General features: G+C 40.5%; 44 protein-coding genes and 2 pseudogenes (2 of these 46 cut by a window edge). 19 read left to right on the top strand and 27 right to left on the bottom strand.

The window, feature by feature from the left end:
* From ACZ42C_RS02085 to ACZ42C_RS02075, 3 genes are all read right to left on the bottom strand, one after another.
* A protein-coding gene (locus ACZ42C_RS02085; protein ID WP_461180939.1) for an SDR family oxidoreductase crosses the window boundary here: on the bottom strand, positions 1 to 58 show its beginning. Its footprint begins 650 nt before the window's first position; 58 of the gene's 708 nt are visible here — the first part of the coding sequence; the start codon lies at positions 56 to 58; its stop codon lies beyond the left edge, outside the window.
* 18 nt (positions 59 to 76) lie between these two features.
* Positions 77 to 787: a hypothetical protein gene (locus ACZ42C_RS02080; RefSeq protein WP_461180940.1), complete on the bottom strand. Its 711-nt coding sequence runs from the start codon at positions 785 to 787 to the stop codon at positions 77 to 79.
* Between the two features lie 168 nt (positions 788 to 955).
* Positions 956 to 1,147, bottom strand: coding sequence for a hypothetical protein (locus ACZ42C_RS02075; protein WP_461180941.1), 192 nt, complete (start codon positions 1,145 to 1,147; stop codon positions 956 to 958).
* 239 nt (positions 1,148 to 1,386) lie between these two features.
* On the opposite strand from ACZ42C_RS02075, the gene ACZ42C_RS02070 reads away from it, so the two are divergent.
* Complete coding sequence (locus ACZ42C_RS02070) at positions 1,387 to 1,884, top strand: class I adenylate-forming enzyme family protein (RefSeq protein ID WP_461180942.1); 498 nt, start codon at positions 1,387 to 1,389, stop codon at positions 1,882 to 1,884.
* A gap of 268 nt (positions 1,885 to 2,152) precedes the next feature.
* Positions 2,153 to 3,436, top strand: a complete 1,284-nt coding sequence (uraA, locus tag ACZ42C_RS02065) for a uracil permease (RefSeq protein ID WP_461180943.1) — start codon at positions 2,153 to 2,155, stop codon at positions 3,434 to 3,436.
* A gap of 39 nt (positions 3,437 to 3,475) precedes the next feature.
* On the opposite strand, the gene ACZ42C_RS02060 is transcribed toward uraA, so the two are convergent.
* From ACZ42C_RS02060 to ACZ42C_RS02050, 3 genes are all read right to left on the bottom strand, one after another.
* Entirely contained in the window at positions 3,476 to 5,638 is a 2,163-nt protein-coding gene (locus ACZ42C_RS02060) for a type IA DNA topoisomerase (RefSeq protein ID WP_461180944.1), read from the bottom strand.
* A 169-nt stretch (positions 5,639 to 5,807) separates the two neighbouring features.
* Positions 5,808 to 6,986, bottom strand: a complete 1,179-nt coding sequence (locus ACZ42C_RS02055; RefSeq protein WP_461180945.1) for a cation:proton antiporter — start codon at positions 6,984 to 6,986, stop codon at positions 5,808 to 5,810.
* Positions 6,987 to 7,262: 276 nt separating this feature from the next.
* Entirely contained in the window at positions 7,263 to 7,700 is a 438-nt protein-coding gene (locus ACZ42C_RS02050) for a CBS domain-containing protein (protein ID WP_461180946.1), read from the bottom strand.
* Between the two features lie 217 nt (positions 7,701 to 7,917).
* On the opposite strand from ACZ42C_RS02050, the gene ACZ42C_RS02045 reads away from it, so the two are divergent.
* Positions 7,918 to 8,088, top strand: coding sequence for a hypothetical protein (locus tag ACZ42C_RS02045; protein ID WP_461180947.1), 171 nt, complete (start codon positions 7,918 to 7,920; stop codon positions 8,086 to 8,088).
* Between the two features lie 120 nt (positions 8,089 to 8,208).
* On the opposite strand, the gene ACZ42C_RS02040 is transcribed toward ACZ42C_RS02045, so the two are convergent.
* Positions 8,209 to 8,337 (bottom strand): hypothetical protein, encoded by a 129-nt coding sequence (locus ACZ42C_RS02040; protein ID WP_461180948.1) that lies wholly within the window; start codon positions 8,335 to 8,337, stop codon positions 8,209 to 8,211.
* A gap of 64 nt (positions 8,338 to 8,401) precedes the next feature.
* The gene (locus tag ACZ42C_RS02035) at positions 8,402 to 8,857 is read right to left on the bottom strand and encodes a GNAT family N-acetyltransferase (RefSeq protein WP_461180949.1); all 456 of its coding nucleotides are present in this window, start codon (positions 8,855 to 8,857) and stop codon (positions 8,402 to 8,404) included.
* Between the two features lie 129 nt (positions 8,858 to 8,986).
* Between ACZ42C_RS02035 and ACZ42C_RS02030 the strand changes: the two genes are divergently transcribed.
* Positions 8,987 to 9,784 (top strand): DUF2268 domain-containing putative Zn-dependent protease, encoded by a 798-nt coding sequence (locus ACZ42C_RS02030; protein ID WP_461180950.1) that lies wholly within the window; start codon positions 8,987 to 8,989, stop codon positions 9,782 to 9,784.
* Positions 9,785 to 9,868: 84 nt separating this feature from the next.
* On the opposite strand, the gene ACZ42C_RS02025 is transcribed toward ACZ42C_RS02030, so the two are convergent.
* Complete coding sequence (locus ACZ42C_RS02025) at positions 9,869 to 10,126, bottom strand: hypothetical protein (protein WP_461180951.1); 258 nt, start codon at positions 10,124 to 10,126, stop codon at positions 9,869 to 9,871.
* Positions 10,127 to 10,414: 288 nt separating this feature from the next.
* On the opposite strand from ACZ42C_RS02025, the gene ACZ42C_RS02020 reads away from it, so the two are divergent.
* On the top strand, positions 10,415 to 10,522 hold the full coding sequence (locus ACZ42C_RS02020; RefSeq protein WP_461180952.1) for a YjcZ family sporulation protein: 108 nt from the start codon (positions 10,415 to 10,417) through the stop codon (positions 10,520 to 10,522).
* A gap of 161 nt (positions 10,523 to 10,683) precedes the next feature.
* Positions 10,684 to 10,755 (top strand): annotated as a pseudogene (locus ACZ42C_RS02015) (YjcZ family sporulation protein); the annotation flags it as partial.
* Positions 10,756 to 10,978: 223 nt separating this feature from the next.
* Here ACZ42C_RS02015 and ACZ42C_RS02010 read toward each other — a convergent pair.
* Positions 10,979 to 11,572: a hypothetical protein gene (locus ACZ42C_RS02010; protein WP_461180953.1), complete on the bottom strand. Its 594-nt coding sequence runs from the start codon at positions 11,570 to 11,572 to the stop codon at positions 10,979 to 10,981.
* Between the two features lie 403 nt (positions 11,573 to 11,975).
* Positions 11,976 to 14,732 carry a UPF0182 family membrane protein gene (locus ACZ42C_RS02005; RefSeq protein WP_461180994.1) on the bottom strand — a complete coding sequence of 919 codons (2,757 nt, stop codon included), beginning with the start codon at positions 14,730 to 14,732 and terminating at the stop codon, positions 11,976 to 11,978.
* 284 nt (positions 14,733 to 15,016) lie between these two features.
* Between ACZ42C_RS02005 and hpaB the strand changes: the two genes are divergently transcribed.
* Positions 15,017 to 16,417 (top strand): 4-hydroxyphenylacetate 3-monooxygenase, oxygenase component, encoded by a 1,401-nt coding sequence (gene hpaB, locus ACZ42C_RS02000; RefSeq protein WP_461180954.1) that lies wholly within the window; start codon positions 15,017 to 15,019, stop codon positions 16,415 to 16,417.
* A gap of 233 nt (positions 16,418 to 16,650) precedes the next feature.
* On the opposite strand, the gene ACZ42C_RS01995 is transcribed toward hpaB, so the two are convergent.
* The 5 genes from ACZ42C_RS01995 to ACZ42C_RS01975 all read right to left on the bottom strand — a co-directional run bounded on the left by ACZ42C_RS01995 (position 16,651) and on the right by ACZ42C_RS01975 (position 22,312).
* Positions 16,651 to 18,009 carry a sodium-dependent transporter gene (locus tag ACZ42C_RS01995; protein WP_461180955.1) on the bottom strand — a complete coding sequence of 453 codons (1,359 nt, stop codon included), beginning with the start codon at positions 18,007 to 18,009 and terminating at the stop codon, positions 16,651 to 16,653.
* A gap of 33 nt (positions 18,010 to 18,042) precedes the next feature.
* Complete coding sequence (locus ACZ42C_RS01990) at positions 18,043 to 19,209, bottom strand: NAD(P)/FAD-dependent oxidoreductase (protein WP_461180956.1); 1,167 nt, start codon at positions 19,207 to 19,209, stop codon at positions 18,043 to 18,045.
* Positions 19,210 to 19,567: 358 nt separating this feature from the next.
* Entirely contained in the window at positions 19,568 to 21,025 is a 1,458-nt protein-coding gene (locus tag ACZ42C_RS01985) for a sodium:solute symporter family protein (protein WP_461180957.1), read from the bottom strand.
* A gap of 17 nt (positions 21,026 to 21,042) precedes the next feature.
* Positions 21,043 to 21,258, bottom strand: coding sequence for a hypothetical protein (locus ACZ42C_RS01980; protein ID WP_461180958.1), 216 nt, complete (start codon positions 21,256 to 21,258; stop codon positions 21,043 to 21,045).
* A gap of 91 nt (positions 21,259 to 21,349) precedes the next feature.
* On the bottom strand, positions 21,350 to 22,312 hold the full coding sequence (locus ACZ42C_RS01975) for an ornithine cyclodeaminase family protein (RefSeq protein WP_461180959.1): 963 nt from the start codon (positions 22,310 to 22,312) through the stop codon (positions 21,350 to 21,352).
* Between the two features lie 201 nt (positions 22,313 to 22,513).
* Between ACZ42C_RS01975 and ACZ42C_RS01970 the strand changes: the two genes are divergently transcribed.
* The 5 genes from ACZ42C_RS01970 to ACZ42C_RS01950 all read left to right on the top strand — a co-directional run bounded on the left by ACZ42C_RS01970 (position 22,514) and on the right by ACZ42C_RS01950 (position 27,537).
* On the top strand, positions 22,514 to 23,683 hold the full coding sequence (locus tag ACZ42C_RS01970; RefSeq protein WP_461180960.1) for a sugar diacid recognition domain-containing protein: 1,170 nt from the start codon (positions 22,514 to 22,516) through the stop codon (positions 23,681 to 23,683).
* 293 nt (positions 23,684 to 23,976) lie between these two features.
* Complete coding sequence (locus ACZ42C_RS01965) at positions 23,977 to 25,449, top strand: BCCT family transporter (protein WP_461180961.1); 1,473 nt, start codon at positions 23,977 to 23,979, stop codon at positions 25,447 to 25,449.
* 162 nt (positions 25,450 to 25,611) lie between these two features.
* The gene (locus tag ACZ42C_RS01960) at positions 25,612 to 26,343 is read left to right on the top strand and encodes an ABC transporter ATP-binding protein (RefSeq protein ID WP_461180962.1); all 732 of its coding nucleotides are present in this window, start codon (positions 25,612 to 25,614) and stop codon (positions 26,341 to 26,343) included.
* Positions 26,340 to 27,107, top strand: coding sequence for an ABC transporter permease (locus ACZ42C_RS01955; protein ID WP_461180963.1), 768 nt, complete (start codon positions 26,340 to 26,342; stop codon positions 27,105 to 27,107). The genes ACZ42C_RS01960 and ACZ42C_RS01955 overlap by 4 nt, the downstream gene beginning before the upstream one ends.
* Before the next feature lie 37 nt (positions 27,108 to 27,144).
* On the top strand, positions 27,145 to 27,537 hold the full coding sequence (locus ACZ42C_RS01950) for an SLAP domain-containing protein (RefSeq protein WP_461180964.1): 393 nt from the start codon (positions 27,145 to 27,147) through the stop codon (positions 27,535 to 27,537).
* A gap of 18 nt (positions 27,538 to 27,555) precedes the next feature.
* Here ACZ42C_RS01950 and ACZ42C_RS01945 read toward each other — a convergent pair whose 3' ends face one another.
* The 5 genes from ACZ42C_RS01945 to ACZ42C_RS01925 all read right to left on the bottom strand — a co-directional run bounded on the left by ACZ42C_RS01945 (position 27,556) and on the right by ACZ42C_RS01925 (position 41,791).
* A complete protein-coding gene (locus ACZ42C_RS01945; RefSeq protein WP_461180965.1) occupies positions 27,556 to 28,164 on the bottom strand; it encodes a CAP domain-containing protein in 609 nt (202 codons plus the stop codon).
* A 374-nt stretch (positions 28,165 to 28,538) separates the two neighbouring features.
* Positions 28,539 to 28,871, bottom strand: a complete 333-nt coding sequence (locus ACZ42C_RS01940; RefSeq protein WP_461180966.1) for a hypothetical protein — start codon at positions 28,869 to 28,871, stop codon at positions 28,539 to 28,541.
* Between the two features lie 293 nt (positions 28,872 to 29,164).
* Complete coding sequence (locus tag ACZ42C_RS01935) at positions 29,165 to 31,126, bottom strand: TRAP transporter permease (RefSeq protein ID WP_461180967.1); 1,962 nt, start codon at positions 31,124 to 31,126, stop codon at positions 29,165 to 29,167.
* 228 nt (positions 31,127 to 31,354) lie between these two features.
* The gene (locus ACZ42C_RS01930; RefSeq protein ID WP_461180968.1) at positions 31,355 to 32,341 is read right to left on the bottom strand and encodes a TAXI family TRAP transporter solute-binding subunit; all 987 of its coding nucleotides are present in this window, start codon (positions 32,339 to 32,341) and stop codon (positions 31,355 to 31,357) included.
* Between the two features lie 354 nt (positions 32,342 to 32,695).
* Entirely contained in the window at positions 32,696 to 41,791 is a 9,096-nt protein-coding gene (locus ACZ42C_RS01925) for a carboxypeptidase regulatory-like domain-containing protein (protein WP_461180969.1), read from the bottom strand.
* A 310-nt stretch (positions 41,792 to 42,101) separates the two neighbouring features.
* On the opposite strand from ACZ42C_RS01925, the gene ACZ42C_RS01920 reads away from it, so the two are divergent.
* The 3 genes from ACZ42C_RS01920 (at position 42,102) to ACZ42C_RS01910 (ending at position 43,942) form a co-directional block, all read left to right on the top strand.
* Positions 42,102 to 42,731: a DeoR family transcriptional regulator gene (locus ACZ42C_RS01920; RefSeq protein WP_464891318.1), complete on the top strand. Its 630-nt coding sequence runs from the start codon at positions 42,102 to 42,104 to the stop codon at positions 42,729 to 42,731.
* Positions 42,732 to 42,774: 43 nt separating this feature from the next.
* Positions 42,775 to 43,359 (top strand): SCO family protein, encoded by a 585-nt coding sequence (locus ACZ42C_RS01915; protein WP_461180971.1) that lies wholly within the window; start codon positions 42,775 to 42,777, stop codon positions 43,357 to 43,359.
* A 64-nt stretch (positions 43,360 to 43,423) separates the two neighbouring features.
* Positions 43,424 to 43,942: a FixH family protein gene (locus ACZ42C_RS01910; protein ID WP_461180972.1), complete on the top strand. Its 519-nt coding sequence runs from the start codon at positions 43,424 to 43,426 to the stop codon at positions 43,940 to 43,942.
* A 129-nt stretch (positions 43,943 to 44,071) separates the two neighbouring features.
* On the opposite strand, the gene rpoN is transcribed toward ACZ42C_RS01910, so the two are convergent.
* From rpoN to ACZ42C_RS01895, 3 genes and pseudogenes are all read right to left on the bottom strand, one after another.
* Entirely contained in the window at positions 44,072 to 45,376 is a 1,305-nt protein-coding gene (gene rpoN, locus ACZ42C_RS01905; protein WP_461180973.1) for an RNA polymerase factor sigma-54, read from the bottom strand.
* A gap of 420 nt (positions 45,377 to 45,796) precedes the next feature.
* Positions 45,797 to 46,990, bottom strand: coding sequence for a chromate transporter (locus ACZ42C_RS01900; RefSeq protein ID WP_461180974.1), 1,194 nt, complete (start codon positions 46,988 to 46,990; stop codon positions 45,797 to 45,799).
* 356 nt (positions 46,991 to 47,346) lie between these two features.
* Positions 47,347 to 47,898, bottom strand: a pseudogene (locus ACZ42C_RS01895) (magnesium transporter); the annotation flags it as partial.
* A 302-nt stretch (positions 47,899 to 48,200) separates the two neighbouring features.
* Between ACZ42C_RS01895 and ACZ42C_RS01890 the strand changes: the two are divergent.
* From ACZ42C_RS01890 to ACZ42C_RS01880, 3 genes are all read left to right on the top strand, one after another.
* Positions 48,201 to 49,343, top strand: coding sequence for a YibE/F family protein (locus ACZ42C_RS01890; RefSeq protein WP_461180975.1), 1,143 nt, complete (start codon positions 48,201 to 48,203; stop codon positions 49,341 to 49,343).
* Positions 49,340 to 50,107: a YibE/F family protein gene (locus tag ACZ42C_RS01885; RefSeq protein ID WP_461180976.1), complete on the top strand. Its 768-nt coding sequence runs from the start codon at positions 49,340 to 49,342 to the stop codon at positions 50,105 to 50,107. The genes ACZ42C_RS01890 and ACZ42C_RS01885 overlap by 4 nt, the downstream gene beginning before the upstream one ends.
* Before the next feature lie 441 nt (positions 50,108 to 50,548).
* The gene (locus ACZ42C_RS01880) at positions 50,549 to 52,129 is read left to right on the top strand and encodes a metal ABC transporter solute-binding protein, Zn/Mn family (protein ID WP_461180977.1); all 1,581 of its coding nucleotides are present in this window, start codon (positions 50,549 to 50,551) and stop codon (positions 52,127 to 52,129) included.
* A 136-nt stretch (positions 52,130 to 52,265) separates the two neighbouring features.
* Here the strand turns inward: ACZ42C_RS01880 and mgtE are convergent, their stop codons facing one another.
* The 3 genes from mgtE to rodA all read right to left on the bottom strand — a co-directional run bounded on the left by mgtE (position 52,266) and on the right by rodA (position 56,032).
* Complete coding sequence (mgtE, locus tag ACZ42C_RS01875) at positions 52,266 to 53,624, bottom strand: magnesium transporter (RefSeq protein ID WP_461180978.1); 1,359 nt, start codon at positions 53,622 to 53,624, stop codon at positions 52,266 to 52,268.
* A gap of 58 nt (positions 53,625 to 53,682) precedes the next feature.
* Positions 53,683 to 54,795 (bottom strand): putative lipid II flippase FtsW, encoded by a 1,113-nt coding sequence (gene ftsW, locus ACZ42C_RS01870; RefSeq protein ID WP_461180979.1) that lies wholly within the window; start codon positions 54,793 to 54,795, stop codon positions 53,683 to 53,685.
* Positions 54,796 to 54,865: 70 nt separating this feature from the next.
* Positions 54,866 to 56,032 (bottom strand): rod shape-determining protein RodA, encoded by a 1,167-nt coding sequence (gene rodA, locus ACZ42C_RS01865; RefSeq protein WP_461180980.1) that lies wholly within the window; start codon positions 56,030 to 56,032, stop codon positions 54,866 to 54,868.
* A gap of 468 nt (positions 56,033 to 56,500) precedes the next feature.
* On the opposite strand from rodA, the gene ACZ42C_RS01860 reads away from it, so the two are divergent.
* On the top strand, positions 56,501 to 57,671 hold the 5' portion of the coding sequence (locus tag ACZ42C_RS01860) for a class II fumarate hydratase (RefSeq protein ID WP_461180981.1). The gene runs 209 nt beyond the window's last position; 1,171 of the gene's 1,380 nt are visible here — the first part of the coding sequence; its start codon is at positions 56,501 to 56,503; the stop codon falls past the right edge of the window.

Here is a 57,671-nt window from a genome sequence, read left to right as displayed (position 1 = left end):
CCCCGATTCCACTGCTGGCTCCTGTTATAATTGCTGTTTTACCTGTTAGTTTTGTCAAATGGTCCCTCTCCTTTTCTTACTCTTGTCCTTCTATATTTTGATCTGCAGGGTCATCATCATCTCCATTACCCGCTTCTTCTTCCTCCCGCGCTTGGTCATCATCAGGTTCCTTTTCTTGTCCTTCTTCTTTATCGCTTTCACTCTTCTTTTTATCGTCGGTGCCTTCTCCGTTTACACCGTCTGCATCATCACTGTCATTTTCTCTATTTTTCTCTTCACTATCATTTCCTTTCTTATCTTTTTGATTATCTTTATCAGTTGTCGTTGATGTAGAGTTATTATTACCGGAGCCGGAAGCATCATAATTATTATTTTCATTATTGTTTCCATTATCCCCCGCACTTCCTTCATTTTCATTGTCCTCCTGCGATGAATTATCATCACCTGATGCAAGCGACACTTCATTTTCTTCTTCCATCACCGAATCTTCCGGTTCTTCTTCCACTTCTTGCGTGATAACTGTCAACCAGTCAGGGTTCTCCAGTAACACCGTACCAGCCGTTAATTTTCTTTCTATAGAGGAAGGATTAATTTTTTCAGTTTTATGTTGAGATAATATAATTTCATCTCTTTTTTCCACTTCATTCTTTGTTGTTTCATGGTCCTCTGCTGCAAACTCCCCATATTTAATGTTATCTGTTTCCTGCTGGTATATCCCTGCTCCAACTACTGTTATAAACGCAAACAAAGTGAGCATATTGATAACCAGGAGCTTTTTATTCCTCATAAACCTGCACCTGCTTTATGTAAGTTACTGACGAATTTTTGGTAAATTATCTCTTTCTATATTGTAAACCTTTCCACTCTATCGTTCAACTTCTAATAGATTGGGAAAAGCTAAAGACAATTTCTGCTAATAGAAAGATGCCACACCGTAAAAAGTGTGGCAGAATTTCTAGTAGTACCTGGCTCTTGGATCTACAACAACTCTTTTTCTCATTGGCCTGTGAATTGTTTTTGGCACATCGACAACATTAAAACGATCTACATGCACAACGGGTTGAATAAACGGCTGTACCCGTGGTACTTTATGATCATAAGCCACGTATTTTGGCGGCAGCATAATTGGTCTTGCCCGTCTAAACAATAATGACACCTCCTAAGAGCTTATATATTTATTAATGCAGCATATAGATGATAAGGAACGGCCTTTATCCCGCGTTTAACCTCAGTACAGCCGTTTTTATTGCCAAAATACTTATTTCAGCAAAAGGGAAATATCACACAAAAAAACACTTTTAGTGAAACGCTTTCAGTAAAATATGATATAATTTTCGTATTAGATAAAAAAATATCAGGTAATTTTTAATAAAGGTGGGAAATTTCATGGCTCAGACAGAAGTTAGAGTAGTAAATAAACAAGGGAAAGATGTGGCACAAAATGGGATGGAAGTTGGAGAGATTGTCGTTAAAGGTCAGGGAGTAGTTGATCAAAAGAGCGGACTGGCAGATTCTGTAGATGGCTGGGTCCGTACCGGGGAATTGGGAAAAGTGGACGAAAATGGACATATTCATGTTGTGGAACCGAAAAAAGATATCACTTCCAGCGAAACCCCCATATCTACCTTTGAAGTGGAAAGCGTGTTGCTGAGTCACCCTGCTGTGCAGGAAGCTGCAATCATTCCGGTGCCGGATCAGGAATTAGGGGAAATTATCCAGGCTTTTGTCGTTTTGCACAAGAACCAACATGTAACAGAACAGGATCTGATTGATTTTTCCTTAAAGAAACTGCATGCTGCCAAGTGCCCCAAATCGATTACGTTCCTGGAGGAATTGCCGAAAACAGCAAGCGGAAAAATATTAAAATCTCAGCTCAAAGTATAGATACCAAAAATATTTCCGAAAAATATACGTTGACAGTTCATCATCAACCTGTAATAATAATTGAAGACAATATTTCATAACGGTTACCTTTAACCCAGTCCCGTGAGGCTGGCAAGGTGAAGCAGGCCAAAGCCTGCCATGAATAAAAATACAGCAGTCCATCTTTTTGCTAATTTTTATTTTGAAGAAAACACCTTGCCTGTAAGCAAGGTGTTTTTTCCTGTTTAGTGGTAACTTTATGAAATGACGTATAAGAGGAGGATAAAAATTGGCAAAGTACACAGAAATTAAAGTCGATGAACGCTTACCCTTTTTACAAAGTTTACCACTAAGTTTTCAGCATTTATTCGCTATGTTTGGTTCTACTGTTTTAGTTCCTATTCTGTTCGGGGTTAACCCTGCAACCATTCTATTAATGAATGGAGTTGGAACCTTAATATACCTGTTTATTACAAAAGGAAAGATTCCTGCATATCTGGGCTCGAGCTTCGCCTTTATTTCACCGGTATTTGTTGTGCTCGGACAATACGCCGGAGCAGAAGGGTACAGTTACGCACTCGGGGGATTTCTAATTGTCGGTATCGTTTTGACACTGGTTGGTCTAATTGTAAAGGTTGCCGGGACAGATTGGATTGATGTCGTTTTCCCTCCGGCAGCCATGGGGGCCATTGTAGCAGTTATTGGACTTGAGCTTGTGCCTGTCGCTGCAGAAATGGCCGGTTTAATTCCGGACGAAGAAGCCGGAGCGGGTTGGACCATGGACCCTAATACAGTTACCGTCGCCATATTGACCCTGTCAATCACCATTATTTGCTGGGTAACCATGCGCGGATTTTTGAAAATCATTCCCATATTAATTGGTATTGTTGCCGGTTATATCATTGCTTTTGCATTTGGCCTGGTTGACTTTACTGCAGTGGAAGAAGCTGCATGGTTTTCCATGCCGGAATATTATCAGATGAAAATTGACTGGTCGGCCATTCTTGTTATCCTGCCAGCTGCTTTAGTTTTGATTCCAGAGCACATTGGACATTTATTTGTTACCAGTAACATTGTGAAAAAGGATTTGGCAAAAGATCCCGGGCTGGACCGGTCTTTGATGGGTAACGGGATTTCCACTATGATTTCCAGTTTCGTCGGTTCCACGCCAAATACCACTTATGGTGAAAATATTGGAGTACTGGCGATTACAAGAGTGTATTCCACTTGGATTATTGGTGGAGCAGCGGTAATTGCCATTATTCTATCTTTTATCGGGAAACTGGCCGCACTGATTTCTTCCATCCCCACTGCGGTCATGGGCGGTATTTCACTGCTCCTGTTCGGCATCATAGCAGCAAGTGGAATTCGGATGCTCGTAGAAGCAAATGTGGATTATAGCCGGTCGCAAAATCTGATTCTCACTTGTGTTGTTTTAGTAATTGGAATCAGTGGAGCAACAATTCAGATGGGAACCGTGGAATTAACCGGAATGGGACTTGCTACAGTCGTTGCGATTATTCTCGGTTTATTCTTTAAGCTGCTTGATGTATTAAAACTTTCAAATGAATAAAGAGTAGCATCCGGACGTTAGTTGTCTATTATTATGATACTAACGTCCGGTTTTATTTTTAAATGACATTTCCCAGCTGTAATAGCCATTATCCTTATTTTTTTCATAGCGCAAATAGGCACTGAACTTCTTTCCTTTTCTGCTTGTCAGCCCTTTTACATACGCTTTTTTATTTTTCAGAAGCTGTTTCACCATTGTTTTGTTTGGTTTTTTCCTTAATGCTGCCAAGTACTTGTCATTTTTCCATACAATAAAGTCACAGCTTTTTTTCCAATTCCTGCAGGAAAATCCAATGTAACCATCCACCACATCATTGCCACAAGCAGGACATTTACCGAGTACTTCTTTTGTGTTAGCTCCTGAAGGAATTTCATTTATGATTCCCTGCTGATCCGCTTTTATTTTTTCCACCGATTGAGTGGTAAATGTAAATATCTGCTGAAGAAAAGTATTTTTGCCTTCCGTCCCTTTTTGAATATCGGACAGAGATTTTTCCAGGCGTCCGGTAAATTCAAGGTCAAACAAGTTTTTAACCGGAAAGGTTTCTACTAGCTTTCTGCCCAGTGTTGTGCATACCAGGTTTTTACCTTTTGCTTCAATATAGCCAACTTCTTTCAGTTTCCTGATCGTTTCTGCCCTGGTTGCCGGTGTACCAATACTGAAACCGGCCAGAATATTTTCAAGGTCCTCTTCCTTTTCCTCTTCTTTATACTCTTTACCACAGGTTTCCATGACACGTAGTAATGTTTTTTCCGTATGCTGTTTTGGCGGTTTCGTAACATGGGATGAAATCTTGGAGTCTATCAGACTGACAGCATCATTTTCCCGGACAAAAGGCAAAATCGCTTCTTTAGATTGGATGTTTTCTACCTTTTTCCACCCTGATGCGAGCTGTACCCTGCCTTTCGAAACAAACTGCCCGTCCAAACCTTCCACTTTTGTTTGCAGTTTTGTCTCTTCAAATTCCGCTATAGGCATGAACTGCATAATAAAACGATTCTTGATCGCAGTAAAGACGATCTGTTCATCCCCCGTAAGTTTTTTCGGTTTGAGATAAGTTGGTGTTATGGCACTGTGGCTTTCGACTTTTGCATTGTTAAACACTCTTTTTGTTTTTACAAACTTTATTTCATCTTTATAAGGCAAATCTGCAGCATGGGTCTTCAGCACATTGGCTATTTTTCCTGTTAAACTCTCTTCCAGGGCTCTGCTTGATGTTCTCGGGTATGTAATCAGCTTTTTTTCATACAGGGATTGAGCAGTTTTTAATACTTTATCCGATGTCCAGCCTTTATATTTATTTGTTATATATCCTTGCAAATTGGAAAGGTTGAAGAGAAATGGCGGAAACTCCTTCTTCTTCTCCACTTGTTTACCAATAATGGAAGCTTGCTTTTGTTTCATTGCTTCCTGAATTGCTTCCAGCGTTTCCTTCTTCTTAAATTTTTCTTGTTTTCCTGTCGTGTAGATCCCTTCATACTCTTTTTGATCTCTTGTTCGGAATCTTGCACTCAGTTTGAAATAATCTTCGGGCACAAATTTTTCTATCTCCGTATCCCTGTCATAAATGATTTTCAGGGTTGGCAGAAGGACCCGGCCGATATTTAATGCCTTTCCCTTTCCTTTCTGATATTTTAATGTCGCAACGGAGGTGAGATTAATCCCGATCACCCAATCCGCCCATTGTCTGCCGATGCCCGAGTCTCTTAATGATTTCATGGTCCGGTTCGGCTGAATGGATTCCAGTCCGTGTTTAACCTCTGCAGGCGTCCATTCATTGAGAAGCAGCCGATAGACCGGTTTGCTTTGCCTGCCGCCCCGGTAAATAATGCTGTCCCCGATCAATTGCCCTTCTCTGTCATAATCACAGGCAGAAATTATTGCCTCCACATCCGGCCTTTTCATTAACTGCTGGATGATTTTCAGCTGCTTCCGGGCACCCGGGTCGGTTTGTTTCCTGTCCCTCGGATTGCTTTTTACTTTGTATTTAAATTCCTGCGGGATAAAGGGAAAGTGATCCATTTTCCAGCGGGACATTTTACTGTCATAATCCTTTGCATCATACAGCTCAACTAAATGTCCAAAAGCCCAGGTTATTATGTAGCTTGTCCCTTCATAATAACCATCTTTCTTTGTTTTAATCTTTAAAGCATCCGCAATATTTTTTGCAACGGAAGGTTTTTCGGCAAGTATTAACTTCATTCAACATCACCTTTTTCTTTATTAATGGAAAGAATACGGAAGGAAAAAAAGAAGAAAAAAAGAAGTTTCATATATTTTACCACAACTTGGAGCATGAAACATGGGAACGGTTCTCGCCTTTCATTGATCTGAATGCTTCGTAAAACAAATGGGAAAACCGTCCCTGTTTTTACAGTTTTGACAGGGGGTATATGCCAATACTTTGGATAATGAGTGATAAAATAACAGTCCCGAATGCCAATGACACGAGTGGATCGGCATTTTGTGCTGTTGCTTCCAGTCCTAAAAGGAGTACTACCGAGACGGCACCTTTGATTCCGGAAAATGAGAGAATTCCAACATCTTTTATGGAAAATTCACGTTTCCAGGTTGGGATGGACTGGGTAATGCCGTTTAGTACAATAAACCTTGCCAGCAAAGACAAGACAAATATAATTATAATAAGCAGCCATTCCGATATGAAGAGATAATCCATTGCCAAAATACCAATGAGAAGAAACATAATGGATAGTACACTTGGCTCTACAACTTCCCAGAAGCCGTCGAGTGCCCGGTGAAAATGTTCTTCATCTTTAATATTTCTTCCAAATTCAAAGGACAGCATCATTCCTGCAGCAACTGTTGCCAACACTCCTGAAACACCAAACAGTTCTCCCAAATAAAAACTGCCATAAGCCACAATAATACTTAGCATCACCTGGTACTGCCTGTTGGTTGAATAAGAAACAGCTTTACTCATGACCCAGCCGAAAATTAGTCCAATAATGGTTCCGCCGAGGGAAACAGCTAGAAACTCGCCCAGGATCAGCATGGGAGCAAAGTTGGTTTGATTGATTGACATCCCCAACAGAACAGTAAATAAAACAATACTTGTTCCATCATTTAACAGAGACTCACCTTCCACAATGTCAGCTATTTTCTCATTGTTTAATGATTTTTTGAGAATAGAAACAACAGACACGGGATCAGTTGGAGCCAGTATGGAGGCAACAAGTAATGAGCCAATAAAAGAGAGCTCCATGAAAAGGTTTCCGACTGTAAAAATAGCGGCCCCCAGAACGAAGACATTTAACAGAACTCCTAATGTTCCCAAACACCCAATAATCCATTTATCTTTACGTAATATATCCACGGGAAATTGATATGCAGAAACGAATAGAACAGAAGGTAGAAATACAAAAAACAACATATCTTGGCTAATGGCTATATTTTCGAAATATGGAACAAAGGAGAGAACCAGTCCCAGTATAAGCAGAATCACCGGCACGGGGAAAAATTCCTGTCTTTTATCAATGGAATAAACAATATAACCAATGGTTAACATTAAAAGCAGTTGATAACTGTCCAACGAATAAACTCTCCTTCCCCCTGATTATTTTCAACAGAATAATCCACATACATTGGAAAGTGGTAATTACTTGATAAGAAAAGCGAGTATCATCATCAGTATTCTCTTAGCTACCCATAAAAGAAAAAGATTAAACGGAACACAAGTCATTTCAGTATTCCGAATAAAAGCAGACAGACTGCTCCGGACATTTACCGAAACAGTCTGTCTATCTAAAGAAGGAAGTTATTTAATACTACAACAAATTTTACGATTATAGACAATGTGATTACACAGTTATTTTTGTGGAGCTGAAGGCGTTGAAATACTGCTTAATGCCTCTTCTGCCTCATCATCATACTGACTGTCCACTGCCATGTCCCCCAGTGCAACCACGCCAATAACCTGTCCATTTTCTACAACTGGCAAACGTCGGATTTGCTGTTGAGACATTAATTGTGCTGCTTCTTCCACATCCATTTCAGGTGAACCCTGAACTACCTGTTGAGCTGTCATAACTTCTGAAACATTTGTCTGTGCGGCTTCTCCCTGTGCTGTGGAGCGAAGGGTAATATCGCGATCTGTAATGATCCCCACCATTTCACCGTTGTTATTTACCACAGGCAATGAACCAATATTATATTCGCTCATTAACGCTGCAGCTTCCTGGACAGATTGCGATTCATTTACTGTATAAACCTCTGATGTCATAAGATTTCGTAATTGTTGACCCATATAAAAACCTCCTTTTCAGTTATAGGTTGGCTGTAGTTCACTCAAATATGAACGGTATTTTTTTGCAGCCAAGGATTTAATTTTCCTGGAAGGGATAGCATGCTTAAAATGCGAACCCTCATTTCACCCTTTCTTAAGTGGTATAATTTTCCTTCATAATTATGCATCCTGTTTAAATGAATGGGAACAATGAAAAGTAAAGATTGGAGGGGTCTCTTTGAGGTTTAATAAAAAGAAAAAAGAACAGGAAGTTACCAATGCGGAGGCGCCGGGGATAGACCCGGACGATTCATTCGGAGAGAAAGCAAATGAACAGGAAATAAAAAGTGGCGAGTCGACTCGTGTAATCCGCCTTACATATGATGAACATGAGGAACGTAATGGATAGCCTTTTAACCGGGTTTATTTGCTGAAGAAGCTTTATGATAAATACTACGCTGCATTTAAAAGAGCTGCAAAATCAATATTAAAAGTGAAGAGCAATATGCTTCTTCACTTTATATTACTTTTATATATTATAAATGGAATCTGCATTTTTATAACGGAGTTTTTCCGATTTCACTTTTTTAGCTGTTTGGCCCGGGTTGTTCAGCCTGCTCTTTTCCCGGCCTTGTTTGGATTTCTCTTTGTTTTCCATAAGCTCACCTCCTGCCAAGATTTCTTTTCAAAATTAGGTTGTCCAAACAACCGGGGTTTCATTATTAATACCAAACTGATTCATTCAAGTCCATTTGCATAATCGTAGAAACATCCCTAAATCCATATTTTTCGTATAAGTTTCTTGCTTTATTTCCTGCATACACATTCAATTGCACCCTCGCATATCCCAGTTCTTTTAAATGCAAAAGTGCTTCACATAACAGTTTTTCACCTATTCCCCGCTTACGCCACTTTGGGAGAATATAAAGCTCCGATAGAAATCCGATCGGCTCATCGGTATTATAATCCACGACATTGCTTAATCCTATCCATCCCTTTATTATTTCATCTTCATTATAAACGAGATAATAGCCACCATTTGCCAAAAAACTTTCCGCAAATTGAATCGCTTTTGCTTTCTTGGGAATAACAAATCCCATACTTGCTTCCTTCATCACGGTGAGTGCATGCCCCAATATTTTATCCGTCTCTTCCATTGTAGCTTTTCTTATCACCATATTCTCCCTCCGCCTTTCCATGATGTAATAGTTTATGGAAAGCAATTTATATAAGTTACTCCGATGAATGAACAGCTTCCCTGAAAAAACATAGGCTAACTAATAAATAATAAAATAAGGAGAAGGCCAATGGGAGTTATTTCCACAGATATGTGGCTATTGGATGATCACAACGATCCAATAAAAATTTGTGATAAAATGGAGAGTTTGTTTCCAGGGGTTGATAGTGCTGACATTTACCATCATTTAATGGTTAACGGGATGTATCAAATACCATTAAAGAATGGAAAACAGCTTATTCAGCACTGGCAACGGAAAAAAGTATGGAGTTATGTCGATAAGGAATTTACGCATTTAAAAAATAATTGGAATGGACCGGACATTCCTATTTTTATTTTTCCTTCTTCCACTAATCGAGAATTAAAAAAGGAAAATAACGGAAAATCCGGACTTGCGTTTGCGGATAAACTTTTTTTGTTTATATCTGATGAGACTTCCAGGGATGAAACAAAAGCACTGCTCATACATGAATATAATCATGTATGCAGGTTAAGAAAATATAACAAAAAAGAACAGGATTATGTGCTTCTGGACTCCATTATATTGGAAGGGCTGGCTGAACAGGCTGTTCATGAAAAGATGGGGGAAGAGCATGTGGCAAAGTGGTGCAAATATTACCCGGATGACATGCTTGAAAAATGGTGGAAAACAAAATTGCTTCCAAACAGCAGTATTCCCAAATCGGATCGGCGTCACCAAAATTTACTATATGGTTTTCGCCTAAACCCAAAAATGCTCGGGTACAGTGTTGGTTACTATCTTGTTCAACAGTATGTTAAAGAAAACAAGCTGAATTCAAAAGATCTGATGTCTTTATCTTCAGAAGAGATAGCCCAATTGGACTCAGGGAAACAGCTATTCAATTAACCGTTCTTCAGCTTTTATAAGGGAAATTAGAGACAGATAAGGTGAGCCTTCCAGTCTCTGTCTCTAATTAGCTTTTTATTTATTTTAAATCCAAAAGCCGGGTATTAAGGCCAATCCGAGGATGCCGCCAAGAGCCAATCCAATGCCGAAGCCTCCGATTCCCCAGCCCCATCCCCAACCAAAGCCGCCTAAACCGCCAGCTCCGCCAAGGGGTTGTAAATATACTCTTGAATTGTCAACGTGTTGGATAATTCCTCTGTGAACTCTCCCATCTTTCATTCTGATCTCAACAGCTCTGCCTTTATATTTGTGGCAAAGTCCATGGAAATGTGCAACTGACATACAATCACCTCCAAATCCTTGCAGTTACAACAGTGTATGAATACACCCAACCAGGTGCAATGGACAATTATAATGAAAAGAGCAAGAATTATTGTTTATTCTTCAGTTAATACGTTCTTCAAGATCCGTTCTGTATGATCGCAACCATGTCAGTACGGCTAAAATGAGCTAAGTCCAGTTAATTCATTGTAAATAAAAGGCCCAATTTCTTATTTCTGGGTATGTATCCATTCCCCTTATCGGGTGTTTACCATATATTGATGTTAGATGGATAGGGAGGTGTTATTGATGGGTGCACCAGCAGCAGGAGTTGGCTATGGCGGAGGTTTCGCCTTTATTGTTGTATTATTCATTCTGCTTATTATCGTAGGCGCTTCTTATGTAGGATTTTACTAGGTTATACTCAAAAATGATTATTTAGGAGGTTGTATATGGGATTCGGTTATGGGCCAGGTTATGGGCATGGCGGCTTCGGAGGTCCATTCGCAGGTGCAGGTTATGGAGCTGGAGCATGTGGTGCCGGATATGGTGCTCCGGTTGGCGGAGCAGGATTTGGCGCCGGTAGAGGATTTGCCTTGATCGTAGTATTGTTTATTCTTCTTATTATCGTTGGTGCGGCCTGGTTATAAGAAGTACAGTGTGCTGTTACCATAACAGCTATAGAATACTTTCTCTTCAAATACGTGACCACTCTTTTAAGTCGTGAAGATATACTGGGCAGGGGGAATTCCCTGCTCTTTTTGATACGGTGTCCTTTATAGGGATACGAAAACTGATTAACGTTTCACAACTAGAGGCTGTTCTACATCCTTTTTGGATTGCAGTACAGCCTCAGCACATGAACCTCTTGGGTTATTGCAGTAAATCATTCCCGCTTTTCCACCGTTCACTCATAAACTTTTCAGACTCTCCCGTATTTCCATTAATATAGAATGTGTCATTAATTTCAGCAGCCTTTACTTTCACCTTCCATATCGGTAAATAAACCAGGGACACTTCCTTTACTTCATGAACCGGCTTTTTTAAAATATAGGATCGATTTATTTGTTTTTCCTGTACATTTTTTATATATTTATTTACATCTTCCTTATTATTAATTCGCAGTGGAATCAAAGCTGTCGGCTCTACCTCCTCTTCGGCAACCGGTGGTATGGTCGAAAATAATCCTCGGTATCCGGAAACCGCATCGACAAAAATAATGTTTGGCATTTTTTTGGACGGAAATGGCGGCCGCTCCGCAATCACTAAATTTTTGGCAATCCAAAACGGGTGATAAATCAGATCCTTTTCCACTGTATGTTTTTGAATATAGCCAGGGTTCACCGACTGATTGAACTTTCCTTTCACACCCAGGCTTTTGTAGATAGAAGTATAAATTGCGGATTCAGAAATTAACTTTTTTCCAATTCGCTGTACTTTTTTCTCTGCCAAATTATTTGTTTCCATCCTATTCCACCCTTTTCCCGTTTATTTTAATTTATCAAGATCCGTAATGGTACATATCCTCATTTGTCTAAATTTCCTTTGATGACTTTCTTCCAACTGGCTGAAAACTATCATTAATTAGAGAAAACGGTCCGGGATAATCGTCTGATTGGTTGGAGTATTTGTAGTAAGAACAAGTAGCACCCGGGCATTCCAATAAATGCATCTTTCCTTTTATAATATTCTATTATATCGGAATTAAAATGATTTTTCAAAATAAAATTCGAATAATTGTCAATTTTTCAAGTCCAAAACTATCTTACTGTCTGAATCTCTGTTAACAAATAATAAAAACACCCCCGAAAGTTATATTATCTACTCTAACTTTCGGGGGCCGATATACATTTCTGGAACGCTTTTTATTTTATTGCACCTGATTTAAACGGGCTTCTATCTCAGACATGATTCTGCCGGATTCTTCCCAATCTCCATTTGATATAGCATCTTGATATTCCTCAAATAAGTCGGAGATTTCCGTTAAAATTTCATCAGCACCCTGTAAAGGATCTGTCGGGTCAGTTGGGTCTTCCATATCCTCTTCCGGATCAGTCATATCCGGCGGATCTACCGGTTCTTCCGGAATTTCTACATCCGTTTCAAAATCCGGATCCACTAAGGAAAGAATCTGCTCCAAAGCCTCATCGAATGTATCGGCCATAACAATCTCATCCTCGTAAGCAATAATGATTTGCTGCACTTCAGGCAATGATGTCTGATTGGAGGATTCAATATATACCGGCTCCACATACATAACAGTATCTTCAATAGGAATGGTTAATAGGTTACCGCGGATCACTTCTGAACCACCCTGCGACCAGAGATTCAGCTCCTGGGAAATGCGGGAGTCCTGATTAATCCTGTTCTCAATCTGCTGTGGCCCGTATACATTCCGTTGTTGTGGAAAGCGATGAACGAACATTTCACCATAATGTTCGCCGTCATTACGTACGCCCATCCAAGCAACCATATTTTGCCGGTTTCTCGGGGTATAAGGCATCATTAAAATAAATTCTTCTTCCTCATACTCAGGCAGACTCATTGTAATGTAATACGGTTCCATTTCAATATCTTCATTGAAGTATCTCTCGGTTGGGAATTCCCAGTTATCTTCCCTATTATAGAATACTTCCAGGTTAGTCATATGATAGGTACCGTACATAGACGCCTGAATTGTAAACAATCTTTCCGGATAGCGAAATTGTGCCTGTATGTCTTCCGGTATTTCTTCTGTAAATAAATCAGGGAAGATGTTTTCATACGTTTGGAATAATGGATCTTCCGGGTCAACCGGATAGAAATCCACTTCCCCGGTATATGCATCAACAACAACTTTTACTGAATTCCTTATATAATTTTGCTGACCCTGATGTGGTTCCGCATAAGGATAACGTTCACCAGTTAAATAAGCATCCATCATCCAGGCAAGAGACCCATCATCTCTGACAAAAATATATGGATCACTGTCATATTCGAAAAACGGAGCAATTCTTTGTACTCTGTCCATAATATTTCGCGTTTCCATCAATAAGCTTTCCGAATGAACCTGATCTGAAACCAGCATACGGAAAGATCCTTGATTAATGGCGAAAAGTAGTCTGTTCAAGAACGTCATTGGAATGCCTACATCTTCTTCATATCGGTATGTTATGTTCTCTTCGCCCGATGGATAATCAAATTCATCTACTTCCGTATTTACAATTACATTTTCATAGTCATCCTGTTCCCCATAATATATCTGGGGACGAGTAATATCCATTGCACCCTGTGGCGGAATATTGTTCAGCAAATACTGCGGCTGACCCTGTGCAGTAACCTCATTTACATGACTCATTGCAACGCCATAGCCATGGGTATAACGAAGTGTGCGGTTAACCCATGTATGCGCCTGCTCGGGTAAATCCTGTGTACTTAATTCACGGGCTGCAATAAAGACTTGCTGATATTCACCATCAATTTCATACCTGTCAATATCAATATCATTAAATTCATAATACGTACGGAAAGTCTGCAGTTGATTATAAATGTCAAGCAGAGGTCTTGCATCATTTATTCTGACATTATCTATCGTAAGTTCATTCCGCTCAATCATCTCTGCATCCAGTGAAAGTTCGGCAGGGTGCTGTTCTTCCGTAATTTTATCCAAATCATAAGCCGCTCTCGTAAAGTCAAGGTTATGCTGCAAATATGGTTCTTCACGGGAAATTTCATTCGGACTGACCATAAATTGCTGAACGGCAACAGAAGCGCCCTGGGCAGCAATTAACAGGATCACATACGCTACGGCAGGGATTGCCATGGCAGTTAATTTCCCTTTCACAAGAGAAATGATCACCCAAATCGTTCCTAAAATGGCTGCTCCGGCTAATACATAAGCTGCTGGAATGTTAATCAGATCGTCTGTATAGCTTAACCCATGCACCACACTGTTTTGGAATACATTTACATTGTTTGTCAACAATGTTCCATATGGCGCCAGCACATGCAAACCCGCCAGCAGAATTCCAATAAAACTGAGTGTAACCCCCATATGCAACTGGGCGGATCTGCTCATCCGGTACATATGAAATACTGAATAAGCAGCAATTTCTATAGCCACGAAAAAGATGGCCAGCCCTAATAAAACATAAACAATAAACTGTAAAAATGGGAGGACAAATAAATAAAATGAAATATCCATGTTAAAGTATGGATCCGTTTCACCGAATGTCGCATGGTTTAATAACTTTAACAATGGTTCCCAGCCAACTCCCTGAATGATGCTGCTTCCGACTAAACCAACCAGCGCTGAAATTCCCAGCATAGCTGGTATGCTTTGTTTCCTGCTCGTAATAATCGTAGGAAGCTGCTGTTTGCTTAAATGCCCAATGTATGACCTGCGTATCCAGGAAAGGGTAATATACATCAGTATGGAAAATAGTAAAAACCCAATAACTCCAAGCATAACTTTACTGCCAAGGATTGTCGTAAATACAGCTTCGAAGCCAAGATGATCCATCCAGATATAATCAATAACCCAATTGAAGGCCGTAATTCCCAGTATCAATAAAAGCAGAACAATACCGATAATGATACCTATACGGTTTCCCCGCTTCTTCCATGCCTGTTTTTGCTCTTCACTCATTTCGTAAAAATCCAATGGTGTACCCCCTAAGTTTCTAACTTACTTAACTCCTATTCTATCATAACAAATTTTCCGCCTACTTTCTTTTCATAAGTATACGATTTTTAAAGGAAATTAGTTTCATAAAAATAATTTTAATTCCCAACATCTTTGAAAAGTTGCAGGCAGACTCAGACTGAAGGGTCTGACTCTAATTTTTCCGTTGTTTCACCACTAACGAAGAACCATTTTTTCTCTCCTTAAATATATTGTATTAGATTTATTTATTTTAAGGAGTGTAGAAAATGCCTGCAATTACCGGCAATGAATATATTCAGCGGATGGACCGTTTAGATACCACCATCTGGTATGATGGAAAGAAAATAAAGGGAAAAAAATCAGAACATCCAGTATTTAAAGGGGTTTTGAAAACGCAATCCGAGTTGTATGATTTACAGCATAAAAAAGACAAGAGAAACCTCATGACATATGAATCACCAACTACCGGGAGCAGAATAGGCACCTCCTATTTGATGCCGACAACAAAAGAGGATTTACAAAAACGAAGCAAAATGATTCAGGAATGGGCAAAGTTAAGCAATGGTATGCTCGGCAGAAGTCCGGATTATATGAACACCACTCTTATGTCTTTAGCAGCCTCCGCAAACCTGTTGAAAGGCAAGAAAAACTGCTATCCGGAAAACCTTCTTCATTTCTATGAATATGCGCGGGAAAAAGACCTCACATTTACACATACATTTGTTAATCCACAGGTAAATCGTTCACCATTTTACATGGAAGATGATGATGAGCCGATTTCCGCCAGAATAATGAATGAAACAAAAGAAGGAATTGTAATTAGAGGAGCAAAACTCCTTGCAACCCAGGGGGGAATTACAGATGAATTACTCGTCTTTTCACCCGGCGGTGTAAATAATGAGGAACAAGCCTTTGCTTTTTCCATTCCGAGCGACACAGAAGGTTTATCCTTCATCTGCCGTGAATCCTTCCACTTGGGGGATTCCCAATATAACTATCCCTTGTCTTCCCGGTTTGAAGAAATGGATACCATTGTTGTACTTGAGGATGTTCTTATTCCATGGAGAAGGATTTTCTTCTATAAAAATATTCCACTGGCCAATAGTTTTCAGGGTAAAAGCGCATTTCGCCCTTTCGCTCTACATCAGGTTTTAAACCGAAGAATTATAAAAACCGACTTTTTTTTGAATTTGGCGGAAGATATCATTCAGACAATCGATATTGGTTCCTACTCCCATGTTCATGAAAAAATGACAGAGATTATTGTAACCTACGAATCAATGAAAGCATTGCTCATAAAAGCAGAGGCCAATGCAGCCATAGATGAATTTGGATTAATGCGGCCGGAAATGGCAGCTTTACAGTCAGCGAATTCCATCTTTCCACATATGTATCCGCGTATGGTAGAAATTATACAGTTACTTAGTGCAAGCGGATTGGTAACCATACCAAAGGAAGATGATTTCAAATCAGATATACGGCCTGCATTGGACCAATATTTACAAAGTGCCAAACTGGATGCAGAGGAACGTGTAAAGCTGTTCCGCCTCGCCTGGGATGCAACCATGAGTCCGTTTGGAACAAGGCAGACTCAATACGAGCGCTTTTTCTTCGGCAATCCAATCGCATTTTCAACCGGACTGTACCGCAGCTATTTTGATAAATAATTTGAAAGAGGCTGGGTGCAAAAAGATATACTCAACAGGAAAAACGAACCACCCGCTCCGGCAACATATATATGAGTAAAAAAGTATTTTCAAGGAGTTACCGTATGGTGCCGGAGTTTAAATGTAAACATTTAATTTCGGAGTGATTTAACCCATTTGCGTCCCTGCCTCTATTGACGCCGTTTTAAATACTGATGTTGAGAATGGCGTATGTGTACCTAAACATCCCTATTTTATAAAATCCCCGTAATAAAAATCACTGCTATTACTACCGGAATAATAAAAGTGAGAATTGGTTTCACGGTATAAGGAATTTTAACATTTTTTGTTCCGACATTAATATCATCAATAAAGTTTTCCGGCTTCCACTTGAATACAACATATAAGGAAAGCAGCAGTGAGCCTATGACGAGCATGATATTACCGGAAAAGTAATCAATGAATGTAAATATATCCATACCAAAGATTTGAATATTGGACCATGGGCCCTGAGATAAAATGGACGGGATTGACAACAGGAAACTAACTCCTGTTACGAGCAAAACACTTTTCTTCCGATCCAACCGCAGCAATTCAGAAGTATTGGCAGTCAATGTTTCCACAAACCCTACCCCTGTGGTAAGTGCACCTATTATAATCAAAAGGAAAAATATAAATCCGAACACTGTACCGCCCGGCATCTGGTCAAAGATGGATGGCAAAGTCAGGAAAATTAAACCCGGGCCGGAATCCGGAGCCATCTGAAAGGCAAATATTGCCGGAAATATGACTAAACCGGAAATAAATGCAACAAGCGTATCAAGTGATATTACATACGTTCCGTCCACGACAAGATTGGATTGGGTTTTATTTAAATAACTTCCGTAAGTAAAGGCTGCAGCCATTCCTATACCAATAGAGAAAAATGCCTGCCCCAATGCCTGCAGTACAGTTCCGCCGGTTATCTGTGAGAAATCGGGTTGCAGATACCATACAACTCCTTCCCATGCTCCCGGGAGGGAAAGTGAAAATATAGATAAAGCAATTAACATGAGAATTAATAATGGCATCAGTAATCTTACAAACTTTTCAGTTCCGTCCTTCAATCCTTTTATTACTACAATGGCAAGGATGATCGTTGGAATAATGGTATAACCGGTTACAAGCCAGGGACTCGCGATAAATTCATCATAAATTCCAGCAGCCTGATCTATTGTAACCCCTTGGAAAGTTCCCAAACCAACTTTTACAAAATAAGCAAACAGCCATCCCATAATCATAAGGTAATATGAAAAAATAAGCAGGGTAGTCAGGACACCAAGCCAACCAATGGAAACCCAAGGACTTCCTTTCTTCGTTAGTTTTCGCATACCGCTAATGGCACCGGCTTGCGCTTTTCTACCCAATCCTGCTTCCACATAAAACAATGGAATACCGATAACGATGACCATGACAATATAAATGAGGAGAAAAGCCCCTCCACCGTTTTCTCCAACTAAATAAGGAAACCTCCAAATATTACCTAATCCGATGGCGAAACCTGCAGCCGCCAAAATAAAACCCATTCTTGTTCCCCAGTTTTCTCTTTTTTTCTTCAATATTGGATCACTCATGGAATCCACCTCTCTAAAAGTATTCTTGCCACACTAAACAATAGCCCCTTCAATCACCAGCTCTTTTTCAACAAACCTTTCAAAACGGAGCGGGCTTAAATCCAGCGTTTCGTAACGTCCTGTCCGGATTAATTCGGATAGACCTTTACCTACAGCAGGTGCCTGCTGCATGCCATGTCCACTAAACCCGACGGCCATATAATATCCATCCATTTTTGGGTGACCACCGATAATTGCATTTTGATCCTTTGTATTATGGCTGTACATCCCGGCCCATCCTCCGGTTATTTTTGCTCTTTCAAAATTTGTAACTCGCTGTGCCAGCACCGGCCATAGTTGCTCTTCAAAAAAAGAACGATGCCATCTGAAATCAATGCCTGGCTTCACTTTTTCTCCATAACCGGAAATAATGGATGTGCCTTCATGTCTGAAATATACGCCTGTGGGATCCACCGTAAGCGGCAGCTGTTTTTCCAAAGGCTCTTCAATATCAAACTGGATCACTTGCCTTTTAAGCGGAACAACCGGGATCGGCAAACCGGCCCGTTCACTTAACGCGGGTGCCCATGGCCCTGCACAATTAATTACAATAGGACTTTCATAAGTCTCCCCGTTCGTTAATTGTACACCGGTTACTTTTGTCCCCTCTGTCTTCATTGCCTCTACCTCTTCGTATACATAATCTGCTCCAAGTTCTTTTGCTTTTCGCGCGTATCCCTGCATGACAGAATACGGATCCAAATATCCATCTTCTCCACAGTAAAGGCCTCCCTGCAGATCTTTCGTATGCAATTCCGGAATAATGGACAGCAATTCCTCTTTAGAAAGCAGCTCGGAAGGAACCCCGTAGCTTTGCTGCAATTCCATTTGCTGCTTTAACTGATCCATGTTTTCATTTTTTGCAAGAAACAGATAGCCCGGCTGCTTAAAATCTATCTCCGCTTTTTCATTTCCTATTGCCATATCTTCTGCAAACGTCATATATTTCTTTAACCCATAGCGGCTGATCTGCACATTAATTCCTGTTGTAAATAACTGTCTGATTCCCCCTGCACTTCTTGGGGTCGAAGCATACTCATATACTTTATCCTTTTCAAAAACCGTAATTTTCCCTGTATATCCATCATTTAATAAATTGTAAGCAATACTTGAACCGATCACACCGCCGCCAACTATGATAATATCTGATTTGTTTGCCATAAAATCACCTCTCATAAATAAAATTAGATAATTCTTAATTGCAATTTCTTTTAGTTATATCTTATTCTATTTTTATAAGCTATAGGCAAACTAACCAAAAATAATGGTTGTTTAACATTTCAGAAAATCTTATATATGTGATAAAAATGCTATTATTTCAAGTGATCAACTGAATTTAGAAGCCTATAATAACCCTGTAAAGTTTATGCATCATGCACAAAAATCAATGAAAGCGATTCCATATATTTTGTGCTTTTGGGCATGTGCTGCATATATGTGTATTTGTCAATAAAAAGTCTGCCCCCAATACGTATCCTTGGGAGACAGACTGTAAAATTAACTTCCGTGAAATAAATATTTAGGAAACTTTTTTTCTCTTTTCCCCTATATCACCGTGATAACGATCCACCTGACGCTGTATTTCCTCCGATGGGGGTGGCGTCATCAAGCTGACAATAATGACTAATAATAAAGATACTGGTGCAGCGATGATAGGTTCTGATACCAGCGCAAACGGCTCGGTTATGACAAGAATGAGGAAAGTCAATCCTCCGCCAAGCATCCCGGCAAGAGCACCGGCTGTATTCGCCCGCTTCCACCAAATTCCGAGAACAAGTGGAAAGCCAAATGCAGAAAGCAATCCTCCGCCAACCCAGCCAACCATAATTGCTATCAGCTGAGGCGGCTCAATAGCGATTAAAATACCTATCATACTTGCCACTACCATAATAATAAACCCTAATCTTGTAACCTGTTTTTCCGTTGCATCCTTTTTAATATACTCCTTATAGATATCACGGGCCACGCCGGCAGAAATTGCAAGCAGCATGGCATCCGCGGAAGACATGATTGCTGCAAGCAGTCCGGCAAACATAATCCCTGCCAGTAATGGTGACATATAATTTTCTATTACCGAAATAAAGATCATATCCTGATTATCAAGTGTTTCTGCCACACCGAGTGCTGCTCCACCGGAAGCGATAATAAATCCAAAAATAAAGATAACCAAATAGAGCAAACATGCCCACATGGCGGAGCGGCGTGCTGTACGTGCATCACGGGAAGCAAAATTCCTCATAACTGCTGACGGAGAGACAATTCCAAACCACAGGAACGCTAAAAATAGACCAAAATAGGATAACCACGGTTGGGTAACGTCCCCGAATGTCGGTGTCATCGTCAGAGCGTCCTGAACGAGGGAAGCAAATCCATTATGCTGTGTTAATATAATGAGAGATAACACAAGCATACCGACCAAAATGACAGCCCCCTGGATCAGATCAGTGTAAGTTATTGCCCACATTCCTCCAAGTGCTGCATATAGTGTAAAGCCAATACCAAGCACAATGACTGCGGTGGTGTAATCAATACCCAATACATAGGATCCAATAAGGCCGGATGCTGTCAACTGGGGTACCATGTAAAATGTCATTCCGACAACAACGATGAATACAGCAACAATTTGTACGGAATTACCAAATCGCTGTTTAAAAAATTCGGGCAGTGTATTTACACCTGATCTCCTGATTTGCCCGGAAACAAGGAACATAGTAAAAGGTAGAATAGCTACGGCACCAAAACCATAAGCGAACAAAAACGGAATACCGAGTGACACCCCCGAACCAACTGCCCCCATTAAAGAACTCGAGCTTGCCAGTGCAGCAAATAAAGCAAACGCACCGACAAAAGTATTAATTTTCTTACCTGCTGTCCAATAATCACTTTCCGAGGAATGTGCTCTTTTCGTAAAATATATTCCCATAATCGTCATGCCAATAAGATATATCACCAATATAATAGTTTCCAATAATTGCATATACTTTTCCCTCCAATCTAGTTAGATTCCTTTTCACTTTCCTTTTTTTCGATCCATAATACATAGACCACAGCTAATGCAAACCAAATGGCATACGTGGAAAACATGAGCCATCCTGCCAGGGAAATGCCCATCAGATAAACATCCGTCGGCCACCAAATCAGTACAATCGCAGATACAATTATTAAAACCCCCAATAAAATGATGCCTGGGTCCTTCAGCTTTGGATTCATATCCTTCCCTCCTTCTATTTGTCTGTTTTCCGGTATTTTCCGATTTTTAACAGTAGCGACTGACCCTTTGTCAGCCACTGTTTATGGAAATTCAATCCAGTTTTATACCAACTCCTTTTTTTAATGCTTCCTGATAAACCAGGTTACCAACGACAACATCAAACAATGCCATTCCTGTCGACTTAAAGACAACACTCCTTCCTTTTTCTTTCCTGATTTTTTGTGAACCGGTTAAAAAGGCTGCCATATTTTCTACTTTATCCTTTGTTATCCAACCCTCTGCCAATGGCGTTGCAACATCCCCTGATTCTTCCATGGCATGGTCTGTATCAATATATATTTTATCTGTTAATTCATAAAGCGATTTTGGAAACTCTCTCATGGTTGGCTGGAATGAGCCGACACCAATTACCGTTTTATCTTTTAAGAGCTGTGGAGCATCCGGTAATACCGGTTCGTTTGAGGTGGTCGCAGTAATGACAACATCTGCATTTTGAATCGCTTCTTCTGCTGATTGAGAAGCATGCAGTTGGATGTCTGTGCCCAGCCAGCTTTTTAATTTCTGTTTAAAAGCAGGTATTTTTTCCGGACTGCGGTTATATAAATAAATGTCAGAAAATTCCCGTTCTGCACATGCGGCAATTGCCTGATACATCCCCTGTACACCGGTACCGATAATAGCAAGTCCGGAAACATCATCCTCCGTCAAATGCCTGACTGCTGAACCGCCAATAGCCCCCGTCCGAAAACCGGTCAAAAAAGAACCGTCCATCATCGCTTTGATCTGTCCCGTTTTACTGTCATTTAAAATAATGAGTCCATGCAATGTCGGATAATCCACATTGCCCGGGAATAAAGTAACAAGTTTTGTTCCTATGGCATCTTCAGTAATACAAGGCATGAGCAATAAAGTGTCATCGTCTTTTTTTACCTGCATTCTTTCCGGCATGTGAAACTCCTTTTTTGCGTACAGTTTATAGGATGCATCAATTGCATCAATCACACCCTTCATTGATACCGCTTCCCGAATAGCCTGTTCATTTAAATACAGCAAAAAATCAACCTCCTGCAACTGTTATATAATGTTAGATAATTCTAAATTAATATTATTTTAAGTTATACCTTATTACAGTCTCTAATGCTATGGCTAATTTGCCTAAAAAAGTTACCTGTTTATTTAAAAACTTTACTTAATTATCACAATTATGATAAGATATTAATAAAAGAAATGTGTAATTGGAAAGGATGTAGCAGGATGGATCTCTTAGTGCAGTTTGCACAAAAAGTAGTGAAAGCGGTTTCAAAAATATCCCCGTTTGCTATTAGTCTGAGCGATGAGAAAGGCTGCATTATAGGTGCAACAAATCCTGAACGGGTCGGTACATACCATATGCCCTCCAAAGAAGTAATTGAAAAAAATGATTTTGTTGTTTTTGACAAGATAAAGATTGAAAATATGGACAATGTTTTTGAAGGTATTGCTTTTCCGTTGCAGTTTGATTATAAAACAGTAGGTGTTTTAGGGATTATTGGGCCTCCTGCTCAAGTGGAACCATACGGATTATTGATTAAAAATTATGTAGAGATGATGTGGCAGGAAACCATTCATAGGCAAATAACCGATATGGAAACAAAAACAATGGAGACATTCGCCCAATATATTTTATTAAATGAAGAAGTACGGCATCAAAGAGTGGAACAATATTGTGATATGGTCGGTATTTCATATGGAAAAAAGAATTTTTGCATTGTCATTGATATTGGCAATTCCCTTCTTAACAGTGCAAAAAAACACATATCCGTCGACCAATTAAAAGAAAATCTCATCAGGTGTACCAAAGAAGCATATGGATGCTTTGATCATTCACTATGTACTTTCTTGAACACCGAAAAAATCGTCATAGTACGACAGGTGAATCATGTGGAAGAGTACAAAAAATTGTTGCAGCAATTTGATAAACAGAGCAGAACATTAATTAAACTACTTGATGTGTATGACATTAAAAACCCTTCCATTGCAGCAGGAAGCCTGTCCAATTCCATTGAAAATGTAAATGAGTCCTACCATGAAGCGGAAAACTTAATAAGGTTTGCCAAAGAAAAAATGATTGAACCAACAATACTGACGAATTACAATTGGGAAATTCTCTTGGAAAAACTTCCCATACAGATTTCCGAGGACTATTACCAGACCATTCTATTCCGGCTAAGTTCATTTATAGAACATGAACGTTTCACGGAAATGGCCGAACTGTTTATTACATATTGTGAAAACAACATGAATATCAGTCAAGCAGCAAAAGCATTGTATATCCACAGAAATACACTCATTTACAGACTTAAAAAAATAGAAGAATTAACCTCTCTCAATACCAGCAGTTTCCAAGACTGCACTTTACTTTACCTTGTTTTGAAGCATCATTAAAATACCATGACGGTTCCCTTGTTACAATTTACAAAAAAGAAAGGGAACCCTCTTTCCCTTCCTTCTTCTAAAATTCCAGCTGTTTTCAATCAAGTTTATATTACACAAAAAATACTTAGGATACTTTTACTTCTTCCCCGGGAATAATCCTCCTACATTGATATAAAATAACATAACAACAGATGGATAAGCAGGCGCGGCTATACTTAGTATTCAGGAAATAAATGAATCAGCTTGTTGAACAGGAGAACCGCCCCTGTATTTCAATATGACATATCTTGCTGGAGGGCTTTATGAAGAAGGTTTCGAGTGTGTTTTATATTACTGTTTCTTTGGTTGCTGTAGCAGTTATTTTAGGTGCAATCTTCCCTGAACAATTTGAACAAATAACATCACTTATGAATATATTTATCTCTACAAACTTTGGCTGGTATTATTTATGGCTGTTTTCAGTAATGATTGTATTTTCTCTGATCGCAGCATTTAGTCCCTACGGTAAAATTAAGCTCGGCAAGAAGGATGAGAAGCCGGAATTTTCCATTACTTCTTGGATTGCCATGCTGTTTTCAGCCGGGCTTGGCATTGGTCTGGTTTTTTACGGTGCTGCTGAACCGCTGTATCATTTTGTTACGGACGCTCCTTTATCTGAACCGGGTTCAGATGAAGCATTTAAAGAAAGTTTGTCCTTTACCTTTTTTCATTGGGGAATACACGGCTGGTCCATGTATGGATTTATCGCATTGGCACTTGCTTATTCCCAGTTTCGAATGGGAGAACGGGGATTAATATCCGCCACCTTAAAACCACTCTTTGGAAATAAAATGAATGGCCCATTCGGGGTTGCCATCGATGTTCTGGCAACTTTTGCCACTGTATTTGGTGTTGCTACATCACTTGGGTTCGGGGCTTCACAAATAAATGGCGGGCTGGATCATTTATTTGGTCTTGAAGTTGGTTTTATGTCACAATTCTTCATTATTCTCATTGTTACCGTATTATTTCTGTTCTCTGCATGGACAGGACTCAGCAAAGGAATTAAGTATTTATCCAATTTGAATCTGATTTTAGCGCTACTTTTACTGATTACTATCATCATAATGGGACCTACTCTGCTCATTTTTAACATGTTTACCGAATCCTTTGGGGTATATCTGCAAAATATTGTTCAGTTGAGTTTTCGAACATCCCCATTAGAGTCCGATAATAGAGGCTGGCTTGATGCATGGACAATATTTTATTGGGCTTGGTGGATTTCCTGGGGGCCTTTTGTAGGAATGTTTATTGCCAGGGTGTCGCGCGGCCGTACGATTCGTCAATTCGTCCTTGGCGTCATTCTTGCTCCAACTTTGCTTGTTTGTATTTGGTTTGCTGCTTTCGGTACGACAGCCGGCAATATTGAGAAACTAGGGGTTGATTTATCTCAACATGTAACAGAGCTTGTATTATTTAACATGTTTGATCAACTTCCAATGTCGTTTTTACTATCCATAATTGCTATCCTGCTGATTATATCTTACTTTATCACTTCAGCAGATTCAGCTACATTTGTACTCGGTATGCAAGCAACGAGGGGATCCCTTTCACCACCTAACAGCGTAAAAACAATATGGGGGCTTGCTCAATCATCCATCGCGCTGATTTTACTGTATGTAGGTGGGCTGACAGCACTGCAAAATACTATTATTGCAGTCGCCCTGCCCTTTTCCTTAATACTCATTTTGATGCTGATTTCCCTGAGCCGGGCTTTAAGCAAAGAAAATATTTAATGGTTGTTGCTGAAGTTTGAGTTCTGTTATCCGCTTAGAAAACAATCCTTTTCAAAACTGAGAGAGTCCACATCCTCTCCTGCCATATTCTTTTCTTGAAAAAAGCAAGGCATAAAAGTACACTTGTTAGGTACAATAAACAGCTGGAAAGTAGTGTGAGAGATGCCAAACCGTACCAGAGCTGCCATTCAATTTAATGAAGTAAATTATTATGCCGATGGGGCCCATATTATAAAAAGTATAAACGGCTCTTTCGTAAAAGGTAAAATTACGACGTTAGTAGGTCCTTCAGGAGCAGGGAAGTCCACGCTATTCCGCTTATGCAACGGACTTATTTCCCCTTCCTCGGGAGATATCCATATAAATGGTGACCATATCAGTTCCTTTGATCCGGTGGATTTACGGAGAAACGTGGGCTACGCGCTGCAGGATGCAACAATGATAGCGGGAACGGTGAGGGAAAACCTCTCCCTCCCCTTTACCCTGAGCGGTAAATCTTTGCCTGATGAGGAAGCGACGGAGCTGATGAAGCTTGTAGGTTTGGATGCTGATTTTTTAAATAAAAATGCAAAAGATTTATCAGGGGGGCAAAGACAAAAATTATCTATTGCCCGTACATTGGTAAACCGTCCGGATATATTGCTGATGGATGAAATTACTTCTTCCCTTGACCGGGTTTCCAAACAGGATATAGAGGAACTGATTCAAAAAATCAATGCTCAATATAAAGCTACCATCATTTGGATAACCCATAACCTGGAACAGGCGATGACAATAGGGGATTATTCCTGGGTATTGATGAACGGTGAGTTGAAGGAAAGTGGGAAAAGCGAGTTCCTGAGAAACCCCTCCAATGAAGATGTGAAAAGATTTATCAGGGGGGAATTCGAATGAGTTTTGTTACATTGGGAATCTCACTCATTTTTGTCCTTATCCCGCTCTTATTATCAAGATTCTTAAAACTGGGCTTGGAAAAAGATACATTAGTTGCAACCGTTCGTTCCATTATTCAATTAATTGCCGTCGGCTATTTACTCCAATTCGTATTCGACGCCGAACATATGATTTATATTGTTTTAATGGTAATTTTAATGATAGGTGCAGCCACACATAACGCACAAAAGAAGGGCGCTTCTATAAAAGGTATTATTTGGAAACTGGTACTCACATTTTCCTTTATTCAAATTTTGACACAAGGCATTTTAATCGGCTTTCAAATTACACCACCGACTGCACAATATATCATCCCCATCAGCGGAATGGTTATTGGCAACTCTATGGTGCTCAGCATCCTGTTTTTAAACCGGTTCACTTCGGAAATGGAAGATAAGGATAAGCAAACGGAATTAATACTATCCTTGGGAGGCACACCGAAACAGGCAGTACACAAGCCATTAATCTCCTCTATACAGGCCAGTACGATTCCGACCATTGAAAGTCAAAAAACAATTGGACTTGTTCAGCTTCCAGGGATGATGAGCGGACAGATTATCGCCGGGGCGGATCCTGTACAAGCAGTAATGTTCCAATTGCTAATCCTGTTTCTGCTATTAACAACTGCAGTGATCACAAGTATTATGATCGGGTACTTATCCTATCCGACTTTATTTAATGAACGAATGCAATTTTTGAAAGAGCGACTGGCTGATAAAGATTAATCAACGTAAAAAGCGATTTTCACTGGGGGACGAGTTCATGAATGAATTGGTGTTTGAAAAAGCATGGGATAAGACAATTTCCGAGACCGACCGGATGGTAATTAAGAAGGCTTTCCAGGAAGCTGACTTGGCAGATACCCCGTCCATTCAGTTCAGTCCGCTATGGCAGAAAACAAATTATAAAGGAGAACTGTTAATCACGGTCATCATTCACAATATAAGCCAGATTGCCTTCTCTTTTGCAAGTCAAACCTTGTACTACAAAACCGGTGAGAAAATTGCTGCTGAACATACTTTTCACTTACCCTTTTCTGTAAAAGCAAAAACTAGTATGCCTTGGACATTTATTTTTCCGGAAGAAACAGTAAGGACCAGTCACCATTTGGAAAACGGAAAACTACGATTAACAAAAAGCTATGCCCCTCATTAGGTTCATAGCTTTTTAACTCTATTTTTTTATAAACATTTGTGTCCAGTAATTCCCTGATTCCACATAACCCACACCAATATGCGTAAAGCTGCTGCTCATTATATTTGCTCTGTGTCCGGAGCTGTTCATCCATGCATTAACCACTTGTTCCGCTGATCTTTGCCCTCTTGCGATATTTTCGCCTGCAGAAGTATAGTTAATTCCAAAATTCTGCATCATTGTGAATGGAGATCCGTACACAGGACTGTTATGACTAAAATAGTTTTGATCTTTCATATCCTGTGACTTATATTTTGCCACTCTGGCCAGTTCCCAATCATATTTCAAAGCCGGTAGGCCTTCTTTCGCCCGCTCCTGATTTATCAGGTTGATTACTTCCTGTTCCTGGGAGAATTCGGCATTGACTGCTATATTTAATTGCTGACCAGGATAAATTTGATTTGGATTTGCAATCTGAGGGTTTGCATCAATCAGTTCACTGACCCCTGTTTCTGTTTTTACTGCAATTTTCCACAGTGCATCTCCTGGTACTACTGTATACGTACTTGCTGCCATTGAGCTTGCAGGTAAGAAAAAAGCTATGGTTAATATGGACACAATGGTGAGCTTGCTGACTTTCTTAAGCATTCTCAACTTCCTTTCATTCTGTTATGTCCATAGAATAAATAGTTTTGGAGATAAAGTCATTATTAAATTATTGGTAAGATTATTACTGAAGCGTTACAAATTGGGAAATAGCAGCTGAATAGATTGATAATATGCTATTTTAAATAGAAATAGCGTAATAAAGATGTAATATTTGAAGGTGTATTTCTTAAGAAAAAGATTGGAGCAGCAAAGTAAAATAAACACAGACAAGATTAGAATACCAGGTTTTGAGCAAGCTTTTTGTAACAAGCTTAGTTTGTACTGTTGCAATTATAAAGATATTTTCTTTTTAAAACTTTAAAAAAATACAGCATGACGGCTAATCCGCATGCTGTATGAAATATGATCATTTATTAATATCCATACGGACCATAGCCAAAACCTGGTCCATAAGGAGTACCGGGACCCGGCCCATATTGCCCCGGCGCAAATCCACCATAACCGGGACCATATACTCCTGGACCTACTCCAAAACCAGGGCCTCCGCCCGGAGCATAACCACCACCAGGGCCAAATCCAAAACCTGGTCCCCCTGCCAGCAAACCACCACCTAAAAACCCAAGTCCGGCACCTAATAATCCGGATGTCAACGGATCAATTCCCGCGCCCACTGGTGCTCCTGGCGCCCCGAACCTGTATGGGGCTTCCATCGGAGGCATTGGTGGATGATTTTCATAACTATACATATTCATTCCCCTTTTCAAAAAAAATTACGAATCACTTTCCATCTTCCCTATAGCCTATGTATTTTTTGGGGAAATGAACTGGGCAAGTGTTCATACTCAAGGAAAAAACTCAGCTGATGCCTCATTTTTTCAACTGTAAAAGGTAATAGATAAATCATTAAGAACAAAGGGTTTTCAACTGCTGGCTGCTACATCAGTGTCAACAAATGATGGAAAAAACTCCCATTTAATTTTGACCATAATAAGACAGTCATTTACGTATTCATAGTAAATGACTGTCTTTTCAATGAAAGTTAAGGAGTTCCTAATCCCATCTGACCGGAATCATCTTTACGCTGTTTTTGGATAAACCATACCCCTACAATAAGCAGCAGTCCAATAAGACTGACCATGATATCCGGGATGATCAGCATAATCCCTGCCGGAAACAGAACCATCCGTTCCCAGGCATAAGAATTTCTTATAAAGTAACCAACAGTGGAACTGCTTACAGCAGACATTCCTATTAATGCTGTAATAATTGCCAATGCGAGACTGGCTGCAGTCACGTCCACCATGACCAGAATCGGGTTATAAACAACTATATACGGAACGATAAAAGCGGCAATGGCCAGTTTCAGTGCGTTAACACCCGATTTAAACGGATTCCCCCTTGCTATACCCGCGCCGGCATATGCTGCCAAACAGACTGGCGGGGTGATATCCGCCACAATACCAAAGTAAAAAACAAACATATGCGCGGCTATTGGAGCAACGCCAAACTCATTGATTAAAATTGGGGCAGCAATAGTGGCTGTTACTACGTAATTTGCCGTTGTTGGAAGCCCCATTCCAAGTATAATACAAGCCAGCATTGTAAAAAACAGAGCAAATATCAGGATACCTCCAGATAAAGCAATGACACCTGCAGCAAATTTGGAGCCAAGACCGGTAATGCTTACGACACCGGCAATGATCCCGGCCGTACCAACCGCCGCAATAACCGGTAGTGCAACACGTGCCCCTTGTTCCAGTACATAAATTATTTTCCTGAAACCCATTCGTGTATCTTTCCGGAACAAACTGATAATGAAAGCTGTTACGATCCCCATTAATGCTGCACGCTGAGGTGTAAAGCCAACCATGATCGTCCCGATAATAACGAATATAGGCAAAATCATATATCCATCTTTAAAGATTAACCTTTTAAAATTAGGTAGATCAGCCTTTGGCAGGCCAACGATACCCATCTTTTTAGCCTCAAAGTGAGTTCCAATAAATATACCGCTGAAATATAACATGGCCGGAATTAAAGCTGCCAGCATGATGGTGCCATAGGAAACACCAATATACTCCATCATAATAAACGCAGCAGCCCCCATGATCGGTGGCATGATTTGTCCACCTGTCGAAGCGGATGCTTCTGTTGCAGCTGCAAATTCCGGCTTGAAACCGGAACGTTTCATCATAGGAATAGTAAAAGAGCCGGAAGCAACCGTATTACCAACGGAACTGCCTGAAACCATCCCTTGCAAAGAGCTGGCAACAACAGCCGTTTTTGCTGTACCTCCTGTATATTTTCCGGTTAACGCCAAAGCCAGGTCATTGAAAAAACGGCCTATTTTGGTATGGACGAGAATGACACCGAAAAATAAAAACAGGAAAATAAATCTGGCGGATATTTGAACCGGTGTTCCAAACACACCACTTTCCTGATACCAAAGATTCGTTGCAATACGATCCACAGAAAAACCCGGATGGGATAAGATTTGTCCTGGAATAAAATTACCGAAAATAGTATATAGAATTGCCACAGTTGCCACAATAACGATAGGCAGTCCTACCGTTCTTCTCGTTGCTTCCAGGAGCAATAAAACACCCAAAATCGAGATGATGATATCAATAGTGGAGTATCCGCTGATTCTGCTTTGCAGAATCGAATCAAAAAATATAATCTTATGATAGGTAACATACATACCGGTAAATGCAAGGATGACATCATACCATGGTACAGTAGCCTGTTTCTTTGCCATTCCTTTTTTTGCAGGAAAAAGTAAAAATATTAGTCCAAGTGCAGTCCCTACATGGACCGCGCCCTGCTGTTGGGAAGGCAATGTCCCGAAATAGGCGGTATATAAGTGAAAAACCGTCAATGCTACACCAAGAAATGTAACAACCCAAGCCCATTTTCCAATTTTCTTTCTGTAGGTGCTTTCTCTGTCATATTTTTCAAGGACTTGTTCGGAGGATACTTTATCATTATCTTTATTTGTCATCTATTCACATCCTTTCCTTTCAACCGGATGTCGTAAAGCATGATTGGTTGTCACACTGGATTCTGCACTTCTGTCTATCAAATTTTATTCAGGGAGGAATAGGTTTCCTCCCTGAAAATTATCCCAGCTGGAATTATGCATACATACGATGATTATTCTCTTTTTTCATAGGCGGTCCAAATGATGGAATAAACCTGTTTGCAAAAGGAGAATCATCCCCTTATTTTATTAATCAGCCAGGTCTTCCAAGCCTTCAATGCCGGTGTTTTCCCGGGTAACGATTTGAACAACTTCCGGGTAGATATGGCCGATAAAGGCGGCGTTTGTTACTTCATTGTCTTCAAAGTCACCTTCTCCGTTCATTGCATCAAGTGCAGGAACATGTACACTCATACCAAGATCCATATTGCCGTCACGGATGCTGGCAAGGTTTTCAATCGAAGCACCTGTTTCAGTATTCGTTACGCTTAAACCGTCGATATTGTTATTCCATACAGTGGCCATTTCACCGCCAAGCGGGTAATAGGTTCCACCTTGACTGCCCGTTCCCAAAATATATTCAGTCTTCTCTTCGCTGACATTTAATTCAGCAACCGGATTGTCCACTGTTAAGCCTTGTTCTTCATAATAGCGTTTGGCTCCGGGGTGAATCGGGAGACCCTCTGACCCTTCAAGGGCATTTTCCAGTGTCATATGGTCCGATTGGGCGTGGGTATTTTCCTCAGCATTTTCCACCATTATTCTTGCCAGTTCATAGCCTGTTTCTTCGTCAATGGTCTCCGTATTTCCCATTAATATAGCATAGGCTGTTACTGTTTCCACATCTTCTTCCAGAAAATCATATGCATCTGCTTGAATCGTATACCTTAAATATCCACTGTTTTCTTCCATGTATTCAATTGCGTCATCCGTCAGGTTAATCATTTTTACATCTCCGGCAGAAGCCTGCAGACTTTCAATACTCCCGGCAGGAACACCAAGAATACCGACTGATATGTCAATGTTTCCGTCCTGCACACCGTCTGCAGCATCTCCAAAGCCTTCCTGATATTCAGTGTAGTCGCCTTCTTCTATACCGTAAGCTTCAAATAATAACTGGGAAACGGAATTCGTCTCACTTGCCGGCGGTCCGATTGCAATACTTGCTCCCCCGCCTCCGCATGCTGCAAGGAACAATATAAACCCCATCAGCGAAAATAAGATACTCTTTTTCATTTCTCTCTCCCCTTTTACTTTTATTTATCGCTTCTTTTTGTATACGCTGTCAAGAATGTATGGATATTAACATGCGCATACAGCAGGTTCAAGCAAATTAAAAAGCAAAAGCTTATTTCATTTGAAAAAACCTGAAAAGAAGCCTAGTTTAATTATACTTATTTTCTGAATAATATCAACAGATAATACGATAAAATAGAATTTTCTTTCCGTTAATTGTATAAAGTACCAACCGGCGCATTAATCGAAAAATAATACATTAATCCAAATTGTAAAACAAAAACCGTATGAAATCAAAAGTTTTTAATTTCATACGGTTCATTTATTATCTTTCAGCTATCCATTATCTCAAATCTATTCTCTTCCAATTTTCGTTTTTACAATGGCAATCATTGGCTCTTCACTGCGAACAGTACCCGTTTCGGCCACAGCATCTGCATGTAATTCATACGTGCCTTCATCCAGTTCCAAATGGGCATTGAAAATACCACCGGGATTTGTCCGTACTTCTTTAATAACTTCATCGTCCGTTACAATCTGTATGACTGTGTTTGGATCTGCCCTGCCTCCAACAACAATCCTTCCATTTCCGCGAAATTCATCTTCTGATTTTTTCCATACCGGGGGAGAAGGCAATTCCACATCCTCCTGCTCAGCATCTCTTGCCCATTCAATCGCCTGAACAAACAGCTGTCTTCCATTCTCAGTCCATCCTCGGTCAGGCCCTGTCATATTGTTTGTTTCAAATACCGACAGTAAGAGATGCAAATGGGAATCGCTTTTGAATTCATAGCCAATAGCAGTTCCCTTATCTTCCTCATCCAATTCAATATTTGCCAGCAATTCTCCTTCATAACTCTTAAAAGTGGCATATGGACTGCTTTCTGTGAGAATGGAGATACCTTCATCCATGCCTGCAAATATTGGATGATCCAAGTCGTCCGCATGCAGGATTATTTCTCCCTCATTATATCCCTGGCTGTCAAGCTCAGGACTTCCTTCCACTTCGCCAAGTGTCCGTATGGCACCATCTGACCCCCACGTATCAAGAAAGACCAGGCTTGTATTTTCGGCATCACTGGCATCAATTAATGTTTCCATTTCTTCTTCTGTTCCAGCACTATTGACGATGACAAGGTCATACAATCCGATATGATTGGAGATGTTCCAATCTGCCGGTTCTGCTGCAAGTTCATTTTCCTGGAGCAGGGCACTGATTTCTCCCCTGAAATCCCCGATTACCGCGATATTGTAAGAACTGATGGTCACATTTAACTCCACATTCTCTCCTGATTCAATGGCAACTCCTTCGGTCACAGGATGGTAGCCATCCTTATCGAAGGTTGCTTCATAATCACTTTCCAGTAAACCTCCTATTTGGTAGTTGCCATCTTCATCGGTGACTGTTTCATATTCCAGTTCATTATTCAAATCCGAAACGGTTACCTGTACATTCTCCAACCCTTCACCTGATCCGGCTTCAGTTACGGTACCATATAAAGTCATTTGCTCGGATGCTTCCAATGTGAAATCCTGTTCGACTGCGTCTCCAACATTTTCGATCACGACTGTCGTTTCTTCCGGTTCGTAGCCAATTGCGGAGACGGTTACTGTATGCTCACCAGTCCCAACACCGATCGTATACCTGCCCTGATCATTTGTTTGAACAGAAATATTCTCTTCCTCAATAGTTACGCTGGCATTTTCAATTGGTTCTCCATCTGAATTCTTTACTACTCCATTGATCTCCCCCAAAGAAGTATTAAGAGCCCAATCAATCGCATTTATATAAATGGTTTTTGCTTCCTCTGTCCATCTGTCATCCGGATTACCATATCCACTGGATGCCAGGCTTCCAAGCAAAATATGCGCATGGCTGCTCGATCTGTAATCATAAGCCAGCCCTGATCCAAGCCTTCCTTCCTCAGGGTGCGTGATATCCGCCACCATCGTTCCACTGTATCCCTCAAACACCGAATATTGCTGATTCGACTGGGGATTTTCCAAAATGGAAATGGTCTCCCCTGTTTCAAAACCTCTGAAAATAGGATGCTCTTCCAGCACCTCATATTCAATCACATCAGCCTCAAAGCTATGTGAAATGGATTCAGGGTTATTATAATAATCGCGCAGTTGATGAATTGGCGTTGTACCAAACTGACTGGCAAATATCATGCTAACCTGCAGTTCGTCTCCAGTATCAATCAGTTCAGTAAATGCTTCCTCACTTATACTTGCCAAAGAATCGTTAAAAATTACCAGGGCATACTCACCCATGTTTTCTTTCAATTCTTCGTGGTCACTCACAGTGAAACCTGTCACTTCATAACCATGATCCTCCAGAAAAGGAATAACTCTATTCTGATTTACCGCGCTGCCTACAAAGGCTATCATCTCCGAATCAGCCAAAGTAACTTCAAGTGTTTCCGTTTCCCCGGAAATGATGGATATTTGCATTGTTTGCGGCTGATACCCATCAGCTGTAACCCGGACATCATACTCTCCTTCCGGAATTCCCAGTGCAAATGTTCCGTCTTCATCTGTTTGCCCCTCCAGCGGAGTGCCTATAACATCAATTACTGCTCCTTCAATCAGATCACCTGTGGACCCGCCACGCACTTCACCGGTCAGCTCTCCGATATTTTCCGACTCAAGCAGAAAGGTTTCTTCCAATATTTCACCGTTAACTACACTCACTTCATAGTTGCCTGTCACATGGCCAAAAGCCTCCACTATTAGTGTGTAACTTCCTTCAGGGAGACCGAGGAAAAAGTTTCCGTCCTGATCACTCTTTACACGTTGTCCTGTTTCTTCAACTGTAACATCAGCCTGCACAGGATGCCCCAGATCATTTTCAATCTGTCCTCTGATTTCTCCCGAGAAGCTTTCTTCGTTATCGATCGCCCACATGATGGCGTTATTTATTATTCTTTCTCTGTTTTCATCAAAATGTTCTATGCCGGGGTGGAAACCATGGCTGAAGGTCATTCCGCCGAGTAAAATTTCCACACTGTTAACGGTCCGCCCGTTAAAACCGATCAAATACCCTTCTTCCTCAGCTCCGTCATTTTCATAATCAGCCAAAACAGACCCGGAATAATCATCAAATCCATAATAATAACCGGAATTTGTAGTAAATTCAAACGATTCCTCCACACCGTCAAAAATAGGATGATCCTCCAATATATAAGCGGTTGAAGTATCCGCTCCACTGCCGCGATACTCCACTCCTGGATCTCCGAAATAATCAATCAGATATCGGATGCTCCCCCTGCCTCCGTGATCACCTGCCCAGATAACCGGGGTTTCCGTTTCATCCAATTTTTCAGTAAATCGTATAAATGTGTCTTCTTCCGGTATGAGACTGTTATTATAATCGGAATTGGCATAGACCAGGTCCACATCCTCCAACATCTCCAGATCATCATAAAACATGGAAGTCGTATGAAAACCTTTGTTTTCCAGATATTCAGCCAGTGATACAGCTGACGATGAGGTTGCATCCACAATAATGCCAATGGTAGGTGATGATCTCAAATCAATATCCCGTGACTTCGTTTCGCCTTCTGATATTTCCACAGTGATCCGTTCCTGTAAAAAATCTTCCTTCGTAATGATTACTTCATAGCTTCCCGGTTCCAGATTTCCAATATGATAATAACCCTGGGAGTCAGTATATGCTTCCCTGGGATAACCGGCAATGTCGATATGCACATCTTTCAGACTATCCATCAGAGATTGATGGGATACATATCCTTCCAATGCACCAACTTCTTCTTTTGGCTTCATTTCCACTTGCAGAGGCTCCAGGTTTTCATTGATTTCCACAGGAATCGTCTTTGTCTCATAACCAAAGGATGTGAACGTAACGACAGCTTCTCCATCGATGGAAGCTATACTGAAGTTTTCATCATCATAAGTTGTAGCGTCGTTTAATACATTTCCGTTAATTTCCAGTTTTATCTCCGTCTTAAGCGGATCACCATTCTCATCTGTTACCGAACCGCTTATAACGTTAAAATCCTCATATGCGGCCCAAATTACCGCATTCGCAAACATTTGAATGCCTTCTTCTGTATAATCCTCTCCTGTGTGTGCAATTCCCATGCTGTGTCCACTCATAAGGAGCTCCAGATTATTGGCGCTTCTTGGTTTATACGCTACACCAAGCCCATGTTCCTCTTCCATTTCCTCATGGGTGATGCCGGCAAGGGCAAAGCCGGAATAATCATCGAATGTGCCAACACGGCTTCCATCCGGCTGCAGTATATTTATTGGTTCCCCTTCCTCATAATCTGAAAAGATGGGATGACTTTCATATGGAATGTACTGAGCCGGGCTCGACCGGATATTAATGGTTTCCCTCTGAGCCGGATCATCCCTTAAATCATGTAAATTCCTGATTCCACCACTTCCAAAATACGTGTCTCCATAAATAATGCTTACACCCAGCTCATCAGCCGCTTCTTCAAATCTGTCAAGGTCATTCTCATTTACACCAGTCGCACTGTTAAAGTAAATAACATCATAGTTTTCCATTTCTTCTGTGATGTTTTCAATAGTAGAATGATTTTCCGACGAGATATTTACGTCTTCCAGGATCGAAGCTAAATTATCATCACCTGATCGATCACCGATAATACCGACATACGGTGATGGTGTCATATTCTGATTTACTTCCAATGGACTGCCCGTAACTTCTATTTCCTGTCCGGCAGTGACATAATTTTCATGCTGAAATTCCATGTAATACGTATCCGCATCCAAATCCGTAAATTCATAATAGCCGTTGTCTGAAGTAACTGTTTCTGTTACTATATCTCCATCCGTACTGGATAATATAACCGTAGCTTCCCCGAGAGGATTTGCTGTATGTGCATCCGTAACTGAACCTGTTAATTGCCCTTCATTCGCTGAAACGAGTTCAATGGTTTCAGTTTTTACTTCCCCATTCACAAAATCAACTTCCACCACGGCCCGTTCGTAACCGGTAGCACGAACTTCGATTTCATACGTTCCTTCATCATGAAAGAGACTGAATTCTCCGTTTTCATCGGTAGATTCATATACACCGGTTTCCGTAATCTCTACCTTCACTTCCAGTGGCTCTCCCTGCTGGTTCACGACATTCCCGTCCACCTGACCATAGGACGTATCATCAAGTAAATAGGAAACCCCGTTCGTCAAAATATCATGCTGTACAGGCAGCCAGTTTTGAACAGGAGAGTTCCACGATGCAGCTGCATGTGTGGATAAGAGCAGATGGGCACTATCCTGTGTTACCGGTTTATACGCGACACCTGTTCCGACATCGCCAATCTGCCGGCTGCCCAATGTCGCCAGATTACGGCCGGAGTAACCGTTAAACCAGGATGCCATCCCGCTGTTCATTACCGTAATTCTGTCACCAGCTGCAGTGTCTCCCAAAATCGGATGCTCCTGCTCGATGACAAGTGAAATACCTGTTCTTCCATAATCATGCTGTACTGTTTCCGGGTCATGATAAAATTCCGATAAATGTGGTATCGAACCATAGTTTAGCCCCCATGTATTGGCAAAAACAATACTTACTCCTTGATCACTTGCTTCAGCCAACAGTTCATCCATCAGTTCTTTTTCCGGAGACCAGCCGCCTGATTCATATGCTCCATTTAAATAGACAACCTGATAGTTCGCAAGTTCCTCTATAATCGTATCCCATTCCACCTTTTCTGCAGGAATCTCCTGTTGGTTTAACAGATTGCTTATGGAACTTTCATAGTCATTAAGTACAGCCACATCAATCGGGTCCATGTTTAAGGTTACTGTTGTTGTCTCACCGGCATTAACCTCTACACCAGCTTGTTTATGGAGAAATCCGCTCGCTTCCAACTCAAGCTGATAGGAACCTTCATAAATAGAATCGAATGAAAAATTGCCGTTTTCATCTGTCCTTGTTTCCAGTTCAGTGTCCTGTACTGTTATAGCAGCATCCGTTATCGGTTCCTCTGAACGGCTGTCAAGGATTTGACCGCTTAGTTCTCCCTCCGCAACAGCATCCAGCATATATGTTTTTTCAATCATGGTGCCTGAATGGAAGCTGATATTTTCATGGACTTGTTCCATCCCATAATGACCGACAATAACATCAAACTCTCCCGGCAGAACCGTTAGTTCAAACTTGCCATCTGTATCAGCTTCCGCCTTTTTGTCCGTCCCAATCACTCTGGCAAACCCTGAAACAGGGTTTCCATCCGTGTCCTGAATTACTCCCGACAAAACACCCGGAGAGGAAAATACTTGAATTCCCGTTTGCGTAGTGATAACTACACGACCGGAAATGATCGCAGGTGTGGATGAACTGGATGCCTCCAGTGACCTTTGCTCCAGGATTCGACCGCTGAACACATCGACAGCCTTTAAAGCACCGGTGTTATCGACGAGAAAGAATAATCCATTACCGGCAGCGGAACCATTATTTACAGCGGTGGAGACATTTTCATTTTCCCAAATTAATTCCCCGGTATGACGGTCAAACCCTTTTGAAGAGGCATTGCTGGCGGAACTGGCCACAATGATATCCTCATAGACTACGGGTGATGCAGCTTGCGTATCCCCCATATGTCCATAATTCCAGATCTCTTCCCCACTTTCTGCATTAATTGCCCATAATGTTCCATTACTTGAAAAGTCCGTACTAAAAGCATAAATGATGCCATCAATAACGACCGGCTGGGAAGCAAAACCTTCCCCGCTGATGTCAAATGTCCAAACTTCACTGCCATCTTCTTTGGATAATGCGTATAGCGAACCGGCTGACATACTGCCAATAATTAAATATTCATCCGTTGCAGCCGCGCCAAAATAGGTGTCACTTTCAATTACGGTATCCCATAATCTTTCTCCATCATCCGCATGTAGAGCTGTCACCACGGTTTCATTACTTGTACTGGAAGTTAAATATAAAACTCCGTCATCATACATCGGCGTTTCGTAAATGGCCTCATTCCCGGGCGCTGCTTCCCATTTTACAACCCCTGAATTAATATTAAGCGCGTAGATTTTATTATCCTGGCCTCCGGCAACGTATACCGTATCCTCATGGATTGTTGGAGTTCCACGATTTGCCATACCGGTTCGGAAAGTCCATTTCTCCTCCCCATTCTCCAGATCAAACGCTTGTATGCTTCCAGAATCAGTAGCTGTTACAATCGTATCTTCATTCACTGCCGGTGAAGAAAAAATAATATTGCCACTGACGCCGGTGCTCCAGTCTTCCTCCATCAGATGTAATGAAATATCCTCTTCAGATACTGCATTCCTTGCATTATTGTTATTGTTTGTCAGCCAATGTTCTCCTGAATGCAATTGACCTGCTTCCACCTGAAAGTCAATAATTTTATCCTCGCTTACCTGAACAAAGTTGCCGGAACTGCTAATCCCTTTTCCAGATACGACTATATGGTATTCCCCTTCAGGGACAGCAGAAAAAACAAATTGACCATTTTCATCAGTCCGGACGGTATCCAGTGGTGTGTCCAGCACTTGAACGTATGCGTGGGCCACCGGGGATTGATCTGCGTCAGTAACTGTTCCGGTAATATTATATTGGTCAGCTGCCTCCAGTTCCCAGGTAACTTCTGCAACTTCATCCTTCACTATTGTAATCGCTTGCTTCTCTGTAATATAACCGAAAGCCTCTACGGCCACCTCATGGGTTCCTTCACGCAGCTTCAATTCAAAAGTGCCATCTTCACCTGTCTGCTGATAAATATTTTCCTCTTCTATGATGATTTGTGCAGAAATGGCTTTCCCCTCATCATCAGTTACAATTCCACGGAATTCTCCGGCAAACGCGGCTTCCGTTACAGCCTGATAAGCATTTATGATCCCGTAGCCGTAAAGATCATTCGGCACTTCTCCCATATGCATCTCCGTACGAGCTGTTTCCGTAAGCAACGTTTCCATTTCTTCCATATCAGCATCCGGATTCGCCTGTAAAATCAGTGCGATTACTCCAGCCGCATGCGGAGCAGCCATAGAAGTGCCGCTAATTGTGTTATATCCATTACCGGGCCAGGCAGAATAAATTTCATGTCCAGGTGCACTTATTTCCGGCTTTAAATAGCGCTCACCTTCCCAATATACAGGCCCCCGACTGGAAAAAGACGCTATGTGATCATTTACATCCGTGGCACCTACTGCAATGGACTCCGGAAAACTTGCAGGTGAACCGATACTTTCAGAACCCGGCCCATCATTTCCGGCAGCAAACAATGGAATTATGCCTGCAGCTCTCCATGCGAGTACAGCTTCATGGAATGATGTATTGTACGTATTAGAATTCCCCCATGAATTATTTACGACATGCGGGGCATTTTCCGGGTCCCCACCCGGTGCCATAAACCATTCAAATGCCTGAAGTATGCCCGACTCTGTAGCTGCACCGCCATCATTAAATATCTTGGCTGCAATCCATTCAGCACCAGGGGCAACACCAATTGGCTCTCCTTCTCCTCCGCCAACAGCGGTTCCCGCAACGTGTGTCCCGTGTCCATTTCCATCCTGTGGTGTTTCATAGTCATGTCCGGAAAAGTCGGCCCATGCGATGTCATGATCTCCATCTCTTCCCAGATAGTTATGCTTTAACGCTTCGTGGGTTTCTTCCACACCCGTATCCATAATCCCTACAATAATTCCTTCCCCGTCCAGGCCATACTGCCCCCATACATCCGGTGCATGCACTTTTTCAAGTCCCCATTCCGGTAAGCGGGGTTCCGATTGCCCGGTCACTTCAGGTATCTCGATTATTTCTTCTTTTAATACTTTCTCAATATCATTCCGCTCCGCTAATGCTTTCAGGGCATCTTCGGTGACACTGGCGGCAATACCATTAATGATCCATAACGGCTCAATGTTGGAAACCTGTTGTTTTTGTTCCATATCTTCCAAGTCAACAAGAAGTTTTTCCTGTGTTTTTGCAGCCACCTCCTGCAAGTGCCCTTGTACATTGGCAATACGTTCACTGCGTTCAGCAGATTCATCCGTAAATTCCAATAAGCTGACATGGTCAGTATCATCTTTCAAATAAATGATGACATCTACTTCTTTTTCCTCGGCAAATGCGTCAAATAGCCCTTGTTCTATGTTGCCATCCATCTGATCCTGTTGCATATGTGTTTCTTCAGCAGCTTCATTAAATATATTTATTTCCTTATCCAGTCCATCGGTTAATCTGGGCAGCCCACCTTCTGCTGAAAAAGTGATGTCGTTTTCTTCATCACCTGCCTTTAATGCTTCCGCTTGTTCCTCCAGTTCTTTCTCCAGTTTAAGATCTTCTTCCACTGTGTTTAAATCCAAATCTGTGCCCGCTTCTGCTCCGGTTACAGTTGGTGTAAATGTGGATGAAAGCAGTAAAAGAACCATTATAATGGAGAGAATTTTTTGATTACTTTGTATAAAATTACTCACAATTAATAGGCACCCTTTCCCTGATATTAGAATTTTAATAATTTACATAATGTTAGCATGCAAGTAAACAGGCATACAATACAATAGATCAAAAATGGGCTATGAAACTAGTAAAATAAGTACAAAGCATGTATAACAACCTAACGTGCTTTAGAATATTGATTCCAATTGACTATGACTGAGTAATCATACTTTTGATTCATAACAGCCTCTATCATTTATTTATTATCATCCAGACTATTATCTCTGAAAGTTGTAACACAATTATCATTTTTGGCTATTGCTTATGGTATTTGCCGCTGGTAGGCTAATGTTAGGAGATGTTTTATTTTGTTATATTTTCACATATGTCAGGGATGGTAGTGATTTTATGTTTCCTGTTGAACGCCAAAATCGGATAAGAGAGCTTATTGCTGACAGGCATACAATGAAAATATCTGATCTGAGTAAAATACTTGGGGTTTCAGATATGACTATTCATCGTGATATTAAGCCTTTAATAGACGAAGGATATATTACGAAAACATTTGGAGGAATTTCACTCAAAAAGGCACCTGGCTTTCCCGATTTCTCTGAGGGAGATTGTATTGTTTGTCAAAAAGCGGTTAACGAAAAGTTAGCATACCGAATTATTCTACCCGGGGCAAAGATTGAAACAGCATGCTGCATCCATTGCGGATTTATTCGTCACCACCAGTTGCGGGAAGAACCAGTCCAGGCTATTTGCCGCGACTTTTTAATACAAACAACAGTCGATGCAACTGTCTCTTTCTATGTGATGGATACTTCCATTTGTATGGGCTGCTGTCAGCCGCAAGTACTTTCTTTCCATTTAAAGGAGCACGCAGAAAAATTTGTCAGAGGATTTGGTGGAGATGTCTATACATTTGAAGAAGCAATGGAAAAAAACGTGAAAAAAACAGCTGGTAAAGAATGTTAACATTCCGACCCGACAACGAATATATAAAAGGAGGAGACACACATTGAAAATAGGTAAATGGCTGCTGTTAAGTGCATTTTTATTATTGTTAACCGCTTGTGGCGGTTATAATATTGAAACCAATATGGCCCGTGACATAGAACCGTTTGAATTTACTACACAAGATAATGAAACACTCAGTCACGAGGACTTGGAAGGTGAATGGTGGATTGCAGACTTGATTTTCACAAATTGCACATCCGTTTGCATTCCGATGTCAAGTAACATGTCTTTGTTACAGGATAAAATAAAAGAAGAGAACCTGGATGTTCAACTTGTTTCTTTTACTGTTGATCCTGATTACGACAATCCCGATGTTTTAACCGAATATGCAAATGAATATGACGCTGATCTGGACAATTGGACGTTTCTGACAGGTTATGACTTTGAAACAATCAAGGAAATGTCAATCAAATCATTCCAGTCTCCTTTATTGGAACCACCAGAGGGCGATGACCAGTTTACACATGGTACAAGCTTCTTTCTTGTCAGCCCTGAAGGAGAAGTGCTTAAAAGATACAATGGTGTTGAGTCTTCGGAAACAGAGGTTATTATGGGTGATTTAAGAAGGGTGGCAGACGAGCTTTAGGCTGTCTGTTTATCACATGCTTACAAAAATGGAATAAAAAACAAAACAGATTGGAGAGAATCCCATGCAAAAGAAAATGGCTATGTTTGTCTTGCTGCTAATCCTTATTATCGGCCTGGCAGCATGCAATGGCAATGCGGAAACAGATGATAACGACAACATGGATGATCCGGAAGAAATGCCTGTCCTTGAAGTGGATCTGCAGGTCAATGACAGTGCAGAGCCAGGAGAAACTGTGGAAATGCTTGCTGAAGTAACATACGGAGATGAAACAGTTACAGATGCCGATGAGGTGGATTACGAGGTTTGGGAAAAAGGAGAACGGGATGACGGGTATTTTATAGAAGCTGAAAACCTGGGAGATGGAACTTACACTGCTGAGACCTCCTTTGACGAGGATGGAATCTATCATGTTCAGGTTCATGTCACGGCCAGAGACATGCATACTATGCCGCAACAGGAAGTGACAGTTGGTGAAGGTGGAGACTACTCCCATGTGGATGAAGATGAAGAAGATGATCACTGGTTGGATCATGAGGACATGCATCCGGATGATGAGGAAGACGATCATACAGATGATTAATCCTCTGCCCTGCTTTTTTAAAGCAGGGTTTTTTACATTCTAACCACATTTCCACTCTGGTGGAAATACAGCCCTTATGCGTGTAACTCAAAAGGCAGTGAACGGTACAGTTCACTGCCCTATAATAAATTATATTTTTATTTCTTTCCTTTTGCTTGATGATGGTATATTTAATTCCTCTCTGTATTTGGCCACCGTTCTGCGGGAGATGGTAATTCCTTTCTCCGTTTTAAAATAATCCGCAATCTTTTGATCGGAATATGGTTTATATTTATTTTCATTTTTAATATGTTCTTCCAATAGTAACTTTACTTTTGTCTGCGAAGCTTCTTCCCCGTTATCCGTATTCAATTTGGAAGTGAAAAAGATCCTGAATTCAAAAGTTCCCTTTGGTGTTTGAATAAATTTATTCATTGTCGCTCTGCTTACCGTGGATTCATGCATACCAATTTCATCTGCTACTTCCTTTAAAGTCAGTGGCTGCAACCCCGAAAAACCTTCTGTAAAAAAATCCTGCTGTTTTTTTATTATGGCTTGCGTGACTTTTAAAATTGTATTTCTACGCTGTTCCAGACTGCTTATGAGCATTTGGTAATTTTTATATTTATCTTTAATATATTTATTTAATCCATTATTATCCAGCGTATTATTATAGCTATAATCGAACTCTACTTTGGGCAAGTACTTATCATTTAAATAAACCTCCAGCCCGCCATCGGTTGCTTCCACAATAATATCCGGATTTACATACTCAATTGGCTTTTGATCCAAACGGCAAGGTTTCGGATTCAGGGAACGAATTAATTCAAAAGCTGTTTTTACTTCAGCCAATTCTATATTTAATGTCCTGGCGATTTCCTGCCACTTTTTGCTTGCCAGCTGCTCTAAATGATCTTTAATGATTAAGCCGGTGACAGTTGCTTCCGGATAATACGCCTTCACCTGCAAATAGAGACATTCAGCCAGGTTTCCCGCACCGACCCCTGCCGGTTCCAAGCTCTGCAACATGTTAATTCCGGAAGATACTTCTTCCTTATCCATACCAAGCTCCACCGCAATTTCGTCTGCCTGAAGCGGTAAATAACCATTTGCATCCAAATTAAGTACTAAATGATTCAGCAATGCCCTTTGGCTCGGAGTAACATCCAGCCAGGCAACCTGCTCCAATAATTCATCTCTTTCCCCTGTTTTTTCATCAGGCATGAAATCAATTGGATTTTTCGCTTCTGATCCTGTACTTTTTATTGGAATACTTCCTTTATCGTAATGATCGCCATCCCTGTCTTTCAGTTCAATTAGAGGGTTTTCCAGCTCCTGTTCCTGCAGATAATCATATAATTCCACTGTTGAATATTGTAATATTGCTATGGCTTGTCGCAATTCCATCGTCATGACCAAATTGAGTTTTTGTTTCTGTTGCAGTACCAGCTCCATAACAATCCCCCCCCTTGGAGCAATCAGTGTCATTCTGCTCTATATTATTATAATATAGCCTGTCGTTTTTTTATAGAATCATAGTTTAATATTCTGTATACGCTTACAAACCATTATAATATAAAATCGGACAAAATACAGCGTTTTTTTCGAATAAGAACAGAAGCTAACCTAAGATCTGCTCACAAAAGTTTATTCAAACGAATCGGGAATATGCTTACATCTATGTTTTGCGGCAATACTTTTAGGGGCAAATTACATATACTTTTTGATCTCCCGACAATGTTATCTGCAAATCTTTCTCCCTCTCACCATTCAAATAAAAGCTGTACTTCAATCGGTGTGAGGGAGGAGTATGATTGATGCTGGCGGAAAGATCATCGTTGCGGGGGTTAGATTACTGGATTTTCCCGAAATAACTTAAAAATAGGAAATAAGCATACCTCCCAAAGCCCCGGACAGTACAATCACCCATGGCGGCAATTTCCAATACACCAACATACTGAACAGGATAGCAGCGAGTGCAAAGTCAATTGGTGCAAGTATGGAGGTCGTCCATATCGGGTGGTAAAGCGCAGATATTAAGATACCTACAACCGAAGCATTTATGCCAAGTAATGCCCCTTTTACTTTCGGATTGCTTCGTAAAGCATCCCAAAATGGCAGTGTACCCAAAATGAGAAGGAATGCGGGTAAAAAGATTGCAAATGTAGCAAATAAACCGCCCTGCCACCCATTAATAACAGCGCCTATATATGCCGCAAAGGTAAATAGCGGTCCAGGCACTGCTTGAGCTGCACCATAACCTGCCAGAAATTCCTGTTCTGTTAACCAGCCTGTTGGAACAAATTCCTGTTCCAACAATGGCAATACAACATGCCCCCCGCCAAACACAAGAGATCCGGCGCGGTAAAAGCTGTCCAGCATGGCCACCCACTCTACAGATGTAAGGTTACGTATGATCGGCAGAACAATAAGTAACCCAAAGAATACAGTTAAACAAACATATCCTAAACGGCGTGAAACAGGAAATTGTGAAACAGCTTGCTCATCACCGGCTGTTTGCTGTCTGTAAAGCAGATAACCGACAACTCCCGCCAATAAAATGACAGCAATCTGGGTGTATGCTGTTTGCCATAATAACGTAACCACTAATGCAAACAATGCAATGGTTTTCCGTTGCAGATCCGGTGTTAACTTTTTAGCCATTCCTAATACTGCATGAGCAACAACGACAACGGCTACAATTTTTAATCCATCAATCCATCCGGCATCTTCTATTCCGAACGTATGAAGAAAAGAAGCAAATGTAATCAATGCAATTACGGAAGGGATTGTAAAGCCGAGAAATGATATAAAGCCACCTATTATTCCCCCGCGCATGACGCCAATACCAATTCCCACCTGACTGCTGGCAGGCCCGGGCAAAAACTGAGCAAGCGCAACGAGATCTGCATAGCTTTTTTCGTCCATCCATTTTCGTCTTCTAATATATTCTTCGTGAAAATAACCTAAATGTGCAATGGGACCTCCAAAAGAAGTCAACCCAAGCCTGGTGGAGACAATGAAGATTTCCAGCCATGTTCTAAGTTTATTGTCTTTTTTTGTATTCATTGATAGTGTTACCCCCTTCGATGTAACCTTTAATTTTTTTCAATCATTCATAGCTTGAGTACGACTTGGTGGAGGATATGTATTTGTATGAAGCTTACAGAAAGCTTTCTTCGTATTTTGTCTTCCGGTAATCAAAACTTGTAATCAGTCCAAAAAAATAGATTACCGATATCGACTTTCAATATCGGTAAATTTAACAAACTTTGTTTGGCAATTCAATAGCTTTTATGGATACTTAATAAATTTTACATTGTGTTAACAATCCTACTTCTTATCGCTTACCTTCTATTAGTTTCTAAATCTCCTGCCGGGCAAAAGAGCACTAGAAATATTTTATTACCGACGACGATTATAACTTACAAATAATCAAGCAAAGCTGTGGCAACAGAGAAGTAAATTAATAGCCCCAGAATATCATTTACCGTCGTAATGAATGGCCCCGAAGCTATCGCAGGATCCAGTTTTAATTTATTAATGATAAGCGGTACTGTGGAACCTATTATGGTAGCAATGCTCAACGTACAGAATATGGATACACCAACAATAAAAGCAAGCAATATATTCCCCTGGTATAATATTGTAATGATTACCCCAAGAACGACCATACAAATAAGCCCGAGCATAATACCGGTTCCAAATTCTCGGCGTATCATTTTCCCGACACTTCCTTTATGAATGGTTCCCAGTGCCAACCCGCGAACAGCAACGGCCAGCGACTGTGTCCCGGTATTTCCGGCGGAGTCCATAATAAGGGGAATAAATGCAGCCAATAAAACTATTGCTTCCAACGTTTCTTCAAAATGAACTATCACTTCTGCTGTGATCAAACCGAAATACATAAGCATGACAATCCATGGTGCCCGTTTCTTAGTGGCTGCAAATGCACTGACTTTCACATCTGTAGCTCCCACCTTCCTTGCTGGTTTTCTAATCAGCTTCACTTGCTTACAGTAACTCTTTTAGTTCTTCTCTTGAGTTAGTAGGAAGTATATCCACAAGATGTTTCAGCCCGATATTGTATATCAAAGCAAGACAAAAAGTATCCCTTTCAAAGTATTAATGCGTTAGTTTTTTAGCTGAGGTCCTTTCTTGACCACCTATTTTACTTCTAGTAACATACGGTTATCCAATCTGATTGACAATTACATTCATTCCAAATACGTTATGGAGAGTCATTTACTGTTGAAGAGAAAAGCGGGAGGGTTATCCATTGTATGATCTTCTATTCAAATTAAAAGAGAATATCTCTTATAAACAAATTACATTCTTTCTATTATTAATCGTCTGTTTTGCAGCATCTATCATATTTGTCCATCATAATTATGCGTTCTATGAGCGCCCCATAGCCGAAGTAATTAAAGTGGATTTAGTGGATCAGGAAGAAATAATAGATCAACACCAGAATGAAGACAAGCTATATACGCAGCAAATTGTAGCAGAATTAAAAAACGGCGACGAAAAAGGAGAATATATCCATTTAAATAATGAATACTCCACTTCCGGTGCTTATGATCAGAAGTATTCCAGAGGGGATGAATTATTTGTTTCGGTTGATGGGACTATGGATGAGAATACGGAGCTGACCGGAGAGATTACCGATGTTAAACGGGACAAATATCTCGTAGTTGTTTCCTGGGTTTTTATCTTTATATTACTTCTCGTCGGGAGAAAACAAGGGTTGTATTCCATTATCAGTTTGGCACTTAATGCAGTCCTGATCTCCTATGCACTGGACATTTATATTCATACGTCCAATATTAGCTTATTATTTATTATTGGTGTAAGCATTATTATATTTACAGTCATTTCTTTATTACTCGTTAATGGATTTAACGAGAAATCTTATGCAGCTATTGTGGCAACTTTGCTCGGTACCTTCCTCTCATTGATCATCACTTATGCTGTTTTGGGGATAACATCAGAACAAGGCATCCGGTTTGAAGAAATGTCGTTTTTAACCCGCCCGCCGCAAATGATTTTCATGGCAGGCCTATTAATTGGTTCCCTGGGAGCCGTCATGGACGTGGCCATCACAATGTCATCTTCCATATTTGGGATGTACGAAAAAAATAATAATATATCGGATAAAGTTCTCAAAGCTTCCGGATATGAAGTGGGAAAAGATATTATGGGCACCATGACAAATATCCTGTTTTTTGTCTATATCAGCGGATCCATTCCAATGATTCTCCTGTACTTGAAAAATTCCTTTGATGTGGGCTATACCTTTTCCATGAACCTTTCTTTGGAGTTGGCCCGAGCACTTGCCGGCGGTTTTGGTATCGTGCTGACCATTCCAATTGGAATCTATATATCTATTTTCTTTGTTAATCGAAAGAGGGATAGAACATGAATGCATTAGTTATCATGGCAGTTATATTGCTTTTATTAATGATCTTGATCGGTGGTAAAAAAGGAGCACGTTCATTTGGCGCCCTATTCCTGAACTTTGGTGTGCTTCTGCTTACTATTTTCTTTATGCTGGATGCAAGTGCTGACCCGATTATTTTGACCTTGATTGCCTGCATATTTATCGGCTACATTAATTTATTCTATATTAATGGCGTGAACGTAAAAACAAAAACCGCATTTTATTCTACCATGATTACCATTGTCGTCCTGCTGCTCCCTATTTATTTCATAACAGACAGCGCGATGGTCCAAGGGTTCAGTGAAGAAGAAATAAATGAACTTGCCGTATTTTCCCTTTATATTGAAGTTGATTTTGTAAGGATTGCTGTAGCTGTTGTTATTATGAGTACAATTGGCGCGCTTACGGATATTGCCATTTCCATTTCCTCACCCATGCAGGAAATATCAAATCAGAATCCGGCAGTTACTAAAAAGGATTTGTTTAAAGCAGGCTTAAGTATTGGAAGAGACCTGCTGGGTACAAGCGCCAATACATTGTTCTTTGCATTTTTCGGTGCTTTTTTAGGGTTGCTTATCTGGTTTAAAGATCTGGCCTATTCATTTGGAGAAATGGTAAATTCAAAAGTGTTTGCCGGTGAAATGCTGATTATATTATTTGCGGGAATTGGCATTGCCCTGATCATCCCAATCACCGCCTGGGCAACCGCACATTTTTTGATAGCCAAAAGAGATAAGGTAAAATAACAGGAAGATTATTGGCTGGGACGATCCTTTAAAGAAACTACAAACACATTATGAGGATAGAGCAACTCTCCCCCGGTTGGGGAATTAACTCCCTATTGCTGCAAGCATTTTCGGAGGCATAATGATCTCATTGATGAATTTTTCTCCTGATGTATTCTCCGTATACTTCCGGCATGAACACATAGTTTGTTTGGTTTTTCTCCGATAAAATGAGTAATGTCTCAGCCTCTTTTTATTCCTTTCACAACCCTCTGTGATTTTCTCCTTCAGTCTGTTGGCTTTGTGTATACTAGATAACAATAAATTTTCCTTAAACTTCCTGAATTGGAGTAAGGATAAAATAAAATCTTCCTCATAAATCGTAACAGTTACTGTTTACAAACCGTAATCATTACGGTATATTATAGTTATTCTAATTTTAACAAAGTGAGGAGATGGAGAATGAAGTTTGTTCAAGTCACTTTTATTTTAATTTTAATTAGTTTATTTATTTCAGGTTGTTCATCACAGGAAGCGTCATCCGACAGCAATGAAAATTCAAAGCTTGAAATTTATACATCCGTTTATCCTATACAGTATGCAGTGAAGGAAATCGCAGGAGATACTGCTGCAGTAGAAACTGTTTTTTCGCCAGGGACTGATGCGCATACTTACGAACCGACATCACAGGATATTATCTCCATAGCGGAAAGTGACGCTTTTATTTATATGGGGTCAAACATGGAGGCTTTTTCAACGTCAATAGCAGATGCATTGGAATCTCATGATGTAAAATTAATGGAATTGGGACAGTATGACGAATTGTTTTCCAGCAGCAACCATTACGCAAACCATGACCATTCTGAAGAGGATTCAGAACCGAAAGTTTTCATAGAAGGTTTATCGGATCATTATCATAGCGGTGATTCTATCAATCTGACAGCAAGGATACAGGGGAAAGTTGAACACGACCATTTACATTGGTATGTATTAAATCCGGATGAAGAAGAATGGGAAGTGATTGACGGAGAAACATCGGATTACCTTGAAAGGGAAACGGAAATGGATGGGCAGCAAATAAAGGTCGTGCTTTATGGAGATGATCATGAGGTGACGGCAGAGTCAGAGCCGGTAAGCATCATCATTGATGATCATGAAGAGGATCACCACCAAGGAGACGATAGTCATGAACATGAAGACCATCATCACGGAGATGACTCACAGGGTGAAGAAGAAAACAGGACCGTGGAGTTAGAAGGTGTTTCCAGCCATTATCACACCGGTGATTCTATCAATCTGACAGCAAAGCTGGATGAAACGGATGCGTATGATCATTTACATTGGTTTACATTAAACCCAAATGCAGAAGAATGGACAGTAGTTGATGGAGAGACTTCAAACAACTTTGAAAGTGAAGCGGAAATAGACGGTCAGCAAATAAAAGCCGTTTTTTATGATGAAGATCATGAAGTTGTTGCAGAATCAGAAACGGTAACCATCATTATTGACGACCATGACGGTGATCTTAATCCGCATATTTGGATTGACCCATTACGTATGATAACAGCAGCTGAAATCATTAAAGATCAACTTGTTGAAATGAATCCGTCGGAAAAAGAATTGTACAATAAGAATTTTGAAGCTTTAAAAGAAAGACTGACTGAACTGGATATGAATTATACAGAACTATTATCAGATAAAGAAAATAAATCGATCATTGTAGCCCATGCTGCATTTGGCTATTGGGAAGAGCGTTATGGTATAAACCAGATTCCGATTAGTGGCTTGTCTTCAAGTGACGAGCCGTCTCAGAGACAGTTGACGGAAATTATTAACCAGTCTAAAGAACATGATTTAGACTACGTTCTATTTGAACAAAACACATCGAATCGATTGGCGGAGGTCATTCAGGAGGAGATAGGAGCACAATCTCTGACGCTGCATAATCTTGAGGTGCTTACCCAAAACGATATTGATAAAGAAGAAGATTATTTCACCCTGATGGAGCGTAATTTGGAAGTATTGGACGCAGCAACAGAATAAATATGAAAAAATATATTTGCAGTTCCTTATCATGTGTTGCCATGATAAGGAACTCTTTTAGCTTCTTTTTATTATTACAATAATAAACTTCTTATAGGATTTCAGGTAACGAAGCATTTCCTGAATGAATAGGGTTCTACATTAACGCCGAAATAAACATCGTAGCAATTCCAAAATAAATCAGCAGCGATAAAATGTCGTTTATCGTCGTAATGAGCGGGCCTGATGCCACAGCTGGATCCACATTAAATTTGTATAAAACAAGTGGGATAATCGTTCCGGCAAGTGTTCCAATAATTAATGTGATCAGGAGAGAGCTCCCTACGACAATCCCCAGAGTTAAGCTTCCCTGCCAAATATAAGCGATAACTGAAATTAATATCCCACAGGTAATCCCTATCAGGATGCCTACCCAAAGTTCCCGAAGTATAAGTTTTACTACTTGCTTAAAGGATAAATCCTCTGTTGTCAGCCCCCGCACAACCACAGCCAGTGACTGGGTTCCTGTATTTCCCGTCATCCCTGCAATAAGTGGCATAAAAAAAGCTAAAGCAACAACTGTTTCCAAGGTATCTTCAAAGCCGCTTATTATGCTGCCGGATACCAAACCTATAAATAGAAGCAGAATTAACCAGGGGAGCCTGCGACCGGCGGCTATTAGCGGTTTAGTATGAAAATCAATAGCTTTGCCGGATGCGGACAATTTTTCAATATCCTCATTCGCTTCCTGGAATACAACATCAATAATATCGTCAACGGTGACGACTCCAACCAATGTATTGTCCTCTTCCACGATTGGCAGGGAAACAAAATCATAACGGCTGATTAGTTTTGCAACTTCCTCCTGGTCTGTACGTACATCAGCTTTTACAAGGCTTGTGAACATGATATTATCAATTTTATCCTGAATATCAGCGAGAATTAAATCCCTGTAGGATACCACACCAACTAGTTTCTTTTCTTCATCAATGACATACAAATAGTTCAGGTACTCGGCGAGCTCTGCAAAATCCTTCAGTTTATCTACAGCCTGTCTTACTGTATAATCCCTCGGTATCCAGACAAGACGGTTATTCATGATTCTTCCAGCTGTTTCGGGGGGATAAGTCATCATGTTCCGGACTATCTGCATTTCTTCCTCGTTCATCCCGGACAACAATTCTTCCATACGTTCCGGTTCCAACCGGGACAACAACCCTGCAAGATCGTCATTTTCCATTAAATCCAGTACTTTGGATGAACGCTCTATACCCAATTTATGCAGGAATTCCAATTGATCCTCTTCTTTTAACTCCCCGATCAGCCGCTTCATTTCTTCCATCGACAAGAAAAGAATAAATTTATTTCTATGTTTAGCAGGAATACGCACATACTGCTGAGCCATATCATAAGGCTGCAGCTGCTCCATAATTTCCTGAAAACGGGATGTATCCAATTCTTTCAGTGATTGAATTATAGCAACTGTTATTTCGTCTTCCGTCATACCTAATGACATACCTATTCCCCCTGAAGGCTGAAAACATTTCACCTTAGTTTGCACAGATCACAAAAAACTATGAAGCCATCCTATTCCGATATGCAGATAAGTTCACCAATATTCCGGCTGAAATCATGGTAAACAACAGGGAGGAACCTCCATAACTAATAAATGGGAGTGTGATTCCCGTAATTGGCAGCATGCCGGAAACAGCCCCAAGATTAATAACAGCCTGAAGCGTAATCTGAAACGTTAAGCCGATTGCCAACAGTTTTGGAAACATGTCATCCAAATCTTTGGCAATCGAAAAGCCGCGAAACATCATAAACAGGTACAAAGAAATGACAATCAACAACCCAAATACGCCTATTTCCTCCAGTATTACAGCCATAATAAAATCCGTATGGGCTTCTGGAAGAAACCCTAACTTTTGAACACTTCCGCCCAAACCATTTCCCCACAAACCGCCTGTCGCAATGGCAACATAGGAGTTCACCAGCTGATAGCCGGAGCCCTGGGGATCTTCAAACACATTTAAAAAAGAAGTCAGTCTTTCCAGACGATAAGACGAAGTATATGCAAAGTAACCGAAAGCAAGAAGCGCTCCACTCCCCAACAGAAAGATATGCAGCGGCCTGGCTCCGGAACAGAGGACAATAATTCCGCAAACGAGCAAAATCAGCATGGAAGACCCTAAATCGGGCTGTTGCATGATTAAGAGAAAGGTCAACGCCAGAATCAGCAGCGGAGGTAAGACAGCTTTTGAAAACTGATTAATATAAGATTGTTTTTTTGCAAAAATATATGCAAAATAAATAATCATAAATAATTTCACTGCTTCCACAGGCTGAAACAGGAAAGGGCCTATCGCAATCCACCTCTGTGAGTTGTTCCGTTCTACCCCAATTCCGGGGATAAGTACCAAGACCAGCAGGACAATGGAAATAATTACAAAGATAGGGCTTAATTTACCATATACTTTATAGGGAATAAGAGCTGCAGGAATGAAAAAAAGAACTCCTACGAGCAGCCATTGCAGTTGTCTGAAAAAGAAATGGCTCCCATCATTATATTCCATGGCTCCCAGGGTATAGCTTGAACTATAAACCATCACCAGTCCGAAGCCTGACAATAATAGAATACTTGTAATTAAGGAATAATCCATTCTTTTTATTTTACTTAAAATCATATCGCCCCACCACTAACTTTTAGTATTAAGAAAATGTTTTACAAGCATCTCCCCGGTTGCCGTAGTAGATTCAATCCACTTTCGTCTCTCCAAACATATAACGCTTCGTTCTGGCATGAACACTCATCACCAGTCCCAACGCCATCATATTCGTTAACAAAGCACTTCCCCCATAACTAATAAACGGCAGGGCGAGACCGGTAATTGGCATTAATCCAATCGTCATGGCGATATTTTGAAAGACCTGAAACGCAATTAATCCAACCGTTCCAATGCAAATATAAACACCAAACAGACTGTTCGAATTAACAGCAATCATAATGATTCGATAAATAAGCAGGAAGTATAGGCTGATTAGTATACTAGCTCCAATAAATCCGAATTCTTCACCAATTACAGCAAATATAAAATCGGTATGTGCTTCCGGAACACGTCCGGACTGTACTTGCACCCCTTCATTGAATCCAGTTCCCGACATTTGACCGGATCCGATTCCCCGCATCGCCTGCTGTAATTGATAGCCGTATTCACTGGCATATTCTCCCGGGTTAAGCCAGCCATAAATTCTGCCCAGCTGATGCGGCTTGAAAATGGAAGTGAATACATCATAATGGAATTGATACAAATAGACTAAAAAGGCAGCCAAACTCGCCATTCCGCCTATAAGCAAACCAATCATTTTAATGGATATACTGGAAAAAAGAACTAATGTGATCACAGTCGCTGCAATAATTAACGCAGAACCCAAATCAGGTTGGACAAGGATTAAAGCAAAAGGAATGATGGAAAATAGGATCACTTTTACCGTAGGGGCTATACTATTATTGAACGAACTCCGCATGATCCCCAGTTTACTTAATACCGCAGCTATATAGATAATCAGAAATATCTTCATAAACTCCGATGGCTGCAAATCAAAAAAACCAAGGCTGATCCAGCGCTGTGCACCATTTTTTACCGTACCAAAAAAATGGACAAGTATGAGCAGACCTATACCGATACCATATAGATAGACAGCCCAACGTTTTAATAATTCAAAATCAAATAAAGCAATCCCCGCCATTAAACTCAAGCCAACGACATACCAAAGCACTTGCCTCTTTACAAAATAAAACGGATCAGCGGTTTCGTATTGCCCTGATCCGCTATAAACAGCAAGCAGACTGATAATAAACAAACCTAATAGCGTGGATAATAATATATAATCAATCTTCTGTTCATTTTGCTGGTTCACCACATTGATTTACCTTTCATTATAAAATTTACATTCTGCTGCTGACTGATATAAGCACAATGTGTCTTTACAGCACAGGGCACAATATCGTTGTAAAATTATTATGCTCTGTCGATTATAAGTACTTACTGCAACGGATGGTTCAGTTTCCACCTCTATTAAACTGGCAACTGAAAAGGAACTTCCAGCTCCACAAACATCTATATCAATGCACAATCGTATCATTTTCATCTTACTGTAAAAAACCTATCAATAGTTAGAAATATACAGGTACCTTGTCAAATTGTCAATACAACGGAAGCACTGGTGAGCTTCTGCTGTTACTGTCAAGTGAATTTTCCCTGACTGTTTTTACGTGAAAAAAATAATACGATAATAGAAGCTGCACTGCCTTACATTATTTTTCGTGATTAATCAAATATTATATGGAGATAATAAGCTTTACTCATTCAACTTAAAGGAGAACACAAAATGAAAGATATTTACCGTACAGAAAATGATACTATGGGCAGCATTCTTGTTCCGTCCTATGCTTACTATGGCCCGCAAACACAGCGTGCTGTAGAAAACTTTCAAATCAGCGGATTGACGCTTTCCCGTTCTTTTATTAAAGCGCAGGGTATCATCAAGTCAACAGCTGCCTCCGTTAACATGAAACTGGGCATGCTGGAACAGGACATCGGCAAGGCAATAATTGAAGCCGCAGAGGAAGTAGTCAAAGGAAAATGGGATGAGCACTTTGTCGTGGATGTATACCAGGCAGGTGCCGGTACTTCCCAAAACATGAATGCAAATGAAATAATAGCTAATCGTGCCTCTGAAATATTAAGTGGCTCTTTGGATGCCTATTCTGTTCATGCCAATGATCATGTGAATATGGCACAATCAACAAACGACACTTTTCCATCCGCATTACATATGGCAGCAGCAGAAAATATTACAGAAAGGCTCCTCCCTTCTCTTTTCCAATTACAAAAAGAACTGGAAGATAAATCCGAAACTTTTATGCCTATTATAAAAAGTGGCCGAACGCACCTGCATGACGCGGTTCCCATGCAGATGGGACAGGCTTTTTCCGGATATGCAAACACCATCAAATCCGCGCACAAGCAAATTGAAACAAACCTGGAGCAGTTGTATGAAATTGGATTAGGCGGAAATGCGATTGGAACGGTGATCCATACCCATCCACAATATCCCCAGCTAATGGTTGAAGAAATTTCCAACCGCACAGGCCTGCCGTTTCGACAGCCTGAAAATATTTTCAGCTTCATGCAAAACAGAAATGCGGCAATAAATATGATGCTATCGTTAAAGGAGTTAGCCGTTCATCTAATAAAAATCACCGGCGATTTACGACTCCTCGCTTCAGGACCGAGAACAGGACTGGCAGAAATCACACTACCTTCTGTTCAACCCGGTTCAACCATCATGCCTGGAAAAGTAAATCCTGCTATTTTGGAAATGACCCATATGGTATGCTGTCAGGTGATCGGATACGAAACAGCTGTAACCACTGCAGGAATAGGAAGTCAACTCGAAATTAATGTCATGATGCCTGTCATAGCACACACCTTGCTGGATTCTATTGAGCTTCTGGCCAATACCATTCCAACTTTAACGGAAAAATGCATCAGCGGTC

The organism is Virgibacillus kimchii, assembly GCF_055379185.1.
The sequence above is the reverse complement of the archived record's forward strand: the minus strand, read 5'-3'. Positions and strand labels throughout refer to the sequence as shown.

Excerpts from the sequence above, each read along its gene's own strand:
- ACZ42C_RS02080 (WP_461180940.1), bottom strand. The coding sequence starts at position 787 with ATGAGGAATAAAAAGCTCCTGGTTATCAATATGCTCACTTTGTTTGCG.
- ACZ42C_RS02070 (WP_461180942.1), top strand. The coding sequence starts at position 1,387 with ATGGCTCAGACAGAAGTTAGAGTAGTAAATAAACAAGGGAAAGATGTG.
- ACZ42C_RS02060 (WP_461180944.1), bottom strand. The coding sequence starts at position 5,638 with ATGAAGTTAATACTTGCCGAAAAACCTTCCGTTGCAAAAAATATTGCG.
- ACZ42C_RS02050 (WP_461180946.1), bottom strand. The coding sequence starts at position 7,700 with ATGGGTCAACAATTACGAAATCTTATGACATCAGAGGTTTATACAGTA.
- ACZ42C_RS02040 (WP_461180948.1), bottom strand. The coding sequence starts at position 8,337 with ATGGAAAACAAAGAGAAATCCAAACAAGGCCGGGAAAAGAGCAGGCTG.
- ACZ42C_RS02035 (WP_461180949.1), bottom strand. The coding sequence starts at position 8,857 with ATGGTGATAAGAAAAGCTACAATGGAAGAGACGGATAAAATATTGGGG.
- ACZ42C_RS02030 (WP_461180950.1), top strand. The coding sequence starts at position 8,987 with ATGGGAGTTATTTCCACAGATATGTGGCTATTGGATGATCACAACGAT.
- ACZ42C_RS02025 (WP_461180951.1), bottom strand. The coding sequence starts at position 10,126 with ATGTCAGTTGCACATTTCCATGGACTTTGCCACAAATATAAAGGCAGA.
- ACZ42C_RS02020 (WP_461180952.1), top strand. The coding sequence starts at position 10,415 with ATGGGTGCACCAGCAGCAGGAGTTGGCTATGGCGGAGGTTTCGCCTTT.
- ACZ42C_RS02010 (WP_461180953.1), bottom strand. The coding sequence starts at position 11,572 with ATGGAAACAAATAATTTGGCAGAGAAAAAAGTACAGCGAATTGGAAAA.
- ACZ42C_RS02005 (WP_461180994.1), bottom strand. The coding sequence starts at position 14,732 with ATGAGTGAAGAGCAAAAACAGGCATGGAAGAAGCGGGGAAACCGTATA.
- hpaB (WP_461180954.1), top strand. The coding sequence starts at position 15,017 with ATGCCTGCAATTACCGGCAATGAATATATTCAGCGGATGGACCGTTTA.
- ACZ42C_RS01995 (WP_461180955.1), bottom strand. The coding sequence starts at position 18,009 with ATGAGTGATCCAATATTGAAGAAAAAAAGAGAAAACTGGGGAACAAGA.
- ACZ42C_RS01990 (WP_461180956.1), bottom strand. The coding sequence starts at position 19,209 with ATGGCAAACAAATCAGATATTATCATAGTTGGCGGCGGTGTGATCGGT.
- ACZ42C_RS01985 (WP_461180957.1), bottom strand. The coding sequence starts at position 21,025 with ATGCAATTATTGGAAACTATTATATTGGTGATATATCTTATTGGCATG.
- ACZ42C_RS01980 (WP_461180958.1), bottom strand. The coding sequence starts at position 21,258 with ATGAATCCAAAGCTGAAGGACCCAGGCATCATTTTATTGGGGGTTTTA.
- ACZ42C_RS01970 (WP_461180960.1), top strand. The coding sequence starts at position 22,514 with ATGGATCTCTTAGTGCAGTTTGCACAAAAAGTAGTGAAAGCGGTTTCA.
- ACZ42C_RS01965 (WP_461180961.1), top strand. The coding sequence starts at position 23,977 with ATGAAGAAGGTTTCGAGTGTGTTTTATATTACTGTTTCTTTGGTTGCT.
- ACZ42C_RS01960 (WP_461180962.1), top strand. The coding sequence starts at position 25,612 with ATGCCAAACCGTACCAGAGCTGCCATTCAATTTAATGAAGTAAATTAT.
- ACZ42C_RS01955 (WP_461180963.1), top strand. The coding sequence starts at position 26,340 with ATGAGTTTTGTTACATTGGGAATCTCACTCATTTTTGTCCTTATCCCG.
- ACZ42C_RS01950 (WP_461180964.1), top strand. The coding sequence starts at position 27,145 with ATGAATGAATTGGTGTTTGAAAAAGCATGGGATAAGACAATTTCCGAG.
- ACZ42C_RS01945 (WP_461180965.1), bottom strand. The coding sequence starts at position 28,164 with ATGCTTAAGAAAGTCAGCAAGCTCACCATTGTGTCCATATTAACCATA.
- ACZ42C_RS01940 (WP_461180966.1), bottom strand. The coding sequence starts at position 28,871 with ATGTATAGTTATGAAAATCATCCACCAATGCCTCCGATGGAAGCCCCA.
- ACZ42C_RS01935 (WP_461180967.1), bottom strand. The coding sequence starts at position 31,126 with ATGACAAATAAAGATAATGATAAAGTATCCTCCGAACAAGTCCTTGAA.
- ACZ42C_RS01930 (WP_461180968.1), bottom strand. The coding sequence starts at position 32,341 with ATGAAAAAGAGTATCTTATTTTCGCTGATGGGGTTTATATTGTTCCTT.
- ACZ42C_RS01920 (WP_464891318.1), top strand. The coding sequence starts at position 42,102 with ATGTTAGGAGATGTTTTATTTTGTTATATTTTCACATATGTCAGGGAT.
- ACZ42C_RS01910 (WP_461180972.1), top strand. The coding sequence starts at position 43,424 with ATGCAAAAGAAAATGGCTATGTTTGTCTTGCTGCTAATCCTTATTATC.
- rpoN (WP_461180973.1), bottom strand. The coding sequence starts at position 45,376 with ATGGAGCTGGTACTGCAACAGAAACAAAAACTCAATTTGGTCATGACG.
- ACZ42C_RS01900 (WP_461180974.1), bottom strand. The coding sequence starts at position 46,990 with ATGAATACAAAAAAAGACAATAAACTTAGAACATGGCTGGAAATCTTC.
- ACZ42C_RS01885 (WP_461180976.1), top strand. The coding sequence starts at position 49,340 with ATGAATGCATTAGTTATCATGGCAGTTATATTGCTTTTATTAATGATC.
- ACZ42C_RS01880 (WP_461180977.1), top strand. The coding sequence starts at position 50,549 with ATGAAGTTTGTTCAAGTCACTTTTATTTTAATTTTAATTAGTTTATTT.
- mgtE (WP_461180978.1), bottom strand. The coding sequence starts at position 53,624 with ATGTCATTAGGTATGACGGAAGACGAAATAACAGTTGCTATAATTCAA.
- ftsW (WP_461180979.1), bottom strand. The coding sequence starts at position 54,795 with ATGATTTTAAGTAAAATAAAAAGAATGGATTATTCCTTAATTACAAGT.